General features: G+C 55.2%; 49 protein-coding genes. 22 read left to right on the top strand and 27 right to left on the bottom strand.

Going from position 1 to position 57,392, the window contains the following annotated elements; all coding sequences use genetic code 11:
* The 5 genes from NTH01S_RS12000 to NTH01S_RS05245 all read right to left on the bottom strand — a co-directional run.
* On the bottom strand, positions 1-253 hold a 253-nt coding region (locus NTH01S_RS12000), incomplete at its 3' end, for a hypothetical protein (protein ID WP_218015973.1).
* Between the two features lie 6 nt (positions 254-259).
* Positions 260-640, bottom strand: coding sequence for a copper homeostasis periplasmic binding protein CopC (gene copC, locus NTH01S_RS05260; protein ID WP_084367022.1), 381 nt, complete (start codon positions 638-640; stop codon positions 260-262).
* 95 nt (positions 641-735) lie between these two features.
* Positions 736-1,509, bottom strand: coding sequence for a ribonuclease T2 family protein (locus NTH01S_RS05255; protein WP_068170534.1), 774 nt, complete (start codon positions 1,507-1,509; stop codon positions 736-738).
* Positions 1,506-2,363, bottom strand: coding sequence for an S-formylglutathione hydrolase (fghA, locus tag NTH01S_RS05250; RefSeq protein ID WP_068170558.1), 858 nt, complete (start codon positions 2,361-2,363; stop codon positions 1,506-1,508). Before fghA ends, NTH01S_RS05255 begins: the two co-directional genes overlap by 4 nt.
* Positions 2,364-2,378: 15 nt before the next feature.
* Positions 2,379-3,494 carry an S-(hydroxymethyl)glutathione dehydrogenase/class III alcohol dehydrogenase gene (locus tag NTH01S_RS05245; RefSeq protein ID WP_068170531.1) on the bottom strand — a complete coding sequence of 372 codons (1,116 nt, stop codon included), beginning with the start codon at positions 3,492-3,494 and terminating at the stop codon, positions 2,379-2,381.
* A gap of 106 nt (positions 3,495-3,600) precedes the next feature.
* Here NTH01S_RS05245 and NTH01S_RS05240 point away from each other — a divergent pair, with 106 nt between their 5' ends.
* The 6 genes from NTH01S_RS05240 to NTH01S_RS05215 all read left to right on the top strand — a co-directional run bounded on the left by NTH01S_RS05240 (position 3,601) and on the right by NTH01S_RS05215 (position 9,120).
* Positions 3,601-4,476: a bestrophin family protein gene (locus tag NTH01S_RS05240; RefSeq protein WP_068170528.1), complete on the top strand. Its 876-nt coding sequence runs from the start codon at positions 3,601-3,603 to the stop codon at positions 4,474-4,476.
* A 54-nt stretch (positions 4,477-4,530) separates the two neighbouring features.
* On the top strand, positions 4,531-5,118 hold the full coding sequence (locus NTH01S_RS05235; RefSeq protein WP_068170518.1) for a CarD family transcriptional regulator: 588 nt from the start codon (positions 4,531-4,533) through the stop codon (positions 5,116-5,118).
* A 164-nt stretch (positions 5,119-5,282) separates the two neighbouring features.
* Positions 5,283-6,083: an SDR family NAD(P)-dependent oxidoreductase gene (locus NTH01S_RS05230; protein WP_068170517.1), complete on the top strand. Its 801-nt coding sequence runs from the start codon at positions 5,283-5,285 to the stop codon at positions 6,081-6,083.
* Between the two features lie 4 nt (positions 6,084-6,087).
* Complete coding sequence (locus NTH01S_RS05225) at positions 6,088-6,453, top strand: response regulator (protein WP_068170516.1); 366 nt, start codon at positions 6,088-6,090, stop codon at positions 6,451-6,453.
* An 11-nt stretch (positions 6,454-6,464) separates the two neighbouring features.
* Positions 6,465-8,078, top strand: a complete 1,614-nt coding sequence (locus NTH01S_RS05220; protein WP_068170515.1) for a tetratricopeptide repeat protein — start codon at positions 6,465-6,467, stop codon at positions 8,076-8,078.
* A 46-nt stretch (positions 8,079-8,124) separates the two neighbouring features.
* Complete coding sequence (locus NTH01S_RS05215) at positions 8,125-9,120, top strand: DUF6624 domain-containing protein (RefSeq protein WP_068170514.1); 996 nt, start codon at positions 8,125-8,127, stop codon at positions 9,118-9,120.
* 57 nt (positions 9,121-9,177) lie between these two features.
* On the opposite strand, the gene NTH01S_RS05210 is transcribed toward NTH01S_RS05215, so the two are convergent.
* The 4 genes from NTH01S_RS05210 to NTH01S_RS05195 all read right to left on the bottom strand — a co-directional run bounded on the left by NTH01S_RS05210 (position 9,178) and on the right by NTH01S_RS05195 (position 17,542).
* The gene (locus tag NTH01S_RS05210; RefSeq protein WP_084367020.1) at positions 9,178-10,539 is read right to left on the bottom strand and encodes a right-handed parallel beta-helix repeat-containing protein; all 1,362 of its coding nucleotides are present in this window, start codon (positions 10,537-10,539) and stop codon (positions 9,178-9,180) included.
* Between the two features lie 43 nt (positions 10,540-10,582).
* Positions 10,583-11,062: a YaiI/YqxD family protein gene (locus tag NTH01S_RS05205; protein ID WP_068170554.1), complete on the bottom strand. Its 480-nt coding sequence runs from the start codon at positions 11,060-11,062 to the stop codon at positions 10,583-10,585.
* Between the two features lie 277 nt (positions 11,063-11,339).
* A complete protein-coding gene (locus tag NTH01S_RS05200; RefSeq protein WP_245642196.1) occupies positions 11,340-15,581 on the bottom strand; it encodes a translocation/assembly module TamB domain-containing protein in 4,242 nt (1,413 codons plus the stop codon).
* Complete coding sequence (locus NTH01S_RS05195) at positions 15,545-17,542, bottom strand: autotransporter assembly complex protein TamA (protein ID WP_084367028.1); 1,998 nt, start codon at positions 17,540-17,542, stop codon at positions 15,545-15,547. The genes NTH01S_RS05200 and NTH01S_RS05195 overlap by 37 nt, the downstream gene beginning before the upstream one ends.
* Before the next feature lie 385 nt (positions 17,543-17,927).
* Between NTH01S_RS05195 and NTH01S_RS05190 the strand changes: the two genes are divergently transcribed.
* The 12 genes from NTH01S_RS05190 to NTH01S_RS05135 all read left to right on the top strand — a co-directional run bounded on the left by NTH01S_RS05190 (position 17,928) and on the right by NTH01S_RS05135 (position 32,462).
* Entirely contained in the window at positions 17,928-18,914 is a 987-nt protein-coding gene (locus tag NTH01S_RS05190) for a lysophospholipid acyltransferase family protein (RefSeq protein WP_068170512.1), read from the top strand.
* Positions 18,915-19,245: 331 nt separating this feature from the next.
* On the top strand, positions 19,246-20,649 hold the full coding sequence (gene miaB / locus NTH01S_RS05185) for a tRNA (N6-isopentenyl adenosine(37)-C2)-methylthiotransferase MiaB (RefSeq protein ID WP_245642194.1): 1,404 nt from the start codon (positions 19,246-19,248) through the stop codon (positions 20,647-20,649).
* On the top strand, positions 20,643-21,881 hold the full coding sequence (locus NTH01S_RS05180; RefSeq protein ID WP_370664300.1) for a PhoH family protein: 1,239 nt from the start codon (positions 20,643-20,645) through the stop codon (positions 21,879-21,881). Before miaB ends, NTH01S_RS05180 begins: the two co-directional genes overlap by 7 nt.
* Positions 21,850-22,338: an rRNA maturation RNase YbeY gene (gene ybeY / locus NTH01S_RS05175; protein ID WP_068170510.1), complete on the top strand. Its 489-nt coding sequence runs from the start codon at positions 21,850-21,852 to the stop codon at positions 22,336-22,338. The genes NTH01S_RS05180 and ybeY overlap by 32 nt, the downstream gene beginning before the upstream one ends.
* Positions 22,335-23,282 (top strand): hemolysin family protein, encoded by a 948-nt coding sequence (locus tag NTH01S_RS05170; protein ID WP_068170503.1) that lies wholly within the window; start codon positions 22,335-22,337, stop codon positions 23,280-23,282. Before ybeY ends, NTH01S_RS05170 begins: the two co-directional genes overlap by 4 nt.
* A 169-nt stretch (positions 23,283-23,451) precedes the next feature.
* The gene (locus tag NTH01S_RS05165; RefSeq protein WP_068170544.1) at positions 23,452-24,087 is read left to right on the top strand and encodes a thioredoxin domain-containing protein; all 636 of its coding nucleotides are present in this window, start codon (positions 23,452-23,454) and stop codon (positions 24,085-24,087) included.
* Between the two features lies 1 nt (position 24,088).
* Entirely contained in the window at positions 24,089-24,727 is a 639-nt protein-coding gene (locus tag NTH01S_RS05160) for a thioredoxin domain-containing protein (protein ID WP_068170499.1), read from the top strand.
* 27 nt (positions 24,728-24,754) lie between these two features.
* On the top strand, positions 24,755-29,308 hold the full coding sequence (locus tag NTH01S_RS05155; protein ID WP_068170497.1) for an AAA family ATPase: 4,554 nt from the start codon (positions 24,755-24,757) through the stop codon (positions 29,306-29,308).
* Between the two features lie 75 nt (positions 29,309-29,383).
* Positions 29,384-30,118 carry a metallophosphoesterase gene (locus tag NTH01S_RS05150; RefSeq protein ID WP_068170494.1) on the top strand — a complete coding sequence of 245 codons (735 nt, stop codon included), beginning with the start codon at positions 29,384-29,386 and terminating at the stop codon, positions 30,116-30,118.
* A 22-nt stretch (positions 30,119-30,140) separates the two neighbouring features.
* On the top strand, positions 30,141-30,467 hold the full coding sequence (locus NTH01S_RS05145) for a chorismate mutase (protein ID WP_068170491.1): 327 nt from the start codon (positions 30,141-30,143) through the stop codon (positions 30,465-30,467).
* Entirely contained in the window at positions 30,464-31,000 is a 537-nt protein-coding gene (locus tag NTH01S_RS05140; RefSeq protein ID WP_068170489.1) for a SixA phosphatase family protein, read from the top strand. Before NTH01S_RS05145 ends, NTH01S_RS05140 begins: the two co-directional genes overlap by 4 nt.
* Before the next feature lie 166 nt (positions 31,001-31,166).
* On the top strand, positions 31,167-32,462 hold the full coding sequence (locus NTH01S_RS05135) for a citrate synthase (protein ID WP_068170485.1): 1,296 nt from the start codon (positions 31,167-31,169) through the stop codon (positions 32,460-32,462).
* Positions 32,463-32,836: 374 nt separating this feature from the next.
* On the opposite strand, the gene NTH01S_RS05130 is transcribed toward NTH01S_RS05135, so the two are convergent.
* Both NTH01S_RS05130 and fliI read right to left on the bottom strand, forming a co-directional pair.
* Positions 32,837-33,265, bottom strand: coding sequence for a flagellar export protein FliJ (locus NTH01S_RS05130; RefSeq protein ID WP_157070871.1), 429 nt, complete (start codon positions 33,263-33,265; stop codon positions 32,837-32,839).
* Between the two features lies 1 nt (position 33,266).
* Positions 33,267-34,619: a flagellar protein export ATPase FliI gene (gene fliI, locus NTH01S_RS05125; RefSeq protein ID WP_068170481.1), complete on the bottom strand. Its 1,353-nt coding sequence runs from the start codon at positions 34,617-34,619 to the stop codon at positions 33,267-33,269.
* Positions 34,620-34,800: 181 nt separating this feature from the next.
* Here fliI and NTH01S_RS05120 point away from each other — a divergent pair, with 181 nt between their 5' ends.
* A complete protein-coding gene (locus tag NTH01S_RS05120) occupies positions 34,801-35,538 on the top strand; it encodes a response regulator transcription factor (RefSeq protein WP_068170479.1) in 738 nt (245 codons plus the stop codon).
* On the opposite strand, the gene thiD is transcribed toward NTH01S_RS05120, so the two are convergent.
* The 16 genes from thiD to secA all read right to left on the bottom strand — a co-directional run bounded on the left by thiD (position 35,533) and on the right by secA (position 53,429).
* Positions 35,533-36,369 (bottom strand): bifunctional hydroxymethylpyrimidine kinase/phosphomethylpyrimidine kinase, encoded by an 837-nt coding sequence (gene thiD, locus NTH01S_RS05115; protein WP_068170477.1) that lies wholly within the window; start codon positions 36,367-36,369, stop codon positions 35,533-35,535. The two genes, NTH01S_RS05120 and thiD, sit on opposite strands and share 6 nt — an antisense overlap.
* Positions 36,370-36,374: 5 nt before the next feature.
* Positions 36,375-37,733 carry a phosphoglucosamine mutase gene (glmM, locus tag NTH01S_RS05110; protein WP_068170475.1) on the bottom strand — a complete coding sequence of 453 codons (1,359 nt, stop codon included), beginning with the start codon at positions 37,731-37,733 and terminating at the stop codon, positions 36,375-36,377.
* Positions 37,734-38,164: 431 nt separating this feature from the next.
* Positions 38,165-40,069 carry an ATP-dependent zinc metalloprotease FtsH gene (gene ftsH, locus NTH01S_RS05105; RefSeq protein WP_068170473.1) on the bottom strand — a complete coding sequence of 635 codons (1,905 nt, stop codon included), beginning with the start codon at positions 40,067-40,069 and terminating at the stop codon, positions 38,165-38,167.
* 150 nt (positions 40,070-40,219) lie between these two features.
* Positions 40,220-41,488: a tRNA lysidine(34) synthetase TilS gene (gene tilS / locus NTH01S_RS05100; protein ID WP_245642191.1), complete on the bottom strand. Its 1,269-nt coding sequence runs from the start codon at positions 41,486-41,488 to the stop codon at positions 40,220-40,222.
* Positions 41,466-42,311, bottom strand: coding sequence for a tetratricopeptide repeat protein (locus tag NTH01S_RS05095; RefSeq protein WP_068170540.1), 846 nt, complete (start codon positions 42,309-42,311; stop codon positions 41,466-41,468). The genes tilS and NTH01S_RS05095 overlap by 23 nt, the downstream gene beginning before the upstream one ends.
* A 211-nt stretch (positions 42,312-42,522) precedes the next feature.
* Positions 42,523-43,008 carry a peptidoglycan-associated lipoprotein Pal gene (gene pal / locus NTH01S_RS05090; protein WP_068170470.1) on the bottom strand — a complete coding sequence of 162 codons (486 nt, stop codon included), beginning with the start codon at positions 43,006-43,008 and terminating at the stop codon, positions 42,523-42,525.
* Between the two features lie 407 nt (positions 43,009-43,415).
* Positions 43,416-44,768: a Tol-Pal system beta propeller repeat protein TolB gene (gene tolB, locus NTH01S_RS05085; RefSeq protein WP_068170466.1), complete on the bottom strand. Its 1,353-nt coding sequence runs from the start codon at positions 44,766-44,768 to the stop codon at positions 43,416-43,418.
* Between the two features lie 19 nt (positions 44,769-44,787).
* Positions 44,788-45,783 carry an energy transducer TonB gene (locus NTH01S_RS05080; protein WP_068170463.1) on the bottom strand — a complete coding sequence of 332 codons (996 nt, stop codon included), beginning with the start codon at positions 45,781-45,783 and terminating at the stop codon, positions 44,788-44,790.
* Between the two features lie 14 nt (positions 45,784-45,797).
* Complete coding sequence (gene tolR / locus NTH01S_RS05075; RefSeq protein ID WP_068170460.1) at positions 45,798-46,238, bottom strand: protein TolR; 441 nt, start codon at positions 46,236-46,238, stop codon at positions 45,798-45,800.
* Positions 46,239-46,241: 3 nt separating this feature from the next.
* On the bottom strand, positions 46,242-46,973 hold the full coding sequence (gene tolQ / locus NTH01S_RS05070) for a protein TolQ (RefSeq protein WP_068170537.1): 732 nt from the start codon (positions 46,971-46,973) through the stop codon (positions 46,242-46,244).
* 81 nt (positions 46,974-47,054) lie between these two features.
* Positions 47,055-47,480 carry a tol-pal system-associated acyl-CoA thioesterase gene (gene ybgC, locus NTH01S_RS05065; protein ID WP_068170458.1) on the bottom strand — a complete coding sequence of 142 codons (426 nt, stop codon included), beginning with the start codon at positions 47,478-47,480 and terminating at the stop codon, positions 47,055-47,057.
* Positions 47,481-47,678: 198 nt separating this feature from the next.
* On the bottom strand, positions 47,679-48,740 hold the full coding sequence (ruvB, locus tag NTH01S_RS05060) for a Holliday junction branch migration DNA helicase RuvB (RefSeq protein WP_068170457.1): 1,062 nt from the start codon (positions 48,738-48,740) through the stop codon (positions 47,679-47,681).
* Positions 48,737-49,351, bottom strand: a complete 615-nt coding sequence (gene ruvA / locus NTH01S_RS05055) for a Holliday junction branch migration protein RuvA (RefSeq protein ID WP_068170454.1) — start codon at positions 49,349-49,351, stop codon at positions 48,737-48,739. Before ruvA ends, ruvB begins: the two co-directional genes overlap by 4 nt.
* Positions 49,348-49,854: a crossover junction endodeoxyribonuclease RuvC gene (gene ruvC / locus NTH01S_RS05050; protein ID WP_068170451.1), complete on the bottom strand. Its 507-nt coding sequence runs from the start codon at positions 49,852-49,854 to the stop codon at positions 49,348-49,350. Before ruvC ends, ruvA begins: the two co-directional genes overlap by 4 nt.
* Entirely contained in the window at positions 49,851-50,600 is a 750-nt protein-coding gene (locus tag NTH01S_RS05045) for a YebC/PmpR family DNA-binding transcriptional regulator (RefSeq protein WP_068170448.1), read from the bottom strand. The genes ruvC and NTH01S_RS05045 overlap by 4 nt, the downstream gene beginning before the upstream one ends.
* A 180-nt stretch (positions 50,601-50,780) precedes the next feature.
* Entirely contained in the window at positions 50,781-53,429 is a 2,649-nt protein-coding gene (gene secA / locus NTH01S_RS05040; RefSeq protein ID WP_068170446.1) for a preprotein translocase subunit SecA, read from the bottom strand.
* Between the two features lie 315 nt (positions 53,430-53,744).
* Here secA and NTH01S_RS05035 point away from each other — a divergent pair, with 315 nt between their 5' ends.
* The 3 genes from NTH01S_RS05035 (at position 53,745) to NTH01S_RS05025 (ending at position 57,292) form a co-directional block, all read left to right on the top strand.
* Complete coding sequence (locus NTH01S_RS05035) at positions 53,745-54,662, top strand: peptidylprolyl isomerase (protein ID WP_068170430.1); 918 nt, start codon at positions 53,745-53,747, stop codon at positions 54,660-54,662.
* 24 nt (positions 54,663-54,686) lie between these two features.
* Complete coding sequence (gene argJ, locus NTH01S_RS05030) at positions 54,687-55,922, top strand: bifunctional glutamate N-acetyltransferase/amino-acid acetyltransferase ArgJ (protein ID WP_068170427.1); 1,236 nt, start codon at positions 54,687-54,689, stop codon at positions 55,920-55,922.
* 140 nt (positions 55,923-56,062) lie between these two features.
* A complete protein-coding gene (locus tag NTH01S_RS05025; protein WP_068170424.1) occupies positions 56,063-57,292 on the top strand; it encodes an NAD(P)/FAD-dependent oxidoreductase in 1,230 nt (409 codons plus the stop codon).
* Positions 57,293-57,392 lie beyond the last annotated feature (100 nt).

Here is a 57,392-nt window from a genome sequence, read left to right as displayed (position 1 = left end):
GGAAGAGTATTCCTTTCAGCGATACCTCAGATAAAGAAACGTCTTCCATCGCTTCTGTTAAAAACACGATCTGCAGCGCTGAAAAAATAAATGCTAATACACAAAAAAATGGAAAAATCTTTTTAATCGAAAGGCCGTATTGACTGCCTTTAATCTCCTCAAAGTAGGTGGATAGAAAAAATGAGCCCCCAAAACACATCGTCAGCGCCGTATAGAGCCCAAAGCGTATAAAATATTCCATCCACCCACTCATGTCAGATCACTGAACTGTAAACAGATAATCACCTTTAACGCGGTGCGTATCTGCCGAAACGGCACGATATTCTACAACATACTTGCCCGCGCTCAATGCCTCCGCCGGGACCGCCACCAAAGATTTACCATCGGCAGAAACACTGCTCTTCACCGGCACGTCTTGCGGCGTCGGCATATCCATACCCGGCATGGACACCATTTTCAGCGTCACACGTGAAAAGGCAGGAGCCAATTTTTCAGAAAAATTGAGCGTAATGTTCACGGGCGCGGCTCCACTGGCATTCATCGCCGGCGTTTCCGAAAGAAGTTTTGCATGAGCTTGCACAGCAGGTGCTATCGCCAATGTCAAAACCGTGGCCCCGATTAAAGCAATTTTTTTCAACATCGTTTTCTACTCTTTCCAACAACAACTTCCCCTCTACACAAAGGGAATAGGTCAAAATTGTACCAACTAAAGTCGAATGTGTTTTTTAATTTTCGTTAACGCACAGCCTCTGGCACCATAGACCAACTCGGCACGATAAAACTGGCAGGACACGAATTCTGGTCAAAAGGTGATGACATAAAAGACCCCGACTGCGGAAAAGCATCCAGCTTCTGCGGGTTCAACGTCATCCATATCTGGCTCAATACGGCTGTACCATCCGCCCGCTTGCTGCACTGAAACTGCAAACCGCGCTCGGCCGTCACGCCCGAGAGACGCTGAATTTGCGCCAGAACATCATCTCTCTGCACTTTTGAGCCCGCCAAAGACGTCACATAACGCCCAACGGCAGACGCCTCAAAACGCGTACGTAGCGACATCGCCGTCACAAAAAAATCATCCGCAGGATAACCAAAACACTGCACATGCTTCGTATATTCATGCACGACTAACGGGTGCTCAAAATGCGGCATAACAGCCGCCAAATCGGCTGCCGTTTCAGGACGAAGCGTCAACGCACCATCGGCCTCACCCAGTAATCCACAGCCCTGCATCCACCATTTCTGAACAGGAATACCCTGCGCCTCTAAAGAGGACGGCTCAGACGCCCACAAACCATGCAGACCAATCAACGGCGTACGCGGTTGATCCGCAAGGCAATTATGCCCCGGCTTGTCTGGCAAGCAAAAACCCGGCTGCCATGTCAGCGCTAAAGTATCATGCCGAAAATCACCATGTTCATGGGGTGTCAAAGATGCCTCTTTCGGCACTGTATTTTGCCCAACACACCCCGCCAGAAACAGCAGAGCTGCATAAACGAACCATTTCATCCTAAAAGCCCCCGCGCATGATGTACCATATGGTCTTCAATCATGCTTTGTATGAACCAATAGGAATGGTCATACGCATCATGCCTCCGAAGCACTAGGCTCTGACCCGCGCGCTTTGCAGCTTGCTCCAAAGCATCGGGCTTTAAAATGTCCAAGAACTCATCTTGCAAACCCTGATCCACCAAAACCGTACCCGGGTGGCACTGCCCTGCATCAAGCAAAGCGCATGGATCATAAGCGCGCCATTGTGCACGATCTTCACCCAAATACGCCGTAAAAGCCTGCTCGCCCCACGGTATCACGCTCGGCTGCGCAATCGGTGCAAAAGCAGAAACCGTTTTCCAACGCTCAGGGAATGTTAGCGCCTGAACCAGCGCGCCCATCCCCCCCATAGAATGCCCCACAATCCCACGGCGCTCACCATCAAAGTGAAAAAGTGCCTCCGTCACAGCAGGAAGCTCTTCCCCCACATAAGCCGCCATCTGGTAGTGTCGCCGCCACGGTTCCTGCGTAGCATTCAGATAAAAGCCAGCCCCTGTCCCCAGATCATAGCGCTCATCCTCTCCCGGCACATTCGCACCACGCGGTGACGTGTCTGGCGCAACCAGAGCAAAGCCATGCTGCGCGGCAAAACGCACAGCATTCGCTTTGATCAAAAATGTCTCATGATTACAGGTCAAACCTGCCAATACATGCACCACAGGCACATGCTGTCCTTCCAGCGCTTCCTTCGGCAAAAACACCGCAAACTGCGCCGGCACCCCCAGCGCAGAAGACGCATGGCGTAAAAGCCGAACGGACCCACCACAACAGCTCTGCTGCTTTAATGTCTCAACCGTTGAGATCGCGGTCATGACAGCCTCCGCCAATCAGAATTCAACAACGGTACGAATACTCTCACCACGTGCCATCATATCAAAGCCTTCATTAATCCGCTCGATCGGCAGCTTATGAGTGATCAGACTATCGATATTAATGCGGCCATCCATGTACCAATCCACAATCTTCGGCACATCCGTACGCCCACGCGCGCCACCAAAAGCTGAACCAATCCAACGCCGCCCCGTCACCAACTGGAAAGGACGCGTACTAATCTCTTGGCCTGCCCCAGCCACACCAATGACACAAGATACACCCCAGCCACGATGCGCGCATTCCAGTGCCTGGCGCATCAGGGTCACATTCCCCACGCACTCAAAGGTGTAATCTGCGCCACCACCAGTCAGTTCAATAATATGCCCAACAAGATCACCATTTGGCCCAAGGTCTTTCGGGTTCACAAAATCCGTCATGCCGAACTGACGAGCAATCGCCGCACGCTCTGGGTTCAAATCGACCCCGATGATCCGGCCTGCACCAACCATCTTGGCACCTTGAATGACATTCAGCCCAATACCACCCAAGCCAAACACAACCACCGTCGCGCCCGCTTCAACCTGCGCCGTAAACAAAACAGCGCCGATACCCGTGGTAACACCGCACCCAATATAGCAAACCTTATCAAACGGTGCGTCGGGACGAATCTTCGCCAAAGCGATTTCCGGCAGAACGGTATAATTCGCGAAGGTAGAGCACCCCATGTAATGCAGTACGGGCTGACCGCGGTAAGAAAAACGTGATGTCCCGTCCGGCATCAGCCCCTTACCCTGCGTCGCCCGGATAGAGGTGCAAAGATTAGTCTTCTGTGACAGGCAGGACTTACACTCACGGCATTCTGGCGTGTAAAGCGGGATCACATGATCACCGGGCTTGAGGTGCTTCACGCCGGCCCCAACCTCACGCACAATTCCCGCACCTTCATGGCCTAAAATGGCAGGAAACAGCCCTTCTGGGTCCTGACCAGAAAGCGTATACTTATCCGTATGGCATAGTCCCGTCGCTTTAATTTCAACGAGGACTTCCCCTTCACGTGGGCCTTCCAGTTGTACGGTATCAACCTCAAGCGGTTGCCCAGCTTTCAGAGCGATTGCTGCCGTTACGTCCATAATCCTGTCACCCTTTTATACAGCTCAGCAAAACTTTGCTGTTAGCCAAACATTCCGTTCTTCCGATAACATACACACCATAATACCACCCTTGAGGAGGGGTCTTATGATTGTTCAGCGTCGCTACGGCTTGATCCAACTTTTCAAAGAAACACTACCACCCCTTATCATCCTCGCATTATGGGACTTAGTGGTCGTTATCCTGTTCCAAGTGTACCATCAGGACTGGATGGAACAGCCCACCCTTCCCATTTCCCTCATGGGCTCAGCCCTCGCAATTTTTCTCGGCATTCGTAATAACGCCGCGTATGCGCGTTGGTGGGAAGGGCGAACTCTCTGGGGCGCTATCACCAATAACTGCCGCTCCTTCGGGCGTGAAACAGCCTCTCTCCTCGGCGGCCGCCCTGACCTCGCCCGCGCTATGGCTGCTTATCCCCATGTACTCCGTGCCGCTCTCAGAGGGGAGCCAACGGGTGAAGATGTGGCCCGCCTAATGCCTGAGCACATGAAAGCTCCGGTCTTATCCTGCACCAATGCTCCCAATGCCCTCTTATATTACATTGGCCTTGGCGTACGCGATGAAGTCCTTAAACAAGACATCGATGGCGCTGTTCACGGTACCATTGACCGTATCTTGTCTGACATCGCAAACGCACAAGGCGGACTAGAGCGTATCCGCAATACCCCCTTACCCGTACAGTATTCTCTTCTGCCCGAAATCGCGACACATCTCTTTTGCATTGTCCTACCACTCTCCGCCGTCCAAACCCTCGGCTGGATCACGCCATTAGGCTCCAGCATTATCGGCGTTCTCTTCCAAATGCTCGACCGAAGCGGCCGCGATTTACAAGAACCGTTCGATACATCAGTCCACGCTCTCCCCATGGCCACCATGGCGCGCACCATTGAACGGGACCTCCTACAGCCCATTGGAGAACAACCCGCCCCCCCCTTCACCATACATCATGGGGTTCAACCCTGACCCCTCACCGAAAAACCGCGACAAAAGAGGGTTTTTCTGCTATAGGCTTGCCTTATGAATACGTTCAAGACCCCCCAAAAGGGCGGCATGACCGACGAAATGGCACGTGCCGCTGCCGAGAACACCGCTCGCCAGTCCGACCCGGAACAGGTTTCTGACCCGTTTCAGGAAGGTGACTCTATCGTTTACGCTGCTCACGGCGTAGGACGTGTCGATAAGATCGGCACGGTCGAAGTTGCGGATACCGCAATTGAGATGATTCAGATCTCCTTCCCCGGCAACCAGATGACGCTGCGCATCCCGCTTGCAAAAGCCCGCAAAGCAGGCCTGCGCAAAATCGTCACGCGGGACATTGTTGAAAAAGCCATGACGGTCATCAAGGGTAAGCCGCATGTCAGCAAAGGCATGTGGGCCCGCCGCGCCGTTGCTTACCAAGAGAAGATCAACTCCGGTGATCTCATCCAGATCGCTGAAGTGCTGCGTGACCTGCGCCGCAATGTTGATAGCCTTGACGGCAGCTTCTCCGAGCGCAAATTGTTTGAGGCCGCTCAAGAGCGCTTCGTCGCAGAAGTCGCGGTTCTTGAGAACAAAGACCCCGCCTCCGTGCTCGATGAGCTGAATAAAACCATGAAGGCAGCCTGATTTCTTTCCCCCCTCAGGCGTAAAAATGACCTAAGCCGGTTGAAATTCACGGGAAGTACGGTTTTCATAGCATCCTGTTCGCAGATGTTGCGTTGACCGTACATGCCGTCACGGTTTCGCTCCGTTTTGGACATCAACCACGCTGAAGGAGAGGTGAGTAGATCATGCCCGCCCCTTACAAAGATCGTTTCGCCGGCAAGAAAGTCCTTGTCACAGGTGCATCTCAGGGTATCGGTGAAGCAACCGCCCGACGCTTTGCTGAAGAAGGCGCACAAGTCGCCCTGAACGGCCGCAAAGAAGACAAGCTCATTGCTGTCCGTGATAAACTGCCGAAAGCAGCCGTCGGCGACCATGCCATCGCCACAGGCGATATCTCCAAGGAAGCAGACGTTAAACGCCTGATGCAAGAAAGCATCGAAACCATGGGCGGCCTTGACGTTTTGGTCTGTAACGCAGGTTACCAGATCGCGTCTCCCTCAGAAGACATCAAACTGGAAGACTTTGAAGGCGTCATGGCCGTCAACGTCACTGGTGTGATGCTGCCATGCCGTGAAGCCATTAAGTACTGGCTCGAGAACGGCATCAATGGCGTGATCATCGTGAACTCTTCCGTTCACCAAATCATTCCAAAACCACATTATCTCGGCTACTCTGCATCCAAGGGCGCAGTGGACAACATCGTCCGCACGCTGGCGCTCGAATATGCAAGCCGCGGTATCCGCGTAAACGCCGTTGCTCCTGGCGCGATCGTCACCCCAATCAACATGTCTTGGATCAACGACCCAGAGCAGTACAAGAACGTTTCATCACATATCCCGATGAAGCGCCCCGGTGAAAGCCGCGAAATCGCAGACGCAATCACCTTCTTGGCAGCCGAAGACAGCACCTACATCACAGGCCAAACACTCTTCGTTGATGGTGGCCTGACATTGTTCGGTGACTTCGAAAAGAACTGGTCTTCGTAAGGTCATGACCGCTTCTCGCACGGCACTCGTCGTCGAGGACGACTTTATTATACGACTCTGCCTAACAGAGTACCTGCAAGGTGAAGACTTCATTACGCATGAAGCCTCTAGCCTTGCAGACGTGGAGGCCATCTTAAAAGATGGCCCCACGTTCGATGTTCTGATTACCGACTATTATCTCGCAGGAAGCAACGGACTAGACGTTGTAAAAGCCGCACATAAGAAACAGCCACGCCTTCCCGTTGTGTATATAAGCGGCAAGAAGAACCTACCACATACTTCTTCAACACTTGCACAACACATTACCAAACCTTACGCTTTAGAGGATGTGCTCAACGCGATAAACGCGCTAACAGCCCCTTCCTCCTAAGCGGTACCTGCATGATAGATCCCCATTCATCTACGACTACTACCCCGCAAAATGATGATACCGCCACGCTCATCACCCAATGTCATGCCGCCCTCTCAGCCCGCAACCCGAGCCAAGCGCGCGCACTCCTTCAAACCCTACCCCATACAACCGAAACCCATACTCTAAACGGCCACGCCCTCTTCCTCATGGGCCAATACGCCCCCGCAGCACAGGCCTTCATACGCGCAGCTCCAACCGTTGGGCCTCACCCCATTGCACAATTCCTGCCACAAGCCATAAGCCAGCGCCTTCGCCCGGAATTACTCCTCCTTATTGATGCCGCAATAGAGCAAACCCCTGAAGACATCCGGCTCCTAGAGGCGAAAGCAACAGTTCTCACAGAACTCAACCGCCTCACCGAAGCCGAACACCTTTTAAAAGAAAGTTTAAGACGCCGTCCCAATAACGATAATACCCTCAATACTTTAGCTATGGTGTATTCTGAAGCAGGACGATTTGATGAATCCTTAGCCATTCTTCAAACATTACATGAACGCGCGCCCGACCAATGGACCCCACTCTGTAACCTCGCCTGTACTTTGACCAATATCGGCCAATTAGACGAAGCTGCTAATGTTTATCGCCGTGCTATCACCCTCGCCCCCCATGAACCCGCCCTACGCCTCAACCACTCAATTACCATGCTCAAAGCGGGGCGTATGGCCCAAGGCTGGGCAGAGCATGAATGGCGCTTTGGCCTTCCCGGTCACACCAGCCTCCCCCGCAGCCGCCTCCTCCCCAGCATCACCCCCAACCTAGACCTACGGGGCAAGCGCATTCTCATCACACAGGAAGAGGGATTAGGCGATACACTCATGTATTTACGCTATATCCCTCCGCTTATCCGCACAGGTGCGCGCGTCCATATCTGGGGGCCACACACACTCGCCTCCTTGTGCAACCGCATTGATGGCATAGACACGGTGCAAGTCGGTGGTGACACCCCGGATTACGACTATCACTGTCCTTTTATCAGCTTACCGCGCGCCTTTTCAGCCACCCCAGACGCTATGGGAGCACCTGTTCCGTACCTCACCACACACTCCCATAAAGCCGCCCAATGGCAAAAAATTCTACAACACGATACCAAACTCAAAGTTGGCCTCGTCTGGGGCGGCGGCGTACGCAGTGAAAATTCCATCGCTTACATGCTGGACCGCAAGCGCTCCATGCCCCTCAAGGCACTCAACCCCCTTGCTGCTTTAGACGGAATGTCCTTCTACTCCCTCCAAAAAGATGAACCGGCCCACCAACTCCCTGACTTTCCCGGACACATTACCAATTACATGCCTCAATGCTTTGACATGGATGACACGGCAGCCCTCATCTCTGCCTTAGATATTGTGGTATCGGTCGATACATCCATGGTGCATCTGGCAGGCGCCATAGGCAAACCCGTCATTATGATGGACCGCACCACAAATTGCTGGCGCTGGCTGCAAAACCGTGAAGACAGCCCGTGGTACCCCAATATGCGCATTGTCCGGCAAACCACATTTCAAGAATGGGGGGATGTTGTAGAGCGTGTCGCTCAATTACTAACCCGTGCTGTTCATGAAGGCGTTGCCAGCATCATAGTATAATGCACTTATAGTTTCATAAATAAAACATATCGAAAGAGATTCGATAATGCCAAAATATAAAGCACTTCTTTTATCCTCTCTCACCATTTTCCTCTGCGCCGCCGCCCCACCACCACCAAGCATTGCGCCCTTCATTAAAAATGGCACATTAGATACGGGCGATTACAGCTTCGCCCGCGGCGCTTTCCCCGGCGCCACGCCTGAACAAATAAAAAATTGGAGCAGCATCACAAACTACCTCAAACAATGCTCACAAGACGCAACAAGCGCTGAAGAATCCGCCCTTAAAAAGATCGGTGTTTCCACCCACCTCGAAAAAGAAGCCTACCAAGACCATATTTGCGGCCAACTGGACACTGTACAATATAATATCAAAAATTTTAAAACATGGGAGCAGTTTCAAACAGCCTATCAGCACAGCCTCCCTTATTTCCAAGCCTATAAAATGGCCATAGATGCATCCGTTAACGCCACCAATATTCTCCACCCATCTGACGATATCATCGACCAAACCGCCCGCCGCGTTATCCCAGATCAAGCGTGGCGCGCCCCAACGCTTAACAATTTTCAAGAACTCTCTGGCGTCGACCCTGACAGCAGAAAAGCCCTCATGGGTAGACTCTCTCTAACACTCCGCATTATTGACCGGGACAATACACTCTGGGCACGACACGTTCTCGAAACAAAAGGCTGGAGCGGTATTCTCAAAGAAGGCCCGCATACCGCTAAGGCATTGTGGTTATTTATCCAACACGCCGATGATGACCCCGCCCTTCAAGTCATGGCATTGCGGCAAATCGAACCCTTAGCCAAAGCCGGAAAATCATCCAAACCCGACTACGCTCTGATGTATGACCGCGTCATGCTCGCCATCACGGGAAAGCAGCATTACGGCTCTCAACTCTCCTGCCAAAATCACCATTACGCCCCTTATTCACTCGATGCCGGCGCCCAAAACCCAAAAACACTCGACGCACGCCGCGCCGAAATGGACCTCCCATCCGAGGCCCAGTATCTCACCTACCTACCGCCACATTGCTAATAAATCAGCGAGTATGTCACCCGCCCGCCCCTTCATGGGGCGGGCGGCTTTCACTCCTCACGGCCAATGGCTCTCAAACGCTCCAAGATCAGGCGCTTTACCGTGAAATGCCTCGCCAACATCACGGCCCGCATCAATGGCCTCACTCCCACGCGCCAGATGCGCAAAACGAATATCCGGCAGATCCCCATCACGCTGACGCGGTGCCATGAGTTCACGCGGGTCTAAACTAACAAAATCCGCCCGTTCAATCGTCATCGGCAGCGTGAAATAATTAAACGATACATCATTCTCTTCAGCACTCCCTAAGGAAGAGACTTCCACTCGCCCCGCATACCCCACATTATTCTTCATAATATGCCCATAACCGGGAACATTCGTGCGGTTATCATCCAAAACAGAGAGCATATTGAAATTAGCGCCCCGATTACCAATCGCCGTATTATTGATCCATGTCTGACCACCAACATGATGATTGGCATAAAACCCATTCACGCGGTTCCCCACGGCCAAAGAAAACATGACCACATGCCTCGGAACAGGATGCGGATAAGGCCCACCATTCGCCCCATAACCACCCGCCTTAAAGCCGTTTCCATCCCCTAAAGGGGTAAAATCTGAATCGTAACCATTATAAAATGCCCAACAATGCGTAATAGTCACCGAAGCCTGTGCATTAATCAGGTCAAACCCGTCATCAGTATTAAACCACGCACGGGACCCTTCAATACTATTCCCTTGATCTAAAGCCGAGCGAGGGTGCGCGCCAAATCCATCTATATTACCGTTTGACTCTTCATCCAGCCCATAATTATGATAAGCATCAACATTTCGCACCGTATTATGACCGCCCGAAACAAGATACCAGCCAATCCCCATCCCATCATGAATAGAGAGACGTTCAAACAGATTACCGGACCCACCCTGAACCCGAAATGCCTCTGACTGCGTGTGTCGATGCGCAATCGTAATCTGCACATGCACAACCTGAAAGCCTCTAAAGATGCAGCCCTTACACCGAACCTGAAACGCCGTGACACGCCTTTGAAATGGTCGCACTGCAGAAAAATCAAAAACCGGTACTTCCTCACCATAGGCAACGTAAGAAATACGATCTTTCACAATATCATTCACAACAGTATAAATACCGTCAGACGTCGCAATATCCGTCGCACTAAGATGATAAACACCCCCTCGTATATAGACCGTATCACCAGAAGACGCCTTATCTTGCGCCTTCATTAACGTCGCGAGTGGCGCATCCAACGTTCCCTCAGCATGATCAGAACCATCCGGCGCGACAAACCAGTCATGCGCGATAACCCGGGCATGGGCACTAAGCGCCAACAGCAACACGCTGAAGCACAGCATTATGCGCCTATACGCCATCACCACACGTCGCGCTTGAAGCCTGGCCATCTACCACCCCACGACTTTGATCAAGGCTTTTGAAGCACCACGTTCACTCAAAAGAGGGCATAACAGGCATAATTTTAGGCTTACGCGCCTTCACCACAAGCGTATCAAGCGCTGAAAGAAAGCGTGAACGATCAGCCTTACCAAAGCTACTCGCTCCCGGCGTTATCATTCCGGCAGACCGCAAATCCGTCATCAAATTACGCATTGCTAGCGCCATACCAATCGCATCGGTGTCCAAGAGCCGCCCCTTGGGTTCAAGCACATAAGCCCCCTTCTCAACGCAGCGTGCCGCGAGTGGAATATCGGCCGTAATCACAATATCCCGGCTCTGCGTGCGTTCCGCAATCCAGTCATCCGCCACATCAGGCCCAGCCTCCACCACCACACGTTCAATCAACGGCGAAGGCGGCAAAGCGATCATCCTGTTAGCCACGACAAAAACATGAACATTATAGCGCCCTGCCACACGGTAGACCTCGTCTTTGACAGGGCAAGCATCGGAATCAATAAAAATACGAGTCATGCGCTCAAAGTGACGCACTCACGCCCGAAGCGCAAACCGAATACACCCCGCCGAATGGGACAGCTCCAGCAAAACTCCAGAAAGCACAAACACACCCCTGAACGCCAAGGCGATGATTATGATAAGCCGCCATCATAAAGACACCACCCGAAGAGCAAGCCCGAGCCACAACGCCCGAACGACAGCGCCCGACCAGTGGCAGCACACAAGCGCCACCGCCAATAGATCACCACGTACTCAACGGCGCATCGGGCCACTCATCACCGAACGCAGGCCCTCAATAATCATACCCATAAGACAGACCCACGCTGGACCCGGGGTCATTCTCCGGCGTCGTAAAGCCTGTTACCTGCCCACCGGTACCAACCGTCGTGTTCAGCTTCAAGCGCTTCGTCAAATCCACCTGAACCTGCGCCTGCGTCCCCGTGCCGGACATGGCCTGCTTGGCGCCGACATACACGCCCTTCATCACATATTTTCCGGCCTCAACACTTGTGCCACCATTATTCACACCACCACCGCCACCAATCGCCAAACGGTCTAAGCCCAGAGCATTGCGGACCTTTGCCATGGGGTCGAAAGAGGACCCACCAGCAAGCTGCGCCACCGCAGCACCAAGCTCCGCCAGTTGCATTGTGGACAGTGAATGTGAATCCGTACCGAACAGCAAAATGGCCAAAACTTCATCGCGTGGCTGATGCGGTACGGACGTAAAGTCCAACTTCGGTGCGCTCGCATATCCACTCACCAACAATGACGCGAGCGTACCCTTCGCGTTGCGGTCCGCACGAAAATCCAAGGTCGGGTCCAAACGATGATTAACGCCCGCGCCGTTAAAGCCAACACGTCCATGCGTAAAGGTCAGATTGATCCCGGCAAGGTTGAAGTTACCCCGCCGCAAGTCAAACCCACCCGTTACAACAGGCGCCGTGCTCACACCGCCCACATGCAAATTACCGGCCATCTCCGCATCAAGCCCATGCCCACGTACCAAGAACTGCCCCGGTGAGTTCACATCAATACCCAGCCCAATCACCAGCGCACTCGTTGATTGCGTGACTTTTTGGCCCGGACGAATGACATCAAGCTGCGGCACAGAGGCTGGCAAGGAATCAGGGATATTCACCGTCACAGCCGGTAAACCAATATGCCCATCCACATCCAAACGCGTCTTCGCCTGCCCATGAATGCGCAAATTAGTATTAATCGTTGCTGTAATCAGATCACTCGCAATCGGCGTCGCATTTTGGGACACAATCGCCAATTCAACCGGCAAACCCGGCCGGAACACGCCCACGGATCCATCCACCGCGATCGTTCCCTGCCCAGCATGCGCGAGAATATGCTGGATATTCAACGTATCACCCGCAGCCACAACCGTGCCGTTAATCCCGGTCAAAGACACGCCCTGCGCATAGCTATTAAAGCTCACATTTTGAACATGCACAGTGCCGCTAGCGCGCGGTTGCTGGGCTGTTCCTGCAATATGCATATCCAGCCCCACTTGCCCGTGGGTCTCCATGCCTTGCGCCCCCAATACGGCATTCGCAATATCAAGATCCACATGCCCCTTTGTAGCCAGAGCGAGCGCACCCGTTGGAGAAAGCGGCACCGTACCATTCGCTGTCAGCCCAATGCGTGACCCCGCATCAAACCGCGTATCGATCCGCGCTGTTTTTCCTGCCAAAACAGCATTCGCTTGTACATTCGCCGCAGGCAAAGACGCTGCTGGTCCCGTTGCCATGTGCAGCCCCTGCGCCATCACCGCCACTGTTCCGCTTGGCTCTGCCAGCGTCCCTGTCACATGCGCTTTAGCCGAAATCACACCACGCGCATTCAAATCCGGCGCAAACGGCTTAGCCAGTGCTGGCGTCAGATGATCTAACGTCGCGTCCAAAGCCAGACGCGGCTTGATCTCACCACGCACATCCAAAACCGCAGGAGCCACACCAGCCGGTGCAACCGTCATGTGCAAATGATCAACACCCATACGCTCACCAAAGCGGATCAGCGATGTCCCCGAAACCGCAAGACGCTCTCCCTTGGCCAAAGCCTCAAGACGCATCAACTGCACACTCTTATCCGGCACATTCAGCCGTGCAACCGTGTTCAAAGATGCAGGCGCACCCATGACGTTTTGGAAGGCACCTAAGGCTTTAATATCCAGCGCCGTTTGCGGCCCCTGAACCGTTGCCTTCAAGCCACCCGTCATATCGCCAGAAGCCTGATGCACACGCAAACCGACCAAGTTTAACGCCAAATTCGGGATCGGCGTCCCCGTCGGGTCATCCACAAAGCCGTTTAACGTCAGCGTCCGTACCGTCGCCTGCGGTGCAGAGAGTGCGCCATCCAAACCGAGCGTAACGCGGGCAGGCGCATTGGCAGCTTCCGTCGTATGCAGTGCTAACACCACATGCCCGCCTATATTCTGCCCTGTAATACGCCGGAAATCCGCAAGATTCCGCACCGCAAGATCCAGATCCCCCAACGGCACTTTCGCACCAGACGGCAAACGCAACGCCCCCTTCCCGCTCACACTATTCCAACCCAAACGATCAAGCGTAACGAAGAACGTCCCCGCATCATCACGCCGCACCTGCGTATCCAGCACAAACGGCGCACGATCCAACGTCCCATGACCGACAATATGCGCTTGTGGATGCGCCGGAAGATGCTGCGCTTCCACATCCAAAGCCACCGGCCCTACGGGCACATCATTCGCACCAATATCGCCTGCCAACCCCGCCTTAACGGCAAAATCAGCCAACGGACCGTTCACATCGGCCTTTACATCCGTATGCCCATGCAACGCCGGGGCCGCCTGCCCCAAATCTGACAAACCTAACGCCAAATGCGCGTTCAGCGTCTTGGCTGCATCAGCCCCTAACGCACCATCCAGCAAGACATGCAGCGCACGTCCATCAAGGCCGACATGCTTCAGCGTAACACCACGCGCTGTTGATTGGCTCACATCAAAGGCAAACCGCCCATCATGCCCAATCAGGTGCAACGCTTGCGGTTGTCCCCCGGCAATATCAAGCGTGCCTTGCCCTTGAACATGCACATCATCTTGCGCCGTTTTGGGCAAAGCAAGATCAGCTTCAAGCCCTGCTTTCCCAGCCAAATCCACATGGCCAAGTCGAGCCAAAGGTGCCAAATCCGGCAAAGATGCCACAATATGCGCCTGCACCGCCGGGTCCAGTGCGGCCTGCACACCCACCGTAAATAACGGATGCGTCACATGCACATCCACCGGGCGGCCCTGTGCGAAAGGATGCGCCATCACATCTGCATCTAACGGCGCACCCGCCAGCAGCGTTGGGTCCGCTCCCGGTATCCGTAAACCCAAAATATGCGCGGTTAAATGCGCAAAGCTCTGCGCCTGATCAGCATTTTCCTGCCCATCAAAATGCATGGAGAGATGATCCACACCCGCTCCTGCCGCAGAAAGCGCATCAACCTCCAAAACACCTTGCCCAGAAGGCCCCTTAAACGGCCCATGCAACACAGTATCCAGCGCAATACTATTCCACCCTATACCGGGACGTAATGTCATGGCCGGCGCATTGCCCTTCACATGAAGGTTCAGCCGGTTCGCCAGTAAATCGAGCGTTCCCGTCGCATCCAACTGCGCAGGCCCTGCCGCCGCATGTGTTTCCAACACGGCCGCATCACGCGGACCATCCAGCCCGACCGATACCGTCAATGGCTCTAAAACCGACAGCCCAGCGATGGTCTGAAGCGCACCGCCCACCTCTTCATGCGCGTTCACATGCAGCTTAATCTGCCGCGCAGGCGTTCCCAGCGTCAGCTCAACCTGACCCGGCGCATCCAAGCGCGTGACCTTCAAACCCGCATCCACATCTGGCAGGTTCTGCACACTTAACCCGGCACCCACAGGGGCTAACGTGTCCACCCGCATATGGCCGTGCACATCAAAAGCCATCTCATGCCCGGTAAAGGCCGCACCCAGCACAATCCGATCAACCGCAAGCTGGTCCAGCTGCACACCCCAATTCGGCAGCCCACCGGAGGAAGACGCCGATTGCTCCGCTTGCACTTTTGTCGTGTCGGATACGGGCGCGCGCCGTACCTGAATCTGCCCAATCCGCACCGCATCCACATGAAGCGTCTTATGCAGCAAACTCAGCGGAGACCAATGGACATCAAAATGGTCCAGCGCGAGCCAAACCCCTTGCGTATCCCGCACATCCAGATGGTCAAACGCCACGCTTAACGGCAACGTCCCGGACAACCCCGACAACGTCACCATCCCACCCGATAATGGCGTAATCTTACGTTCTAAAAGCCTCTTTCCAGCACCTGTATTAATGCCCACCAGCACAATAACCAGCGCCAAAACCACAACGCCCAGCGTGCCGCCAAACAACCACGCACACAGCTTGGCCACACGCCGCAAAATTGAGCGTTTCACCGTTTTCTTCCCTTGGGCAACATTCTGCTGTTCATGATACTGCGCCATCAGAATGTCTCCCCAAGACCAAGATACAACTCCCATTTATCCCCTTGCGCAGGCCGGTTCATCGGCAGCGCAACATCCACACGCACCGGGCCAATGGGTGTGAAATACCGCAACCCAGCACCATACCCCACGCGTAACGTTCCTTGCCCCGGCCGTGAGCCCGTCCCCACCTGCCCTGCATCCATAAAGGCCGCAAAGCCTAAATTTTTTGGCAAACGCTGACGGAACTCCACCGTCCCCGCATCCATCGAGGTGCCACCAATCGCGTATTTCGTGTTGCCATATTGCGGCCCCACACCTTGATAACGAAAACCACGGATCGTCGCCGGACCACCCGCATAAAGCCGTTGATCTGGCGGTATCTGATAAGTTGATGCCCCCTGAACGGACCCCACAATCCCGCGCACGGCCAGCACGGAGTTCCCCGACTTGGTCAGACCCAAGCGCGCAAAGTCAAAATACGTCGAAGCCTGCGCCGTCAAAATCGTGAAGAACGACGTATTGCTTTCTAACGATACCGATGGCGTCGCCGTCAAAGACGCCCGAATACCATGTGTGGCCGGGTCAATCGGGTTCACCAGCTCAGTGCTATCATACGTTGCGGCAAGCGGAGCCGAGACAATGAAATAATGCCGCGTATCGCCAAATTGCTGGATCTGCTCCTGCATCCCCATCACCCCAGCCGATACAAACCAGTATTTCCCCAAATGCCGCCCCAAACCAGCACGCGCCAAAAACGCCGTTTGCCGATACGAGTATAAAAGCTGGCGGATTGCCTCAACCCGCAGGCTCAACGTCTGATCACGCCGCAAAAAATCGGGCTTGTTGAAATCCGCATACACATCATAGCCAAGCCCCTGCTGAGCGGACCCACCCAGCCCCGTCACGAGCGCGGTCAACTTCAACTGCTCCGCTGCACCTAACAGATTATGATGCGTCCAACTGACACCAGCCCGCCCACCAAGATCGGTCGAATAACCCGCTTGTGCGGACAACGTGCGCCGCTTGCCTTCCGTAAAATCAAAATCAATCGGCATTGCCTGCGTTACACCCGGCACCCGGCTCACAGTATTACCCAAAGTCACAATCGGTGGCGCGTCATGCACCTGCACCGTTGAGAAAACACCCGTACTCGCCAGATCTTGACGCGCCGCTTCAATGGTGGACGGGCGATACAAATCACCTTCATGCAACGTCAAACGCCGACGCAAAAATGAATCCCGCACATGCGTCAAACCATCAAACCCAATCGGCCCAATCACCACTTTGGGGCCACGCTCTACATGGAACACAATATCCAGCGTTTGACTCTGCGGCCTCAAATACGCCAACGGCGTTGAAACAGATGCCGTCGCATAACCTTCTTCTTGCAAGAACGTCAGCAAATTACCTTGTGCGGCGAGAACGGGTGCAGCTTGTGCGAGCTGCCCACTTGCCAGACCAAATGCCTTTTGCTCACCATCCGTCAGTGCCACAACAGCACTCGGCTTCTGCGCTTGCACCAATGGCGTTTTTAAGGATGTCACCTGCTGCACAGCATTGACCGCCGTCTGCCCTGCAACAACCGATACAGGCGCCACAACCGACACTTGGCCTAGACGAAACTGCACACCCAAAACCGGAGCAATCGTCACTTTGACATTGCCCTTGGCACCGGCCGCTTTCAGCACGTCAGGCAATTGCGGGTTCTGGCCGTCCAGTGCTTGCCCCGCGACATTCACCGTAATCGTCACACGGCCCGCGTAAAACCCTTGAGACTCCAACGCGGTATTTACCCGGTCATAATCCGCCCGAATACGCCCAGACAGCGCATACGGCCCCACCGCCTGCGTCGTTTGCAATGTCTTAAGTTGAGAGGATGCCGCAACCGCACTATCCACCGCAGCATTACCCGTTGAGGTCAAAGAGACTTTATACGGCACCGCCACACCACCCTGCACAGCAGGCGTGGAAGAAAGTGGCTGCACAGTCGTCGCTTTTGATGCCTCCGCTGCCATAAGCTGTATGGGTGCAATACCAACACCACACGCCAAAGCCGAGCTCAGAGCACAACGTATAAAACCAACATGAAAGATACGACCTGACGTCACCGATTAGCCCTGCTCTCACTTAAAAGACAAACACACAGCCCGCAGCCAGAATGACCACGGCCACGACAACGACAACCACCCCCAACACAGCATCATACCCCTCACATGGTACAAGACAGTTTGGCACATTCGTTCATGAACTTACGACAAAGCTCAGTGTCAAGAGCGCAAGAAGCCGCACTTCGTTTTCTGCTCCTTCATAAAAATGCAAAAAGAATCCTCGAAAAAAGCCCCCCAAATCGCTTGCGAATGGATTGTATGTTCGGCTTGAAGACCTTATCAATCAAAAGCGATGGCTTACCGTAACGCAGGGCAACACACCCGCCGCCGCTCCAACTCACGCCCAATCTTGAGCGAGGAAGAACTCCACGCTGCGCACGGCGTGACAACGCGCACATCACGTGTCAGCCGTAGTTGCTGCGCGGCGCGTCTTGTTTTTATTCTGATATTCACATTCTGGATGGGATGCATTCAATCCCTCCTCATCCGTCTGCCCGGCAGCGCTAAAATACACTTAGCGCGCCGCTACTGGGCCGGTGTCTCGCGTATTCTTGGGCTTCATGTCCGTGTTGTAGGCCAACCTGCAGGCGGCATCCGTACGGCCAAAGACGTCAAAAACGGCCAACGCCCCGTCGTGTACGTTGCCAACCATACATCATGGCTGGATATCGCCACGATGGGCGGCGTCATTCCCACCGTGTTCGTCGCAAAGGGAGAAGTGAGCGGCTGGCCCCTCATCGGCACGGTCTCTCGCCTTGGGCGCAGCATCTTCGTCAGTCGCAACCGCCAAAATACAGGCCGTGAACTCGAAGATATGTCTCAACGCCTGTGGCATGGGGATGACATCATGCTCTTCCCAGAAGGCACCTCCACAGACGGTACACGTGTTCTCCCTTTCCTCTCATCCTTCTTTGCCATCGCAAAGCCGGGACGACTGGAACAAGCAGGCATGGCAACACCTCCGCCCGTCCTCATCCAGCCCGTCTCCTTAGTATATGACCGCCTCGAGGGCTTGCCCGTCGGCCTTATGCGCCGCAAAGTCTTCTCATGGTTTGGGGATATGGACCTCGCCCCTCATGTATGGGCCTTTGGACAATGGCGCACAATGCGCGCCACGGTTCTCTTCCATCCCCCCCTAGACCCTGAACAATTTCGCTCCCGCAAAGTCCTCGCACGTGAGGCCTATAATATCGTCGAAAACGGTGCGACGGAAATTCGCCGTGGCCGTGTAGGCCGCGCACCAGGCGGAGAAGCGGTCATCGGCGAGAATCGTCCGTGACGCGCAGAAGCACGTTACGAACACACTCCCGCAACGTTTTTACAAAACGGGTGAAGTTTGCCTTGACTCATCCCCCCTCCTCCCGTCAGTCTCATGCTTGAAAACGGCGCAATACTGCGGCCCTTGAGGCAAAGGTGACCCCGATTCAGGCCTGTACATCACCCCCTTATTCCACGCGCAAGAAGCGCTATGGACAGGATGAAGCCTTGATCGAAAGCGCTTCGCCCACCATAACGCCGCAGACTTGCATGTTCCACGTGCCACGCCCTCACAGCGCCGCTTGGACATTCAGCACACACAAGCCTGTTTTCACCTTTTCTGGACCACGATCTTGAGCGCCGAGCTGACCACCACTCCTTCTGCCACCCGCCCCCGTCAGGGCCTGCACGTCATTACGTGGGGCTGCCAGATGAATGTCTATGACAGCGCCCGCATGTCTGACGTTCTACGTCCCTTGGGCTATGCACCGGTGGAAACCGCAGAAGATGCCGATATGGTCATCCTCAACACGTGCCATATCCGTGAACGCGCAACAGAAAAGGTCTTCTCAGAACTCGGCCGTCTGCGCAAAATCCGTGACGAACGGATGCAGGAAGGCAAAAGCCGCACAGTCATCGCAGTAGCAGGCTGCGTGGCTCAAGCCGCAGGGGAAGAAATCCTCTCCCGCGCACCTTATGTCGATCTGGTGCTTGGCCCACAAACCTATCACCGCTTGCCGGAAATGGTCGCCCGCGCATCCCGCGCTGGCGGCGCTGTCATTGATACAGACTTCCCAACAGAACAGAAGTTTGACTTCCTGCCAGAGCAAGCCGCACCACAAAGCACCGGCAACCTTACCGCCTTCCTGACCATCCAAGAAGGCTGCGATAAATTCTGCTCTTTCTGCGTTGTGCCTTATACGCGCGGCGCTGAAAGCAGCCGTCCAGTTTCTTCAGTCGTGGCGGAAGCACGCCGCATGGTCGCCTCGGGCGTCCGTGAAATCACCCTACTGGGCCAGAACGTCAACGCCTATCACGGCCTAGACGACCAAGGCCGCAGCACCACATTGGCGGAACTCGCAGCCCTGCTGGCGGATATTCCCGGCCTAGCGCGCATCCGGTACAGCACCTCCCACCCGCGCGATGTCGAACAAACCTTGATCGACGCACACCGAGACATCCCAGCCCTCATGCCATTCCTGCACCTCCCGGTACAGAGTGGCTCCGACCGCGTGCTAAAGGCCATGAATCGTGGCCATACCGCCGATGAATACAGAGAGAGCATCCGCCTCCTCCGTAAGGCACGCCCAGACCTTGCCCTATCCTCCGACTTTATCGTCGGCCATCCCGGCGAAACGGAGCAAGATTTCCAAGACACGATGCAGTTGATCCGCGATATCGGCTTCGCAAGTGCCTATAGCTTCAAATACTCCCCACGCCCCGGCACCCCTGCCGCAGGCCAACCCCTGCAAGTGGCAGAAGACATCAAAGACCGGCGCTTGGCGGAGCTTCAGGCCCTGCTGCGTGAACAGCAGGATGCCTTCAATGAATCGCTGGTCGGCACGGTTCAGGATGTGCTGATCACCGGGCTTGGCCGCAAGCCGGGCCAACTCGCAGGACGTTCCCCGTACCTGCAACCCATCCATTTTGACGGACCGGCTGAATTGATCGGCCAGATCGTGAAAGTGTCCATCACCATCCGCCGCACGAACTCGCTCGGTGGCGTCCTGACCCGGGAGACAGCCCTCGCTTGCTGAATACCTCACCGTCCCGCTCCGCCGCCCCCATGTCTGAGCCACAGGCAAACCCTGCTGGCCATGGGGGAAATACCCGCACCATAGCCCTTCGCTTTAATGACAACATCCTGCTGCAACGCCTGTTAGGTGACCATGACCGTCACCTCGTGCGCCTTGAAGCGGGTTTTGATGTCCGCCTGTCCTGCCGTGGCAATAAAATTGCCATCACAGGAGAGGACGGCGCCGTCAGCAGGACCCAAGCGGCCATCATCGCCCTCTATAATCACCTTGAGAGCGGCGCACAGATTGATGGTGCCCAGATTGACGGAATCATCCGCCTGACCGCACTCCCCAGCCGTCAGGACAAGCCGCGCACCAATTATGGCGAGGCACCTGCTCCCACAGCAGAGCATAAACAGCACGAACGCCCACGCCACCAGCGCAACCACCCGCAGCAGCGCCAAAACGGGCCATCACGCCAGAATAACGCGTCCCCACAAGCGGCGAATGCACCCTTTGGTGACCTGCCCGCCATCCGCACAAAGCGCGGCGTCATTGCCCCGCGCTCACACGGACAGGCCGCTTATATGGAGATGCTCGGGCGTACCGATCTTGTCTTCGGCATTGGCCCTGCGGGTACGGGTAAAACCTATCTTGCCGTAGCCCAAGGCGTGAGCATGCTACTAGCCGGACAGGTTGACCGTATCATTCTCTCACGCCCCGCCGTTGAAGCCGGTGAAAAACTCGGCTTCCTACCGGGTGACATGCGTGAGAAGATCGACCCCTATCTTCGCCCGCTTTATGATGCATTGCATGATATGATGCCGGGTGACCAAGTCGTGCGCCGCATGGGCACGGGCGAAATTGAAGTCGCCCCCCTCGCCTTCATGCGTGGCCGTACACTGGCACACTCATACGTCATTTTGGATGAAGCCCAGAACACGACGCCAGCACAAATGAAGATGTTCCTTACCCGCATGGGTGAAGGCACACGCATGGCCGTGACGGGTGACCTCAGCCAGATCGACCTTCCGGGCGGTGTATCCTCCGGATTACGAGAAGCCGTCGAAACCCTTGATGGTCTCAAGGGAATTGGCGTAACTCATTTCTCCTCACAAGACGTTGTGCGTCACCCCTTGGTGGCGCGCATCGTTGATGCCTATGAACAGAAAGCGCCAGCCACCCGTGACAATGTCCGGGACCGACTGCGCCGGGAAAGCAATGGAACCTCCAAGTCCCCACGCCGCTACTGATATTATCATCGAAGACGCCCGATGGCGGGCGGCAGTACGCAATGCAGAACGCACCATTTGGCGCGCGCTCGCGGCTGTCGCCCGGCAGGGTGGACCCGACTTCAGCAGCGGCCCCGCTCCTTCTATCCTCCTTTCAAGCGATCGTGTGGTCAAACGGCTCAATGCGCGTTTCCGTAACCGCAATAAGCCAACCAATGTCCTGACCTTCACGGCTGTGGCCCCGGGCCATGGCGGTGATATCATTCTGGGCTTTGAAACCGTCGCACGAGAGGCACATGCCGCAGGGCGCTCCATGCGTGCGCATCTGTCACATTTGGTGATGCACGGCGCCCTCCACCTTGATGGCCATGACCACCACCACCCCGGCGAAGCACGGGCGATGGAGAGCCTTGAAAGCAAAGCACTACGCTCTCTTGGCTTCGGTGACCCATGGAAGAACGGAGGAGCACGCCAATGACGGATGATCAAACCGAGCGCTCTTCGGATGACAGCAAACGCAACGGCCAAAGAAGCGGACTGTTCAACATCTTCAGCCGCCGTGGACGTGAACAAGGACTGCGTGACTCTATCGCCACCCTCGTTCATGAAGCGGCACAACCCGCAGATGATTCAGACATAGAGCCCGAGCTTGATCGCCAAGAGCGGTCATTGATCCTCAATGTGCTACGCCTGCGTGATATTACGGCGGATGACGTCATGATCCCGCGCGCGGATATCATTGCCATGGCTGAGCATATCTCGCTGGAAGATGCCCTTGCTCTCATGCGGCAAGAAAACCATTCCCGCATGCCCGTTTATCGCGGGCAGTTGGATGATATTGCCGGCATGATCCATGTAAAAGACTTGGTCGCTTACGTGGATGACCCCGCAGCGTTCGACATTCGTCCTCTGCTACGTCAGCCCTTAATGATCGCGCCGACCATCCCCGTGCTTGATCTCTTGCTGCAAATGCGTCAACGCCGCGTTCATATGGCGCTCGTGATTGACGAATATGGCAGTATTGATGGCCTTGTCACGATTGAAGACCTGATCGAGACCATCGTTGGTGACATCGCTGACGAGCATGATGACCCCGTCACAGCGCTCTGGACCGAACGCCCTGATGGATCCGTTGACCTCGATGCCCGCCTCCCTGTCGAGCAGTTAGAGGTGCGTTTAGGTGCCGTCTTGACGGATGCTGAACGTGAAGCTGAAATTGAAACCGTTGGTGGACTCGTTTTTCGCTTAGCCGAGCACGTCCCGGCGCGTGATGAAATTTTAACCCATGAAAGCGGGCTAGAATTTCGTGTGCTTGATGCTGATGCACGCCACATCCGCTCGTTACGTATGCGCGTTCCAGAAAGCTGGGAGCACCGCCCCATGCCAGAACGCCACCCAACAGAGGATGACCGTAGCGCATAAAACAACCATCCCCCCAACGCCAGAGACGGCGCAGGGGGATATTCAGCCCATGCTCTGATCAGCTAAGGGCTTGACGCGCAGGGGACTGCGTGTGTCATTGAAACTCTCTAAGTTGCTTATGACCCCTCCTCACCCTGCGGGTCTTTTTCGGCAAGGGAACTACCGCCTTATGTCCTTCGGTCGCCGTGCGTTTTTATCCACTCTTCCGGCCAGTGCTGTCGCGCTCGGGTTCGGTGCTAATATCGCTCAAGCTGATACAACCCTGCCAGCGAATGACCCGCGCCTTGCGCCACGCTTTCTGGGCCACCCCGATGCCCCCATCCATGTCGATGAATGGTTTTCATTGACCTGCACCCATTGCGGCCATTTCGCAGAGACCGTCTTTCCAGAAGTCAAAGCCAAACTGATCGACACGGGCAAAATTTGCTACCGCTTTCATGATTTCCCCTTGGACCAACTCGCCCTCCTTGGGGCCATGGTCGCCCGTTCCCTCCCCGCAGACCGCTATTTCCCGTTCACGGATGATCTGCTCCGCACCCAAATGCAATGGGCCTTTGCGCGCGATGTTGACCCTGTTGCTGAGCTCAAAAAACATGCCGCTCTCGCTGGCCTCTCCGGCCCTGAGGTTGATGCAATCAACGCAGACGAAGCACTCCGTCAGGCGATTGTAGCACGCCAAGATAAAGACCAATCTTTCTTAGGCATTTCCGGCACACCTTATTTCCGCATCAATAACACCCCGGCGGACAGCACAATCGGCTTAAGCTATGATGCCTTCACAACTGCTCTCGCAAAGGCGCATTGATATGACCCATTCTCCTGCCCTGACCCGCCGCTTCCTCCTCGGCGCAGCGCCTGCCGCCACCCTCTTGGGTACCACCGCACGCGCACAAAGCACCACCGCGCCAAATGTGCTGGCACAGCGCATGAGCCCACGGATTATTGGCAACCCGAATGCCAAAATCCTCGTGCAAGAATGGTTCTCGTTCACCTGCACCCATTGCGCCCATTTCGCAACGGAAGAGTTTCCCGAAATCAAAGCCAAGCTGATCGATACCGGTAAAATCCGCTATCAGTTCCATGATTTCACCGGGGACCAAGTGGGCCTCACAGCCGCCATGATCGCCCGCGCCCTGCCTGAAGAACGCTATGTTCCTTTCTTGGAAGCGCTGTTCTCTAGCCAAATGCAATGGGCCTTTAGCCGCGATGGTGACCCCATTGACCGCCTGAAGCAAATCTCTGCTCTCGCCGGTATTTCCTCCAGCGAATTTGACGCGATCCATAACGACATGGGCTACATGCAAGCCGTGTTCGAACAAGTCAAAAAAGACGCAGACACCTATAATATTTCTGGCACACCCTATTTCCGCTTTAACAACACAGCGTATAGTCAAGATCCAGAAACCTACGACAAATTTGCCGACCTCGTCGCCAAAGCGTCCTAACTGATTTGAAAATCCACCCCACACCGCATGGCTTCATCTGACACGACGATTAGCCGCCTCACCATCAGCGGCTTCAAAAGCTTTGCGGATGAAGTGCGGGTTGACATCCTCCCGGGGCTGACCGGCATTGTCGGCCCTAATGGCTGCGGAAAATCCAACGTCGTCGAAGCCCTGCGTTGGGCAATGGGTGAAGCATCTGCTCGCGCCCTACGAGGAGGCGAGTTAGATGACCTTATCTTCGCGGGCACCAACGCCCGCGCTGCACGCAACCTCGCGCAAGTTACCCTCCATATCGCCAACGCACGCGGCCTTGCCCCCGCTCCATTCCATGAGGCTGATGAGCTTGAAGTCACGCGTAAGGCCGAGCGCGGGTCTGGCAGCGAATACCGCATCAATGGGCGCGTTACCCGCGCGCGTGATGTACAAACCCTTTTCGCGGACCTTGCTTCTGGCGCGCGTAGCTCCGCTATTGTCAGTCAAAACCGCGTCGGGTTGCTCATTGCTGCCAAACCCGAAGAACGACGCCTCCTCTTAGAAGAAGCCGCTGGCATCACCGGCCTCCACGCCCGCCGCCATGATGCTGAACTGAAACTCCGCCAAACCGAAGCCAACCTCGCCCGCGCAGAGGATTTGCGCCTCCAGCTTGAAGAGCGGCTGGAGCAACTGTCTGAGCAATCCGGCCAAGCCAAAATTTATCGTGAACTCTCAGAGCAAATCCGCACACTCGAAGACCAGTTGCATTGTTTGCTCCATGCCCGCGCCAATCGTGCCGTGCAACGCAGCCGCGATGACCTTGCCCGCGCCAAAGAAACCTTAAAACAAGCCGAACAAGAACTCGAAAAAGCGCAGATTGCGGAATTTCAAACTAGAGCCGCTTTGCCCGCAGCCCGTAAAGCCTGCGAAGATGCGCGCTCCACCGTTGAAAACCTCCGCCTTGAAGCCGAGACAGCACGTCACGACCTCAACCGTGCACGTGAGACCGCAGCCAGCGCGACTGAACGTTTACAAACAACCGAAGCAGACCTCACCGCTCTCACCACCCGCCTTCAAGACAGCCAAAACACCGAGCACGAAACCCGCGAAGCCCTCGCCGCCTACGAAAACGAACGCCAAAAAGCACCAACGGAACATGCTGCTTTATCTGCGGACGTCACCCGCCTCATGGCAGAAGAAAACGCTCAACAACGCGCTTACGATACCGCCCAGCGGCATTATGACCTTGAAAGCGTACAACAAGACGCTGCACGCACTGCACTCTCAGCCCTGACGACACAATTAGAGCAAGAACGCCACACGCTAAACAACGCTGAACAAGAACGCGCAGAGTTGCAGAAACAATGCGAGAATGGCCCTCCGCTCGAAACCTTACAACACCGCGTAAATGAAGCCGTCGCCGCTGCAGAGACCGCTCGTCACGCAGAACACACGACCCGCCAAGCCGCACAAGACGCACGCCTGACCCGCGAACAAGCGTCCCGCGCGGTCCAAGATGCACGCCAACAAGAAAGCACGTTCCAAAAGACCTTACACGACCTTCAACAACGCCACGTCACCACTCAACAACGTTTGACCCAAGACCAAGCCGCCCACCATGACGCCGTTTCTGCACAACTCACCCCCGAACAAAAAGCGCAATTAGCAACCACGCTCGAACAGGCAAAAGCGGCCCTTTCAACACACCAAGCCGCCGAAAATAGCGCCAATATGGCTCTCGACACACTTAATGCCCGTTGGGTCCAAGCCTGCGCAGCATCCGAGGCCGGATCACAACGCTATACAGCCCTCAGGCGTGCTCTTGATGACGCACAAACACACTATGAACACAGCCAAAAACGCCACGCCGAAGCAGAACAACACGTTGCCCACTGCCGCACGGAGCAGCCTGACCCTACGCTGCTTGAGCAAGCCACGCACGCCGTTCACACTTACGAGCAAACCCTCACATCACTGGAAGAGCGCCTTTCTCACGCTGAAACCGCCCTTACAACCGCTCACAAAACGACTGAAGATGCCCAAACAACCGAGCGTATGGCCGAGGCCTCTTTACTTAAGAAACGAAGCCAAGCCGAAGGCCTCGCTCAAAGCCTCAAAGACACAGCCCAAGAGCCTCATCCTCTTATTGATGCACTATCCGTCCCCAGCCACCTCACTCATGCCGTTGCAGCGGCCCTAGCAGATGGGATCGACGCATCCCTCGCCCCGGACGATATTCCCGCCACACGCCGCTGGCGCTGCCTACCACAAGCCTCTTTTGATACACCCGACACAACGCCACTCCACACAGCACTCGCCAGCCTCACCCCACTCAGCGCACTGCTCACCTGCCCCGACGCTACGCGCCGCTGCTTTGACCATATCCTTCTCCTGCCAAATGACGCAGACGGCCCTAGCCTCCAAACACACCTCCACCCCGGGCACTCTCTCGTCACCACAAAAGGTGCATTATGGCGCTGGGACGGATATCATCGTGCGGCCTCAACACAAGACCAAAGCGCCGTCTTGCTCGAACGTCGCCGCAACCTCACCGCCCTAAAAAAAGAGATAACGGCAGAGGAAGCGTGCCTTCCTGCGCTGCAAGCACAAACCCATACAGCACAAACAGAACTTAAAACTGCGTCAGACACTCTCACAGCCCTACGCGGCCAACGCAGCATAGAAGAACATGCCCTTAGCCAAGCCAGAACAACTGTAGCCCAACACACCCAACTCAGTACCCGCGCTGCGGATCGCTTAGAAGCCGCCGTACAAAAGGCCGAAGATACCGCACGCACCCTACAAGAAGCACATTCACGCCTAAACGCCGCGCAAACCGCCTATCAGAACCAAAAACCACCAGAACACCTCAAAGCCGCAGCCGATGCGCTCGCACAGGACGTTCAAACCGCTCAAGCCACACTCAACACATGCCGCCAAAACCGCCAAAACGCCCAGACCGCACTCGAACATGCACAGCATACGCATGACCAAGCCTTCCTGCGCCACCGTGCTGCCGAAGACCACATGCAGCGCCTCACAGACAGCATCACCCGTACTCAAAACGACCTGACGGCTCTGACAAAAGCGCTGGACCTCCATCAGGCAACACCACGTCCAGATATTACGGCTCTAGAACACGCTGCTATACACGCCGAAGCACACCAAAAAAACGCGCAAAAAACGGCACAAAACGCGGCTCTGCACGCATCCTCATCACACACTATTGCCCAAACCATCCGTGCAGAATTCAGCAAGCGGGAACATATCATCACCACCGCTTCAGCCCGCCTCGCGGTCTTAACGCCCCATGCCATGCAACTCCGCAGCACATACACACGCTTACGAAGCGAACACGCCGCCCAAAGCACAGCCTTAACGCAACGACCAGACCTTGCTGCACTCGCCAACGCACAAGACACAGCCCTCGTCGCACTCACCGCCGCCAAAGACGCACATCATCAAGCGCGAGAAGCCCTCACGGCACACACACATGACGCCGTGCGCCGGGAAAGCGCCATCACCGCCCTACAGACCCGCCTAAACGACATCACACACCAAATCCAAACCACCGCAGAACAACACACCACCCTCACTGAACGCGTCACCGCACTCCGCGCGGAACACACCAGCGCCCGTGAAGAACCAAACATCATCGCCCACAGCTTAAAAAAACGCGAAGAAGCCCTGCACCACGCAGAAACACTCTTAGAAGCCGCTCGCCTGCATGAAACTGCCGCTGAAGAAAAAGCCCGTACATCCCAAGACCGGCTTCGCCTGCTTGAACACACACTCTCTGAAGGCCGCGCAACACTTGCGCGCTTGAGCGAACGTGCCGAACAAGCTGCCGCAGCGCACGCAAAACTCCATGCTGAGAGCGAAGCCCCAGACCCACGTACACCCTACCCACAAGACCTGTCCGAAAACGCCGAAACAACAACCCGCCGCCGCCTCACCCGCCTAACGCGTGAACGTGAAGCCCTCGGCCCGGTCAACTTACGTGCCGATTTAGAGTATGAAGAAGCCCGCACCACAGCAGAAACCATCGCCCGTGAACACGCCGAGCTCACACACGCCATTGCTCGCCTGCGCGGTGCCATCGGCAGTATCAATAAAGAGGGGCGTGAGCGCCTCACCGCCGTTTTCGCCATGGTGGACCAACATTTTCAGTCACTCTTTGCCCGCATGTTCGGCGGTGGACGTGCCCATCTTGGTCTCGTCGGCAGCGATGACCCCCTTGAAGCAGGCCTCGAAATCTTCGCGCAACCACCGGGAAAAAAACTCTCAACCTTGTCGCTGCTCTCCGGCGGTGAACAAGCGCTCACGGCCCTCTCACTGATCTTCGCAACATTTCGCTGCAACCCTGCCCCTATTTGCGTCCTCGACGAGGTCGATGCCCCATTGGATGACGCCAATGTCGAACGCTTCTGCACGCTACTCACAGATATGACGAAAGAAGCCGGCACGCGCTTCCTCGTCGTCACACATCATCAACTCACGATGGCCTATATGGACCGCCTCTACGGCGTCACCATGCAAGAACGAGGTGTAAGCCGTGTACTCTCCGTTGACCTTAAACGAGCCTCCGCCATGATTGACGGAGCATAATCTTCTGCCACAACGTCATTTTCCGCATCGAAATTTGACGCTGCTGCGTTTAAGTCCTTTGATACTCACTTAACCATGAAAGAGCCCATCATTTTCGACACCCTGCCCTTCACCCCCGAAGCTCTCGCTCGAATCCAAGATCATGGGATTCGCGTGGTGGGAGACGTGCATGGTGATCTCAACGCTTTTCAACACGCCGCGCGTACAGATCGGTTTGTTCTGCAATTAGGGGACCTCGTTGATCACGGCCCCGATAGTGTCGGCGTCATGGAACTGATGCTGGATTTATTGGAACAACAGCGCGGCCTCTTTATCCTCGGCAATCATGACCGAAAACTGGGCCGCGCCTTAGAAGGGCGCCGCCTCCGCCGTGATCCACCGCTGGAAGATACCCTCCAAGCCTTCAGCCGCCCCGAAAACGCGACGTTGCGTGAACAGACCTACAACGCCATTGCTGCCGCCCCGGCATGGGTACGCTTTGGCCGTTCACTCTTCGTCCATGGGGGCTTTCATACCGCCATGCTCATGGAACCCCCACCACCGGGATTGGGCGATATGTCCGCCCCACTCTCCCGTGCCCTTTTTGGTGAAACCACAGGCCGCCTTCAGCCTGATGGCTACCCAGAACGCCGCCTGACATGGATTAACCGTATTCCCGCAGGCATGACTGTTTATGTCGGGCATGACCGCCGCTCCACCGATGGCCGCCCATGGCACCGCACCGGACGCCTTGGCGGCACGGCCATCTTCACAGATCTTGGTGCCGGAAAAGGCGGACACCTCGCTTGGATTGACCTCAACTCACCCTAATTTTTGCCGGAGGCCCCACTTCATGACCACAGACCGCAACCCAGCCTTGGCCGAACTCGAAACCCTACGCGCCAGCATTGATAATATCGACGCCGCTCTCATCCACATGCTGGCCGAACGCTTCCGCTGCACTCAGGCCGTCGGTGAGCTCAAAGCCCGCGCGTCATTCCCTGCTGCTGATCCTGCCCGTGAAGCCCGCCAAATTACGCGCCTACGTGAACTCGCGCATAACGCGCATCTTGATCCCAATTTTGCTGAAAAATTTCTCGCCTTTGTCGTCAAAGAAGTCATCCGCCATCACGAAGCCATTGCGGCCCAAAGCAACACGCCAGCAAAGCCCAACACATGATCCGGCATCTCCTTCTTCTCCGCCACGCTGAAGCAGGCCCTTACGCCCAAACAGAAGAAGGAGACCGTGCCCGTGCACTCACCGCACGCGGAATCCAACAGGCAACCCAAACGGGCGCAACACTCAACGCGCTATCCTCACACCACGCGCTCAACTGGTCCGACCATCGTGCGCGCATCATATGCAGCCCCTCCACCCGTACACGACAAACTGCCGAAATTGCACTTCAGCATAGCGCCATACACCACCCTCCCATCGCCTTTGCAGACAGCCTCTACAGCGCAACAGATCAGCATTTACTCGATACGATCCAAACGGTTGAGGAACCCATCTCAACCCTCATGCTCATCGGGCACAACCCGGCCATCAGTTCACTCGTACACACACTCTGCGGCGCAACCCTCCCGGACAGCGCCAGCGAAATCCTCATGGCAGGGTATCCCCCGTCCAGCCTGTCACTCTTTTCCACACAAGAAACATGGTACGCTCTGCGCCCCTCTCTTATGTCTTTTCTGAGCGCCCATAGCGCATAACACCATAGACATGTCACACAAGGGCTCTGGCCTTTCCACCCTTCTTCACGGTATGAAGACAGTAACTCGTTTCACCCGGTGAATATTTTCTTTTCGAGACAGCCCCGCGCATTACGAAGAAACATTCCCCCGGGTCTTTCTGTGTTTATGTCTGCTCGGTGGTGCCATGCCTAAAACTTCATCCGCTTCCCTCAGCGCCCATAACAAGACGCGGGACCTCCCCGTCCTAAGCGGCACCGTCGGCCCGGACGTGGTCGATACACGCAGCGTCCCCCGTGAGTTTGGCGTTTTCGCATTCGACCCCGGCCTCATCGCTACAGCCACCTGCACCAGTTCCATCACCTATATTGACGGCGATAAAGGGACCTTGCTGCATCGCGGCTACGCCATCGAAGACCTCGCTGAACACTCCACCTATATGGAAACAGCGTTTCTTCTGATCTATGGTCACCTGCCAACACAAGCAGAGTCCGATGCCTTTTTAAAAGACATGGCGAAGCACCGTTACTTAAACGAACAGGTCCGTAACTTCTTCAACGGCTTCCGCCGTGATGCTCACCCTATGGCCATTTTATGCGGCACGGTCGCGGCACTCTCCGCGTTCCATCATGACGGCCTCGATATTGCAAACCCACAAGACCGTGACCTCTCAACCCGCCGCCTCATTGCAAAAGTCCCTACCATTGCGGCATGGGCATACAAATACTCCATCGGTGAACCTTTCGTCTATCCGGACGAAAAACTCTCCTTTTCTGCCAACTTCCTCAACATGCTGTTCGCGCGTCCCGGCAATCATTACAAAGTAAACCCTGTCCTAGCCCGTGCTATGGACCGTATTTTCTTGCTCCATGCTGACCATGAGCAAAACGCATCCACCACCACCGTCCGTATTGTTGGATCAACCGGCTCCAACCCTTATGCCTGCATCTCCGCCGGAATTGCCGCTCTGTGGGGACCCGCACATGGCGGAGCCAATGAAGCCGTGCTCGCCATGCTCGAAAGCATCGGTACGCGTGAAGACATTCCCGCCTTCCTTGAAAAAGTCAAAAGCCGTGAAAGCGGCGTACGCCTCATGGGCTTCGGGCACCGGGTTTACCGCAATTTTGATCCCCGCGCGAAAATCATGCAGGAAACCTGCCATGAAGTCATCGCGGAACTCGGCCTAGAGCGTGACCCTCTGCTCGACCTCGCCATGGAGCTTGAGCATATTGCACTGTCAGATGACTATTTCATCCAACGTCGCCTCTACCCAAATGTGGACTTCTACTCCGGACTGATTTTAAAGGCGCTCGGCATCCCCACTAATATGTTCACCGTTCTCTTTGCTGTCGCACGTACAGCAGGCTGGGTCAGCCAATGGAACGAAATGCTCAATGACCCCGCCGCCCGTATCTTCCGCCCACGCCAACTCTATACCGGATCAGAACAACGCAACTTCACCCCAATAGAAGAACGAGGTTAACTCCCCGTTCAGGACGTGTCTCTACGACTGCACTATAGAAACTCTTTTCTTTATACGTTATAATGTAGCAGGTGGCGTGCTGTGACACGGTGTAATTCTCACAGCCGTAACACCCCTCGGTTTCGAAGGGGAGTGCCATGCCGGGTTACTGTGAGGCCCGGCCAGTACGCCATCACCACTCTCTCAATTTTTATAATAGAAACCCCTTTTAAAATACCGTAAGAATCCTCTCCGTGCGCTGTGACACGGTGATAATCTGCCTGCCGTAGGACCGACTCTTCGGAGCCGGGATCGCTATGAGGGGTTCCCGGCAGGCCCCTCCAGCGCATCATTATCTGGCACAATCCCCCTCACACTATTCCTAGGGGGCTTCCTCACAAAAGCCCATCAGGCCGCATGGCGCATTCATCCAGCAATAATTGCTCTGCACGCTGCTCCTTGCGCTTTTGCTCGTCCTTTATACTTTCCTGCATATGCTCCACAACATGCAGCGCCGCGCGCGCCTCAAGCAAAGCCGCCCGCACACAATCACGATCAACTGCCACCTTCTGACGATATGCATCCGCATCTTGCACGGCTTTTTGTCCCAAAGGCAGCCATGCCCCAAACGCCTCAACAGCACGGTCATCTGACTGAGCATTCAGCGCAACGCTACGCTCCGTCACAATTCTTTGCTGCGCACTGACTAAAGCACTCTCAGCCTCTTGCTCATGCTGAATCACCTGCTGAAATGCTTGCTCCACCATGGCTAATTCATGTTTGCGCAAGCCATACAGCGCATTAAGGCTCGCCTGTTCCATCACTTCACTCGCTCACATCACCTAAAATCATTGCCAAACGCGTAAAAACATCATGCCCACCCTCATCTACAGGCTCCTGTTTTCCTTGCGTCAAAAATGCTGTCAAAGCAGGCATTAAGCGGATCGCCTCATCCGTTTCAGGCTCAGATCCCGCCTTATAAGCCCCCAGCCGAATCATATCAGCCATCCGTTCATAGCGCGCCATAATAGAACGTGCTTTTTTCACAAGCCCAGCATCCCGAGCCGATAAACAGCCCGAAGCCGCTCTCGACAACGATTTCGAAACATCAATCGCCGGGTACCGCCCCTGCTCACCAATCCGCCGATCTAACATCACATGACCATCCAAAATACCACGCACCGCATCAGCAACCGGCTCGTTATGATCATCACCCTCCACCAAAACAGTAAATAAAGCGGTAATCATGCCCTGCCCCGCATAACCCGGCCCTGCCCGCTCCAAAAGTTTTGGCAATTCTGCAAACACAGAGGGCGGATACCCCCGCGTGGCAGGCGGCTCCCCTGCGGATAAACCAATCTCGCGCAACGCCATGCAATAGCGCGTCACACTATCCATCAGCAGCAAAACAGACCGCCCTTGGTCACGAAAGTATTCGGCAATTGCCATGGCGGAGGTCGCCGCGTCACGCCGCATCAATGGCGGCATATCGGATGTAGCCACCACCACAACACTCCGCGCCAACCCTTCTGGCCCAAGGTCATCCTCAATAAATTCACGGACCTCACGCCCGCGCTCCCCCACCAAAGCAATCACGGCAACATCACAGGCCGTGCCACGCACCAACATCGACAGCAAAGAAGACTTCCCTACCCCCGAACCCGCAAAAAGCCCTAAGCGCTGCCCCTTCCGAGCCGTCACAAAAGCATCAAGCGCCCGCACCCCCAACGTCAGCCGCTCCCCTAAGCGCGCACGCTCAGCCGCATTCGGAGGCGCAGCCTTAATGTCTTGTCGCTTCCCCCCGGCAGGTAATGCCCCTTTCCCATCCATAGGCACACCCAAAGGGTTCACAACACGACCCAGCCAACCTGCATTCACTGATAATGCCGCCCCCGGCATACCCGATAACGGTAAGGAGGCCTCACACCCCGGGCCAATCCCATCTAACGCGCCAAAAGCCATCGTTCTGACATGCCCCTCCCAAAACCCAACAACTTCAGATTGTATTTTTTCGCCAGAGCGCGCCTCAACCGATAAACGGTCACCGATAGATAAAAGTGATTCGACCCCTTGAATACTCATACACAACCCAGAGATGTTTTTTACACGCCCCGCAGCTCGATCTGGATGACATATAGAAACTCTCTCGCGAATTTCCTGAAAAATACTATTTTTCATTATAAATCATGCTTTTAAATGGTTTTCTTGGCAAAATCTTCAGTCCAAAACACCTAACAAAAGGTGAACAAATACAAAAATAACGCTGAATTATGAAAAATTTGCGTCTTTCAGGTTTATTTTATCGACAAATACAACCTTAGGTAGTAAACAACTCCTTACCAAAGCAGGAGCTGACGAAATGCGTATCCTTCTTGTTGAGAGTAACCTGAACAGCGCAACACATCTTACGCACGCGCTACGGGCCACGTCCTATACCGTGGACCACACCATGCTCGGTGAAGAAGCCATTGAGATGTTGCGCCACTATGACTACGACGTCGTCGTGCTCGAACTCATGCTGCACGATATTGAAGGATATGACGTCATTCGCCGCATACGCGCAGCACGGATCAGCACCCCAATCCTGGTGCTTTCAACGCTGGTTCGCCCTCAAGCCAAAATCCGCGCTTTCTCTATGGGAGCGGATGATTACCTGACCAAACCACATGACGCTGGTGAATTAATCGCCCGCTTACAAGCCATTACCCGCCGTTCACGCGGCTTTGCAGAACCCCGCTTACGCATTGCCAATATCGAACTTGATCTCAACAGCAAAAGCGTCACCGTTAACGGAAATATGGTTCCTTTAACGGCAAAAGAATACGCTATTCTTGAACTACTCATTATCCGTAAGAATTCTGTTCTTACAAAAGATGCCTTCCTAAACCACCTCTATGGCGGCATTGATGAACCCGAAATGAAAATCATTGATGTCTTTATCTGTAAATTACGCCGTAAACTTCAAGCTGCCCATGCCGCCAACGTCATTTCTACAGTCTGGGGCCGTGGTTACATCCTTCGTGATGAGCCCAGCACACCCACCGCACTCCCCACATCTGTTGAGCACTCTCCCACCGCGCCTGCCCCAATACTATAAATCCGATAATGTTGCCCAAGCAGGCGCAATACTCACACCATGATTGACCGGCCCATTCCCTCGCCCCAATCCCGGCGCGGTGAGCAATGCCTCTTGCAGGTAACGAATTGCCCGCCGCACCGCAGCCTCTAACCCAGCACCTTGCGCCACACCAGTGGCAACAGCACTGGCCAAAGTACACCCCGTACCATGCGTATGACGCGTTTGCAGGCGCGGATGCCGGAAGATATGCTCCGTACCATCCGCCAAAACCAGCACATCCAGCAGTTCATCCGAGGCCACGCCAGCACTGACAGGCAAATGCCCTCCCTTTAACAAAACAGCCCCAGCGCCATCCGCCAAAAGAACATGGGCCGCCCGGCGCATCGTCTCCAAACCCGTGATCGTTACAGAGGTCAAGACTTCTGCTTCCGGGATATTCGGCGTGACCAACTGACAGCGCGGCAACAGCCGCTCCTTCACAGCCAATACCCCCTCCGATGTCATAAGAGACGCGCCACTCGTCGCAATCATCACAGGGTCAAGAACCAACGGTAAAGCCGGATAAGCCACCAACGTATCCGCAACAGCATGCACTGTAGCCGCCTGCCCCAGCATCCCAATTTTACAGCAATCCGCCCCAATATCCTGCAAAACAACGGAGATTTGCTGCCGCACAAACTCTACTGGCACAGCATGCACCCCATACACGCCACACGTATTTTGAGCGGTCAATGCGGTCACGGCACTCATGCCAAAACCACCCAACGCCGTAATAGCCTTCAGGTCAGCCTGTATCCCTGCACCACCACCGGAATCACTGCCCGCAATGCTCAAAACACGCCCCAACATACACACTACCCCGCCGTGAGATGCCGAATAGCCGCACAAGTATCATTTACCACCGCATCCACCAGAGCCTGATCTTCTGCCTCAACCATCACACGAATAAGAGGCTCCGTCCCACTGGCCCGCAGCACCAAACGACCGCGCCCCGCCAAACAAGAATCCGCCTGCGCCCGAAGTGTCTCCACTTCCGGACGATGAAGCGGATTGTCTCCCGTATAACGCACATTCTCTAAACGCTGTGGATAAGGCTTGAACACACGGCACACCTCACTCGCAGGCTTCTTCTGCTCAACACACACCGCCAGAACTTGCAGCGCAGCAATCAAACCATCACCCGTCGTGGCATAATCAGACAGCACCATATGGCCCGATTGTTCACCGCCCAGATTCGCGCCAATCTCACGCATACGCTCCACAACGTACCGGTCCCCAACCGCCGTACGCTGCAAGGTCAATCCGTTTGCTTCTAAGGCTTTTTCTAAGCCCAGATTAGACATAACCGTCGCCACAACGGATGTCCCCGCCAAGCGCCCCGTCTCTTTCCAAGACAACGCCATGAGACCCAAAATCTGGTCCCCATCAACCACGGCGCCCGTCTCATCCACAATCAGCAAACGGTCCGCATCACCATCCAGCGCAATACCTACATCCGCGTCATGCTCGCGCACAGCTTCAGACAAAGTTTCAGGATGCGTTGAGCCAACACCATTATTGATGTTTACACCATCTGGGTCACAGCCAATGCGTACAATCTCAGCGCCCAACTCCCACAGAGCCTTCGGCGCCACGCGGTAAGCAGAGCCATGCGCACAATCAACCACGATTTTCAGACCATCCAGACGCAGCCCACGCGGGAAAGAGGCCTTCGCATTTTCAATGTAACGTCCCGCCGCATCGTTCAAACGCGATGCACGGCCAACATCTTCCGGCGCAGCCAAGCGATCCGTCAGATCCTGCCCCATCATGGTTTCAATTTCGATTTCAGCTTCGTCCGACAGTTTAAAACCATCTGGCCCGAACAGCTTAATGCCGTTATCCGTAAACGGATTATGTGAGGCCGAAATCATCACCCCCACATCCGCCCGCAACGAACGCGTCAGCATCGCAATCGCAGGCGTTGGCAATGGCCCAACAAGCGTTACGTCCATGCCCGCAGATAAGAAACCCGCCACCAACGCACATTCAATCATATAGCCCGATAAGCGCGTATCTTTCCCTAAGACAACATTATGACGACGCTGGCTATTGCTCCGGAAATACAAACCAGCTGCCTGCCCCAGTTTCTGAGCAATTTCTACCGTCATCGGAGCGGTATTCGCCTTACCCCGAATACCATCTGTCCCAAAGAATTTGCGCTTACTGGCCATGTCTTTTGTCTTTCTGCGTCATACACCCGTTCTCAGGGCTCTTAGAGCGGTTTGCGGTCCATTAAAAGTAGCACACAGGCTAATCTTTCACTGAAGATGCGCGCTAAAGCGGTCTCTCTCGTCTTTTAAACATGTTCTGCACACTCCCGCTTAAAGAACTCCCATTTTTTCTGAAGAAAAGAAGCAGAAGCCTTTTAAAAATATACAAGCCTATCTGCCGGGACATTCCCCTTGTGCTGCAAACTTCAACGCAACTGATGTTTTTTCGTTCACGCGAGCACCTATCGCGCCATACCTGATAGCCCCGATCGTAACGCCCGCTCCAACTCCCTTCTTAAAAAATCAGGTTTTTGCTTCTTTTTCGAACACAAAAAAGCCCCGCCGGCACAGGCCAACGGGGCTTTCCTTATCTCAGCACAAGCAAAGGCCGCTTATCCAGCTTGTGCAGCCGGATCAAACGCCCCCGGACGTGCCGTTGGCACAGATGCACGGCGGTTATTCGGCAATTGATCCGCATCTTCCACGCGTTCAATCGCCTCACCACGCACAACCTTGCCCACTTCATCACCATTGAGCGTTTCATATTCCAGCATTGCGGCCGTCAAACGGTGCAACTCTTCAATATGAGACAACAGCAAATGCTTGGCCTGCGCATAAGCCGTATCAATCAGCGCCTTGATTTCCGTATCAATATCACGCGCCGTTTGCTCAGACACATTCTTGTTCTGCGCGACCGAATGCCCAAGGAACACTTCCTGACCATTATCACCATAAGCAATCATGCCCAAACGATCACTCATGCCCCACTCAGTCACCATACGGCGCGCCAGATCCGTCGCACTCTTAATGTCACCAGATGCACCAGCACTGACATCTTCCGGGCCAAAGATAATTTCTTCCGCAACACGGCCCCCCATAGCGATGACCAGTCGGGCCAAGCACCACTTGCGGCTGTAAGAGATGTTATCCTTTTCCGGTAGCGTCATGACCAAGCCCAAAGCCCGACCACGCGGCACAATCGTTGCCTTGTGGATAGGGTCGGAACCCGGCGTGTACAGCGCACAAATCGCATGCCCTGCTTCATGATATGCTGTGGAACGCTTTTCATCTTCCGTCAAAATCATGGAGCGGCGTTCTGCCCCCATCATGACCTTGTCTTTCGCTTCCTCAAACTGGGCCATACCTACTGTACGACGGCCCTGACGTGCGGCCATCAAAGCCGCTTCGTTCACGAGGTTCGACAAATCAGCACCAGAGAAACCGGGCGTACCACGTGCCAGCGTTTTCGGGTCCACGTCTGAAGACAATGGAACCTTCTTCATATGCACCTGAAGAATCTTCTCACGCCCACCAACATCAGGGTTCGGCACTACCACCTGACGGTCAAAACGACCGGGGCGCAGCAATGCCGGGTCAAGAACATCCGGGCGGTTCGTCGCAGCAATCAGGATCACCCCTTCATTGCTTTCAAAACCATCCATCTCAACCAGCATCTGATTCAGCGTCTGCTCACGTTCGTCATTACCACCGCCGAGGCCCGCACCACGATGACGGCCTACCGCGTCAATCTCATCGATGAAGATAATGCACGGCGCAGCTTTTTTGCCTTGCTCGAACATGTCACGCACACGCGACGCACCAACACCCACGAACATTTCTACGAAGTCAGAGCCTGAAATCGTAAAGAATGGAACATTTGCTTCACCCGCGATCGAACGCGCCAGCAACGTCTTACCCGTACCCGGAGGGCCGACCAAAAGTGCGCCCTTCGGAATTTTACCGCCCAAACGGGTAAATTTCTGTGGGTCTTTCAGAAATTCAACAATTTCTTCCAGTTCGCTCTTGGCTTCATCAATCCCGGCAACATCCGCAAAAGTCACACGGCCGGTCTTTTCCGTCAGCATCTTCGCGCGGGACTTACCAAAGCCCATAGCGCGGCCGCCACCAGCCTGCATCTGGCGGAACATGAGCACGCTAAAGCCTAGGATCAGCAGGATCGGACCATAAGACAGCAGATAATGAAGGATCGGGTTTTCACCGCTCTCCTGAGGTTTCGCTGTGACTTCAACACCAGCATTCGTCAAACGTGAAATCATATCACGGTCAAACGGCGCGTAGGTTTCAAAAGCCGTACCATTTGTCAGCGTACCGCTAACGTTCTGCTCCTGAATCAGGACGGAGCGAACCTGGTGGCTCTCGACATCATGAATGAAGTCAGAATAAGCAATCTGTTGAGTAGCGTGCTGCCCGCCGCCTGACTGAAGAGCTGTAAGCCCCAGCATCAGGACCAAGAGGATCACGACCCAGATCGCGACGTTACGGCCTAGATTATTCATGTCGTTCTCTGTCATCTTCGGGAACCATCATCACGCTAGAACCCCAGCGTGAACATTCCCCCAATGGTGTTAACATAGGCTCTTCCGCTCATGTTCCCACCCCATAAAGCACCTTAAAATAGCTTTATGGCACTTTTTTGCCGGATATTTTTATGTAATGGGGCCACCAGAAGACCAGATCAACGCCAAATCACCACCACACCACACCGGCACACGCAGCAAGCAATCCCCCCGATACAGCCCCGGCAAAACACGTAATGCTGCGGAAGGCATCCCTAAATGCCGCGCATCAAAACGCGCTGCATGATCCCCCAGCTTGGCAATATAAAGCCCTGCCACAGCGCCATCCGCCTCCTCTGGCGCACTACTCTCCGGCACAATCCACCGGCCATCCCACAATACACCAGATACAGCCGGTACAGCCCCAGCAACGGCACGCTCTTCACGGAACATAATGATCCCATCCCCAAAACGCCCAGCACGCCTCAGAACAACACCACCCAACGTCCCTTCCCCACGCGTAACAAGACGCTCCACCGCATCTCGCGCTGGCCGGTACGCTCCGCCTGCCACCATACGAATCAATTCCGCTAAAAGCTGCGCCATCAACTCCCGGCTGCCAATGCTGTCTAACAGCACATGGCACCACCCAGCCGGATGCCATACAACAGAACGCGCCATACACACCGCCAAACTCTGCGCGTACGCAACATTCACACTCTGCGACTCACGCTGAAGCATGCGCGCTTCCTCACGCATCCCACCCGTCAAATCTTGCCGCCAGCGCACGCGCTCAAAGCGCCTATTTTGATTGGAAGGGTCTTCCACCCATGGCAAAGATTCAGCCCGCAATGTCGCCCGCATACGCTCCGGCGGGAACGATAAAAGAGGCCGCAGCACGCGCACTCTACCCCGCAAAACTTCTGCCGCCATCCCTCGCAGACCAACACTAACAGGCGCCGCTCCCACACGCTCCCGACGCATCCATATCGTTTCATCTTGATCATGCTGATGATGCCCCAACACCACATCAACACAGCCCCGCTCCACACAAGCAGCCTCTAAAGCGGCAAAACGTGCCGCCCGCGCGCGCTCCTGCACACGACCTGATGGAAAAGGAGCAAGCCGCAACACCTGCGCCTCAATGCCCATCTTCCCTAATCGTTCCTCTGTCAAAGCGGCTTCCGCCGCCGCTTCAACGCGCAGTCCGTGATCCACCACAAACGCCACAACATGCCGCCGCCAGCGCCGCATCAACCACGCAAGCGCCATGGAATCCGCTCCACCAGATACGGCGACAGCCATTGGGGCTTCAGGAACATCCGGCAAAAATGGCCCCAAAGCCTCCATACACACCGCAAATTCGCGGGCAGAAATCCGGCCATCCATCACGTACTTAGTGGCAGGCAGCACGACCACGGAACGTTGCCATAGCCGCTTTCACACGCGCTTCTGGAGACGGGAATTCTGCCTTCAATTTATCCAGAGCCTGACAGGCTGAAGCTTTATCCCCCAGCGCGATTAAAGACGCTGCCACACCCAACAAAGAGTCCTGCGCTTTAGCCGATTTCGGCAACTTTCCATACGCATCGTAATACGCCACAGCCGAATCACGATATTGCTTTTGCCCCGCCAAAGACTGAGCAAGCAGGAACTGAGCATCCATGCGCCCCTGCACAGATTTTGCCGTCTTTACCGCAAATCGTGCATCGCTTTCTGCCTCGGTATAATGTCCTGCACGCAGCGCCGCATTACCGAGATGTAGTGCTTCCAAAGCCGTTTTAGGCGTAGCATCCGATGCGGGGGCAGGATCTGCTTTTGGCGTCACCACGGCAGATGAAGCCGTACTCGTTGCAGCCCCTGCAACAGCGCCACTCGCAGCGCCCGCACCATTTTGCGCGGCAAATTGCATGTCTGAAATCTGCTTCGAGAGCGTCTCTTGCGTCGTTTTCAACGTGTTGGACAACTGATCCACCTCACCACGCATCTGGCGGTTTTGCTCCTCCAAAGCAGACACACGCTGCAAAAGCTGAGCCGTCAGATCACCACTCACACCCCCCGCCGTCACACTTGGCGCAGTCCCTGACGCCGTTGGCGGAGACAAAGAGGCTGCATTCTGAACTTGCGACAATTGCTGACGTAACGCCGCAACCTGATTTTGCAGCGCAATCGCTTCACGTGAGGACATAACATCCCCTGCATCAGGCGCATCCTGCGCCGCAGCCCAAGGCGACACACACATAAGAGCACCCGCTAACAGCAGCGACCGCCACGAGAAAAACTGAACCAAGAGCCCCTCCACACCACATCGTGTTTTCGTCAAAAGATCATTACACATAAAAATACGTAAAAACTGGTCCGAAATCAGGCGCGGAGCAATGCCTTCCTGACAAAAAAGAGGCCGAGGGATCACTCCCCCGGCCTCTTTTTAACGCATAAACAGCGTAAAACGATTACTTAACAGACGTAATTGCGTTACGGTTTTGCGTCCATGATGCATCATCGTCACCATCAGCTGTTGGGCGATCCTTACCGTAAGAGATCGTGCTGATACGCGAAGCGCTCACACCCTTGGCCACCAAATAATCACGTGCGGCATTCGCACGGCGCTGGCCCAGAGCAATGTTGTATTCTTCCGTGCCACGGTCATCACAGTTACCAGCAAGCTGGATTGTGACCTGTGGGTACTTCGCCAACCAAGCCACTTGCTTGTCCAACGTTGCGCGTGCTTCATCCGTCAACTGAGAGTAATTGAGCGGGAAGAAAACGCGGTCACCCACATTTGCAACCAAGTCAGCTTCGCTGCCCGGAACTGGACCGGCTTCCGGTGCGACGGCTGCCGTTGCAGCACCTGTCGCGTTACCAGCATTGGTATTGCCATCAGAACACGCAGCGAGAACAAGCGCCAAACCCAGCGCACCAAAGACCTTGAACTTCATGTTTCTCAAATCCTGAGAGCGGCCCCAGATATGGGACCATTAAGAGCGACTAAAATCGCGGAAAGCGGGACCACGTCTCCCTTCCCTGATAACCCGACTGCAATGCCTGCCGCCGTACTATCCACTGTAAAAAACGTTGGTCACAAACGCCCATACTCATGACTCAAATCAACGGTCAAGCACTGTTATTGCGGCAAAACGATTCCCACGGCACATGCTATGCTAAACACATGACACGACGATGAAAATGTCTCTTTATTGTCACAGATCACCCCCTGAAAACTGCCGTTTTCTGAGCAATCACACAGAATATCACCCGAGTAACATGCACCCACTGCGGAGCTGCTCCGCAGTGGGTCCATAGCGGGATTTCCTAAAAGATCCCGCCCAACATCTTAAACGACTCTTTAACCATTCAACGGAGACCATGCTGGGTCAGAGGCTCCCGTGCCCGTGTGCAACAGGCGCTCATTAAACCCAGTGATATCAATCGTACCAATCCCGGAGGAGAAACCCGCACCTCCAGCCCCCGAAGCCGTCTGACGGCAGAAAGCTAAAACACGACCATTCGGGCAGAAAGTCGGCGACTCAACCGTGAAACCCTTGGTCAAAATACGCTCGCCCGTACCATCTGGATTCATCACGCCCAGAGAGAAGCCACCACCGCCAATACGCGTAAACGCGATCAAGTCACCGCGTGGTGACCATACCGGTGATCCATACTGGCCCGAACCATACGAAATACGCTGCGCCCCACCGCCAGAAGCACTCATGACGTAAAGCTGCGGGCTACCACCACGATCTGACGTAAAGACGATCTGTTTGCCATCGGGGCTAAAGCATGGGCTTGTATCAATCGCTCCGCCAGAATTGGTCAGCTGACGCTTCCCGCCAGAGGCCAAATCCACAGCATAAAGGTCTGAACCACTCCCACGCGTAGCAGAAAGCACAACCTGCTGCCCATCCGGCGCAAAACGTGGCGCAAACGAAATACCATCAAACGCACCAAGCACTTGCTGACGGCCAGAACCCAAGTCGAACAGATACACACGCGGGCGGTTATTCGCGTAAGACATAAATGCAATTTGATCACGCACCGGATTAAAGCGCGGCGTCAATGTCAGCCACTGCCCACCCGTCAGCATGCGCTGGTTGTAGCCGTCCTGATCCATCAGAGCCAAACGCGTGATCTGATGACGACGCGGCCCCGTGCGCGCAATATAAGCGATACGAGTATCAAAATACCCCTTCTCACCCAACATGCGCTCATAAATCACATCAGCAATAATGTGTGCGATGCGCCGCCAATTCAGTTGAGACGCCGTATACGCCGTGCCCTGTAATTGCTGACCAGCAACCACATCCCACAAACGCATTTCCACACGAACGCTATCACTGCCAATCGCCTGGCCCGCAACAGCAGCACGGACGCCCTGTGCCTTCAGCCCGGCAAAATCAGGCGTGGAACCCGGCGGCACACTGCCATCCATCACCTTAAACAGACCCGTGCTGCTCAAATCAGAGGCAATAACCCCCGAAATCTGCGCACCCAACCCCGCACCAAAACTCGGCACCACAATGGGGATCGGCGCTTGTCGCGCTTGATCCACCGTAATCTCAGCTTCACCCGGTGCCGCAGCACTTTGCGCGAAAGCCGCTAATGGAGAGACCATCAGCCCCCCTGCCGTTGCGGCTAAAACCTTACGGCGGGAGAAAACAGCACTCAGTGTCTCAGCGTCACGATCAGACAGGAAGGACATTCAGGTTACCCTTCAAAAATTATGGTCGGAACACAAAACGCAACTCATGCGTCTTGCCCAACAAGTTTCCAGGAATAGGAAGATGTGCACAGGTCGGGCTTAACACCGCATCCCGTGCCCGTTCAGCCAACACACGATAAGACGGATCACTCGCCGCACGCGCCGCCGTTTCTGGCGCAAAACGTGCCAAGCGCGCTTCACCCTGCGCATCAATGGTGACGATCATATGCGCCGTGAAACTGGCATAGTTCCGCGCTTCCGTATCTTCCGTATAACAACGGCGTACGGACGCACCTATGGCCTTCTGATCACCAAGGCTAAGCGCCTTCGTGATGTCACCATTCGGCACCCCACCACCATCTGGCGCTCCACCTTGCGGCGGGTTCGCCCGTGCATGCGCTGCATGTGTCTGCTTTTGATCCGCCCGGAAGCTGTCCAGCGTCGCTAAAAGCGAATGACTATCCGGCTGCGCATTCTTCGTCGGATGATCCTGCGTGATATGCGAGAATTTCGGCGTATCAGGCAGCGTATCCACCTTCTGCGTCTGCGGTGATGGCGGTGACACCATCTTCGACTCTGAGGGAGGCGATGGACGCGGCGGAGCAGCAGGCGTCGGGGATGGCTCCGGCGTCGTGACCTTTGGCGGCAGCTTCAGAGGCGGCAACGGCGTGGGCTTGCTCTCCGGCGGGGGGGGCACAGCCTGCGGCGGCGGAGGGGGCGGCGGTGGCTCCTCCGTTGGCGCCTTTTCTGGCGGTGTCGGCGCGGGGGGCGCATCATTACGAACCGGAGCCGGCGCAGGGGCTGGCTTCGGTGCCGGATGATCCGCTTTTATAGGATGCGTCGGTGGGCCTGCCGGTTCAAACTGCATCTCAACCGCCGGTGGTTCCGGCGGCTCAGGGGGTTTGGAAAACGGGATCGTCACCAACAAATACACGATCAGAGCGCCATGCGCCCCAACCGAAGCCAGAAGCGCGCCGCGAAAACGCCGGCGATCCGAGCGGCGGGAAAAAGCCACCGGGTAGGCTCCTTTTAAGGACCGCTCTGCGGCTGCTGAGCCAACAACGCCACATGCGTAAACCCGCCAGACGTAATTTGCCCCATGACCTGCATGACACGGCCATAATCAATGTGCGCATCACCGCGCACAAAAATACGGTGATTCGGGTCATCCTGCGCCAGTACTTTCAACTGCGCCACAAGCTGATCCCCCGATACAGCATCATCACCCAAATAAATGGAGCCATCCCCACGGAGAGAAACCGTAATCGGTTTCGTATCCGCATTCACAGGGCTGGCATCCGTCTTGGGCAAATCAACATTCACACCACTGGTCATCATCGGCGCCGTCACCATAAAGATGATGAGCAACACCAGCATGACATCCACCAAAGGTGTGACGTTAATTTCAGATGACGCGCGATTCCGCCTCCGGCCTCCTCTGCGCGCACCTCCTCCTGCGGACATGCCCATGGTTCAGCTCTTCCCTTCTGAACGCTCTTCAGACTGGCGGGACAGAATGGCCGCGAACTCTGTGCCAAACGCATCCATACGGTCAGAAAAACGATCCAATGCCGCGCCCGTCACGTTATACGCTACATAAGCGGGAATAGCCGTTACGAGACCAATAGCCGTTGCAAAAAGCGCCTCGGAAATACCGGGTGCCACAACGGAAAGATTCGTATTGTGCATCGCGGCAATGGACCCAAAGGCATGCATAATGCCCCATACCGTCCCGAACAGCCCGACAAACGGTGCAACGGGGCCAATCGTTGCCAAGAACACCAAGCGCGCACCCAATCGGTCATTCTCACGGCCAACCGTAATGCTAATCGCACGGTCCACACGGTCCTTCACGCCACCATGCACCAAATCAATGCCGGTAATACGCGCAGAACGGCGCCACTCACCCATCGCTGCACCGAAAACAGCCGCTAAAGGATGTGTCGGACGCGCACCATCAGATTCGTACAGTTCGTCTAAAGAACCACCGGACCAAAAGCGGTCTTCAAAGGCCGTAGCCTCACGGTTCACACGGCGCAGCAAGAAAAACTTCTCCGCAATAATCGCCCAGACACCGGCGCTGCACAGGATCAGCCCGATCATCACCAATTTGACGACGATGGAAGCGTGCAGAAACAAGTCTAACGGCGATAGTCCAGCCGCACCGACCGCTCCTAGCGCGCTCGAAGTCACGTCATGATCCACAATATTCTCCTGTCCTGATCCGGCATTGTTTTTACGGGTCAGAACCTTCCATGACACTTAAGGCGGAAACAGAAAAGTGGGTCAGTGCTCTCCCGCTTCCAATTTTCGTATAGCGTCACACCAATGTGGCGGAATTCGAGCAGGTTTAAGCGTATCCATTTCAATACACGCTAATTCTACGTCCAAAATAACGGCTTGCTCTTCCAAGCGTTCCGCATTGCGGATTGTTTGCTGCAACTTCAAGCGCGCGGGCGTTAACGCGACCAAAGCCGTTTCCACTTCCATCACATCTTCTAGGCGCAAAGGCGTACGGTAACGCACCCCAACCTGCCGCACGACGAATCCAATCCCATCCGATTTGAGCAAATCCGTCACCGCCGCGTTGGCCGAGCGCATGGCTTCACTCCGGGCGCGTTCCGCAAAAGCTAGATAACGGGCGTGATAAACAATCCCCCCAGCATCCGTATCTTCATAATACACGCGAAACTGTATTTTATGCGTCGCCATCGGATTACTCCGTCACAGATTAAATAATGATCGTTTTCTGGATTTACTACGTGAGAGGTTTGACTGTTCCTTTTTGCAAAAAAGAACCAAAAAACTCTTATCCATTAGGGGACGAAGCCTTGTAACCAACACCGCACCCCAACCTGCAAAAGTCTTTTTGCTTCTTTTTCTTCAGAAGAAGAACACTCCCTCACCCGATCAAGGGTCGGAAGAAGTGTGGTCCAAAGGCGATAACAGATCAACCGCATCTGACGGCGCATGCCCTTCCGGCGGTGTCAGCCCCAAATGCTTCCAACCGGGCGCACCCAACATACGGCCACGCGCTGTCCGCAGCACCATGCCTTCCTGAATCAAATACGGCTCGATCACATCTTCCAGCGTGTCCCGTGCTTCAGCCAACCCTGCGGCGACGGTTTCCACACCGACTGGACCACCTCGATGATGCTCAGCGATTCGCATCAAATACCGTCGATCCATCGCGTCCAAACCGCGTGCATCCACTTCCAAACGAGACAAAGCCGCATCCGCCAACGCACGATCAATCACCGGCTTACCCGCAACAAGCGCAAAGTCACGCACACGCCGCAGCAAACGCCCCGCAATACGCGGTGTCCCACGAGAGCGTAGAGCAATTTCTTCCGCCGCCTCATGCTGAAGCTGCATACCCAGCTTTAAAGCACCACGAGAGACAATCGCCCGCAATTCATCAGGTGTATAAAAAACCAAGCGCAACGGAATACCAAAGCGGTCACGCAATGGCGTTGCCAGAAGCCCCGCCCTCGTCGTCGCGGCCACAAGCGTAAAGGGCGCCAGATCAATACGAACCGACCGCGCCGCCGGACCATCCCCAATGATGAGATCCAACTGGAAATCTTCCATCGCAGGATAAAGGATTTCTTCAATCGCGGGCTGAAGGCGATGGATTTCATCAATGAACAACACATCACGCGGCTGCAAATTGGTGAGAATCGCCGCTAGATCCCCCGCGCGCTGAATGACCGGACCAGAGGTTGCACGGAACCCCACACCCAACTCACGCGACACAATCTGCGCCAAGGTCGTTTTGCCAAGGCCCGGAGGGCCATGCAGCAGCACATGATCCAGCGCCTCACTGCGCGCCCGTGCGGCTTCTATGAAGACAGAAAGATTTTCACGGCTCGCCTTCTGCCCGGTAAAATCCGCAAGGCTTTCAGGCCGAATACCACCCTCATTGAGATCATCCGGCTGCTTAGCCGCATCGGTCGGGCGCATATCGCTCATCGTGCCAAATCCTTAAGGCTCAACCGAATCACAAGATCCAAACTCGCCCCGTCATGCTCCGCCAGAACTTTCTTCACCACGGGCCATGCCTCTGCACGGCGGAAACCAAGTCCCGCTAACGCCAAAAGCGCATCACCCTCCAGCCCCGTTTCCGCAGCAGAAGTCACAACACCGCCAGAGGCCGCAATCGTAGCGGCTCCGACCGGCATTTTAGCAATTTTGTTTTTAAGCTCGCTCAAAATACGGTCCGCCAAGCGCGGCCCGACACCCGCCGCACGGGTTAAAGATCCACGGTCCCCGGCATTAATCGCCAAGAACACATCCCCCGGCGCGTTCGAAGACAGAATGGCCAAAGCAACCTTGGCGCCGACGCCCTGCACCGTGGTCAACAAGCGGAACCACTCTTGCTCCTCAGCAGTCGCAAAACCATAGAGCAAAATGGCGTCTTCACGCACCACCGTCTCAATCAGAAACCGCGCCACTGAAGGCGGCATCGGCACCGAAGCCAGCGTCCGCGTTGAGGCCGAAACCACATACCCCACACCGTTCACATCCACGATGCAGCGTTCACCCTCAATCTGGCCAACAAGCCCGGTTAACTGACCGATCACGCCATGCGCCTCCCTTGCGCCACTTGCAATGCACTGGCCCGATGATGCGCATGGCAAATCGCCACGGCCAACGCGTCCGAAGCATCGGCTTTATAAATTTCTGCACCGGGCAAAAGACGCTTAATCATCATCGTGACCTGCTCTTTACTCGCAGACCCCGTGCCCACCACAGATTTTTTAACCTTCATGGCCCCATATTCCGCTACAGGCAGCCCTTCATAGGCCGGGGTTAACAGCGCAACGCCACGCGCATAACCCAGCTTCAATGTGGAGGCCCCATTGCGGTTTACATAGGTTTCTTCTACCGCAGCTTCCGCCGGGGCATATTCACGGATCAAGGCCTGCAAACGCCCATGCAGTTCACACAAACGCAGCGGCACCGATTCCGCGCCATCCGTACCAATCACCCCGGACGCCACATGACGCAGACGGTTCCCGTCCACATCAATAATACCCCAGCCCATAAAGCGTAGGCCGGGGTCGATCCCCATAATGCGGATCAAGCGGAGAGCGCCTCTGCGACATCATCTGGCAGGTCAAAATTCGCGTACACCGCCTGAACGTCATCATTATCGTCCAGCACGTCGATAAGCTTCAGAACACTGCGTGCCTTTTCCTCATCCAAAGAAATCGTATTCTCAGGACGCCAATCCAGCTTAGCTGATTTCGGCTCACCGAAACGCGCTTCCAACGCATCACGGACCGCAAACAAATCTTCCATGGCACAGGTCACTTCATGACCTTCATCCGTCGTCACAGCATTATCTGCACCGGCCTCAATCGCAGCTTCCAGCATATCATCTTCAGACGCCACATCCTTGGCATAGGATACAACACCCAAACGCTGGAACATGAAGGATACCGAGTTAGATTCCCCCATAGACCCGCCATGCTTTGAGAACGCAGCGCGCACTTCACCAGCCGTACGGTTGCGATTATCCGTCAAACCTTCAACGATGATCGCCACACCAGCCGGGCCATAGCCCTCATAGCGAACTTCTACGTAATCCTCACCACCCGCTGCACCAGATGCCTTCTTGATCGCGCGTTCAACGTTATCTTTCGGCATATTGACTTCACGTGCGGCAGAAAGAGCCGCACGCAAACGCGGGTTGGACGATGGGTCAGGCAGGCCCGAACGCACAGCAACTGTAATTTCACGCAGAACCTTAGCAAATTGCTTTGCACGTTTTGCGTCCTGCGCACCCTTACGGTGCATAATGTTCTTAAATTGTGAATGACCAGCCATGCCTGCCTGTTCCCTCTCATGCGGAGGTGAGACCGGGGCTAACCCTTCAGAGCCTTACCCTGAACCCCGGCAGGAACTTAACGTTCCTGCACCTCCCCTTCGGTTTATCAACAACACAGGAGGCATCACGCCTCCTGCAATAACGGAGCAATGCCCCGCACAATTAGTCCCTAGTATCGCTTAGGCCAGCTTGCCGTGGCAATGCTTGAACTTCACACCAGACCCACACGGACAATTTGCATTCCGCGCCACCGTCTCACGCCACATACGCAGCGTCTGTTCATCCGGCTCACCAGCCTCTGCCTGTGGAGCAGACATTTCTGGTACTGTCGGATAAGCAGGCGGTTCAGCAACGGTCTGAATCCGTGACATCGTCTGCGTTACACGGATACGCATATCATCCAGCATATGCGTAAACATCTGGAAGGCTTCTTGCTTGTACTCATTCAGCGGATCACGCTGACCATACGCACGCAAGCCAATGCCTTGGCGCAACTGGTCCAGACCATGCAAATGCTCTTTCCACACGGCATCGAATGTTGTGAGCACAACCTGCTTTTCGACCAGACGCATGAGGTCAGGCCCCATATTTGCAGCACGTGCAGCCTGCGCCTTCTCCGTTTCTGCTTCAATGCGCTCAATGACGACGTCAACATCAACGCCGTCTTCTTTTGCCCAATCAAGCAGCGGCAATTCAAGGTTCAGAACGCGAATAACCTCTTTAGACAACCCCTCCATATCCCACGCTTCAGGGAAGGATTTTTCAGGGATATGCGCGTGTACCAGTTCCACTACTGTCTCGTTACGGAACTCGGTTACAACCGTAGAAAGGTCATCCTGCGCCATATATTCACGGCGCTGCGCGTACACTTCTTTACGCTGATCGTTCATCACGTCATCGTATTTCAGTGTGTTTTTACGCATATCAAAGTTACGCGCTTCAACGCGCTTCTGCGCCGTTTCAATGCCCTTATTCATCCACGGATGAACAATGGCCTCGCCTTCCTTCAGACCCATTTTCTGCATCAGGCCACCCATACGGTCGCCTGAGAAAATACGGATCAGATCATCTTCCAAAGATAGGAAGAAGCGTGAATTACCCGGATCACCCTGACGGCCCGCACGACCACGCAACTGATTATCCACACGGCGGCTTTCATGGCGCTCCGTACCGATAACGTACAAACCACCAGACGACATCACCGCTTCATGGCCCTTGGCCACTTCTTGCTGAATACGCTCAGCAATCTGGTTCAGCTCAGCCTCATCCTCTACACCCACACCGGCAGCATGGATCATCATATCCGTATTGCCGCCCAGCTTAATATCCGTCCCACGGCCCGCCATGTTTGTCGCGATCGTAATCGCACCCGGCGCACCTGCCTGCGCCACAATGCTGGCTTCTTTTTCGTGGTGACGTGCATTGAGCACGCTATGCTTGATCTTACGCTTGTTCAGCAGCTCTGACAGGTACTCGCTCTTCTCAATAGAGGTCGTCCCCACCAAGATCGGCTGCCCCTTTGCGTGAACTTCTTCAATCAAGTTCGCAACAGCATCGTATTTTTCAACGGCAGTCAGATACACTTCATCATCAGTATCTTGACGGCGGATCGCACGGTTCGTCGGGATTTCTACAACCGTTAGATTATAAATTTCCGCAAACTCATCCGCTTCCGTCATGGCCGTACCGGTCATGCCAGACAGCTTCGGGTAAAGACGGAAATAGTTCTGGAAGGTAATAGAAGCCAGCGTCTGGTTTTCTTGCTGGATTTCCACCCCTTCTTTTGCTTCCAGCGCCTGATGCAAACCGTCTGAATAACGACGGCCATCCATCATACGACCGGTAAACTCATCAATGATGACCACCTTACCGTCGCGAACAATGTAATCCACATCCCGCGTAAACAAGGTATGCGCACGCAAAGACTGCTGAACGTGATGCACCACTGCGACGTTATGAATGTCGTACAGGCCTCCTTCCGGCATCACCCCAGAATCACGCAACAACGTTTCAACTGAGTCTGACCCCGTTTCGGTCAGCGTAACATTCTTCTGCTTTTCGTCTTTATCAAACGCATCCGGCACCTGCACCAAACGCGCCACAACGGCATCCACTGAACGATACAGATCGGAGCTATCTTCCGCCGGACCAGAAATGATCAACGGCGTGCGCGCTTCATCGATCAAAATGCTGTCCACCTCATCCACAATCGCGTGGTTGAACGGACGCTGCACCATATCGTTGAGGGAATACTTCATATTATCGCGCAGATAATCGAAGCCGAATTCGTTATTCGTCCCGTAAGTGATATCACACGCATAAGCCGCGCGGCGCTCATCATCCGACAAATTGGGAATAATAACGCCCGTCGTCAGCCCCAAGAAGCTGTACAGAACGGACATTTCTTCCGCATCACGGCTAGCCAGATAGTCGTTCACCGTCACAACGTGAACGCCCTTACCTGTCAGCGCGTTGAGATAAACCGCCAGTGTTCCCACCAACGTCTTACCTTCACCCGTACGCATTTCAGCAATACGGCCATCATTAAGAACCATGCCGCCAATCAGCTGCACGTCAAAATGGCGCTTGCCTAAAACACGGCGTGACGCTTCACGGCAAACGGCAAAAGCTTCTGGCAGGAGCGCATCAAGCGTTTCCCCCTTAGCAATCCGCTCACGGAACACAGTCGTGCGCTGACGCAACTCGTCATCAGAGAGGGGCTGAACCGATGCTTCAAGCGCGTTAATTTCAGGCACACGGCGCTGATACGCCTTGAGCATACGATCATTAGCGGAGCCGAAGACGGCGCGGGCGAGGCGTGCGAACATGCTGAACCTTGAATGCCGGGGCCTGAATCACTCCTCCATTTCCGACCGAAACGAAGGCACAACCCAAGCTAAATCTGTTTTCACGTCGTGTCGGAAATAGGACCCGGACCGCCTCTGGTCAATGCAGAGCAGCCCAAAACCCACCGGAAACACACTTATTGTTCCATTCAACACGACAAAAAACGTCACCGATAGCCCCTTTTCTCTTCCATGTGACCAAATAGTAACAGATGACACCCTTGCGAGGACGCGCGGGCTTTGTCATGGTGCTGCCCTGTTATTCATCCTCACTTCATATTGGTTCGAGGTATTTTCATGCGGCTTAACCGCTCTCTTCTCGCCGGTGCAACGCTCCTCACGGCTGCGTCGTTCGCTTTTTCCCCTGCACATGCTGCTCCAGCAGCTGCACCTGCTCCGGCCGCTGCGCCAGCAACACCGCCGAGCCCAACCATGGTCATCGCTACGGTTAACGGCCAGAAAATTACACTTGGTGATGTTCAACACGCCGCATCCAGCCTGCCACCACAAGCACGCCAGCTTCAGCCTTCCGTGCTGATTCCTCTGCTAGTGAACCAACTGGTCGACCAAAAAGCGATCCAAATCGCGGCTGACAAAGAAGGCCTGCAAAACAAGCCAGACGTGAAGGCATCCATGGACGCCGCAGCAAATGGCGCCCTGCAAAATGCGTATCTGGAAGAAAAAGTCGCTCCGCAGGTTTCTGAAGCCTCGCTGCACGACTACTACCAAACGCATTACGCAAACCAAAAGCCTGAGCAAGAAGTCCATGCTCGCCACATCCTCGTGGAAACCGAGGCACAGGCGAAGGACATCATCAAGCAACTCAACCACGGCGCTGACTTCGGTAAGCTGGCCGCTCAACTCTCCAAGGACAAGGGCTCAGCAGGCGCAAATGGTGGTGACCTGGGTTGGTTCAAGAAAGGTGACATGCTGCCAGCATTCGCTGACGCTGCATTCTCCATGAAGGCTAACACCATTTCCCAAACGCCAGTGCACACACAGTACGGCTACCACGTCATTCAGGTTCTAGGCTCACGCACAGCACCTGTCCCAACATTTGAGCAACTTCATGACCAAATCCGTCAAGAAGTGATCCGCGCGAAGGTGCGTGATGTTGTGCAGCAAGCTGAATCTCAAGTAAAAGTGGTCCACTTTGATGCGCAGGGCAAGCCCATCACGGCAGCGCCTGCTCCGGCTGCTCCTGCTCAAAAGTAATCACCACTCGACTTAAGGTACATCATGGCCACGCCGATCACCGTCTCCCCGCTCGCCCGTCCCCTTCCGGACCTTGCAACGGTGCCCGGTGTGCGCCTCTCAGCTATTGCGGCTGGCATTCGTTATGCTGGCCGTACAGATCTGATGCTGGCAGAATTTGTTCCCGGAACAATCGCTGCCGGCGTGTACACAAAAAATCAGTGCCCCGGCGCACCGATCGAATGGTGCCGTGAAGCTCTCAAAACCCCGACAGCACGCGCCCTGCTCGTTAATGCTGGGAATGCAAATGTCTTCACCGGCCGCGCTGGCCGCCAAACAGTCGAAGACTGCGCAACCGCACTCGCAGCACAACTTTCCTGCCCAAAAGATGAGATTTTCTTGGCGTCCACCGGCGTCATTGGGGAAGTCCTGCCGCCAGAGCGCATTATAAACGCCCTGCCCGCAGCACAAGCTGGCCTGTCCGATGCGCATTGGGCCCAAGCCGCCCGCGCCATCATGACGACGGACACCTTCCCTAAAGCCGCCCGCCGCGATATCACGATTAGCGGCACCCCCGTCCGCATTCAGGGCATTGCCAAGGGCTCCGGCATGATCGCACCAGACATGGCCACCATGCTGGCCTATGTCGTCACGGATGCAAGTCTGCCGCAAGACGTTCTGCAAACATTACTCACCCGCTTTTGCCAAAAAAGCTTCAACGCGATTACTGTCGATTCGGATACGTCAACATCCGACATGCTGATGGCTTTCGCTACGCAACAGGCACCTCACGCGGCGATCACAGATGCCGATGCTCCAGCGCTCGAGAGCTTCCGCACCGCTTTGCAAGAGATTCTTCAAGAACTCGCACTGCTCGTCGTGCGTGATGGCGAGGGCGCGACAAAACAAATTCGCATCGATGTCACCAGCGCTGTGTCTGACATATCTGCCCACAAAATTGCGCTCAGCGTTGCAAACTCTCCCTTGGTAAAAACCGCCATTGCTGGGGAAGATGCCAATTGGGGGCGCGTTGTCATGGCCGTCGGCAAAAGCGGAGAACCCGCAGACCGTGACCTACTCGCGATAGCCATGGGTGGCGTCTGGATTGCGAAGGAAGGCAGTGTCGTCACCGATTATGACGAAACACCCGTCGTCGCACATATGAAGGGGCAGGACATCGACATCACCGTTGATCTCGGCCTCGGCACAGGAACAGCCACCGTCTGGACGTGTGACCTAACTCATGGCTACATCGACATTAACGGCTCATATCGCAGCTAAAACACACCGCACTGAACCACAGTTTTTTCAGTGCGTTTGTACACAAGAACGGGAGCGGGGGTTGCTTCGCTCCTCATCTGATTCTAGCACAAACCGTGTTCCAGCATCGTGGAACGGACGGGTATAGAGGAAAACGAATCATGGCTTCTCAAACGCATGTCGTTGTTCTCGGGGGCGGCGTCGCAGGCCTTGAGGCGGCATCTTCACTCAGCAAGCAAAACGGCCTTGCTGTCACATTAGTAGACCGTAGCCCGGTTCATTATTGGAAACCCGCCCTCCACGAATTTGCGGCTGGCACCATGCGCCATGACGGGAACTGCGTTCCCTTCGCTGAAACAGCAGCAAAAAACGGTTTCTCCTTCGTGCAGAGCACACCAAGCGCCGTTGACCGTGATGCTCACACCGTCACCCTCGAAAATGGTACTACCTTGCCTTACAGCAAGCTTGTCGTTGCCCTTGGCTCCAGTGCCAATGATTTTGGCATTCCCGGCATCGTAGACCACTGCCGCTTCCTAGACAGCCTCGACGATGCTGACGCACTCTACGCAGCCTTCCGCGAAGCCGCTCAAACCGCCCGCGCAAATGGTAAGAAGCTGACCCTCGGCATCGTTGGCGGCGGCGCAACCGGCGTGCAACTTGCCGCAGAACTCTGCAAATCCCTGGATAAAGCCCCAGGTTTCGGCCCCGATGCACGACGTAACCTGCTGGATGCTGTCCTGATTGAAACAGGCCCACGCATTCTTCCGGCTTTCCCTGAAAATGTTTCCGCTGAATCCGCTCGTGAGCTTGAGAAAATTGGCTTCTCAGTTCGCACTGGCGCAATGGTCGTTAGCGCTGATGAAACGGGCTTTGCTCTCAAATCTGGCGAACACATCCCTTGTGACCTGCGCGTCTGGGCTGCCGGCGTACGCGCTTCCGCAGCGACGGCTCTTTTAGAAGGTCTCGAACGTGGCCGCTCCGGCCAACTCAGCGTCACCCCGACGCTGCAAACCACACAAGACCCAGACATCTTTGCCGTTGGCGATTGCTCACGCATTGATTCAGCACCCTTAGCGCCAACCGCACAAGTTGCACGCCAGCAAGGTGAATACCTCGCCCGTGCCGTGCCACAGATCATTGCTGGTGGCACACCACAACCCTTCGCCTATCATGATCGCGGTGCCGTTGTTGCACTGGGCGATTATAACGGCTGGGGCATGTTTGACCCACAACGCGGCTTTGGCGGCGGTATTCTGAGTGGTCGTTTCGCACGCTTCATCCATGAAGGCCTCTACCGCCAGCACCAAGCAGGCGTTACAGGCATCGGCAAAGCGATTAGTGAAACACTGCGTGAACGCTTCTCACCGGCCCGCCCTGATCTCGGCGGCTAATAGAGCCCTTCGGTAAGGTGGACATTCTTCACAGAAGGGCTCACCTTACCGTTACTATGAAGACTCGTAACACGCCCCCCTCAGATGCCTCCCCATTCCT

It is taken from the genome of Neokomagataea thailandica NBRC 106555 (assembly GCF_001598495.1).
Lineage (GTDB): Bacteria > Pseudomonadota > Alphaproteobacteria > Acetobacterales > Acetobacteraceae > Gluconobacter > Gluconobacter thailandicus_A.
The sequence above is the reverse complement of the archived record's forward strand: the minus strand, read 5'-3'. Positions and strand labels throughout refer to the sequence as shown.

Bases quoted from the DNA above. Each gene is read 5' to 3' on its own strand.
- copC (WP_084367022.1), bottom strand. From the start codon at position 640: ATGTTGAAAAAAATTGCTTTAATCGGGGCCACGGTTTTGACATTGGCG.
- NTH01S_RS05255 (WP_068170534.1), bottom strand. From the start codon at position 1,509: ATGAAATGGTTCGTTTATGCAGCTCTGCTGTTTCTGGCGGGGTGTGTT.
- fghA (WP_068170558.1), bottom strand. From the start codon at position 2,363: ATGACCGCGATCTCAACGGTTGAGACATTAAAGCAGCAGAGCTGTTGT.
- NTH01S_RS05245 (WP_068170531.1), bottom strand. From the start codon at position 3,494: ATGGACGTAACGGCAGCAATCGCTCTGAAAGCTGGGCAACCGCTTGAG.
- NTH01S_RS05240 (WP_068170528.1), top strand. From the start codon at position 3,601: ATGATTGTTCAGCGTCGCTACGGCTTGATCCAACTTTTCAAAGAAACA.
- NTH01S_RS05235 (WP_068170518.1), top strand. From the start codon at position 4,531: ATGAATACGTTCAAGACCCCCCAAAAGGGCGGCATGACCGACGAAATG.
- NTH01S_RS05230 (WP_068170517.1), top strand. From the start codon at position 5,283: ATGCCCGCCCCTTACAAAGATCGTTTCGCCGGCAAGAAAGTCCTTGTC.
- NTH01S_RS05225 (WP_068170516.1), top strand. From the start codon at position 6,088: ATGACCGCTTCTCGCACGGCACTCGTCGTCGAGGACGACTTTATTATA.
- NTH01S_RS05220 (WP_068170515.1), top strand. From the start codon at position 6,465: ATGATAGATCCCCATTCATCTACGACTACTACCCCGCAAAATGATGAT.
- NTH01S_RS05215 (WP_068170514.1), top strand. From the start codon at position 8,125: ATGCCAAAATATAAAGCACTTCTTTTATCCTCTCTCACCATTTTCCTC.
- NTH01S_RS05210 (WP_084367020.1), bottom strand. From the start codon at position 10,539: ATGGCCAGGCTTCAAGCGCGACGTGTGGTGATGGCGTATAGGCGCATA.
- NTH01S_RS05205 (WP_068170554.1), bottom strand. From the start codon at position 11,062: ATGACTCGTATTTTTATTGATTCCGATGCTTGCCCTGTCAAAGACGAG.
- NTH01S_RS05200 (WP_245642196.1), bottom strand. From the start codon at position 15,581: ATGGGAGTTGTATCTTGGTCTTGGGGAGACATTCTGATGGCGCAGTAT.
- NTH01S_RS05195 (WP_084367028.1), bottom strand. From the start codon at position 17,542: ATGGCAGCGGAGGCATCAAAAGCGACGACTGTGCAGCCACTTTCTTCC.
- NTH01S_RS05190 (WP_068170512.1), top strand. From the start codon at position 17,928: ATGGCTTACCGTAACGCAGGGCAACACACCCGCCGCCGCTCCAACTCA.
- ybeY (WP_068170510.1), top strand. From the start codon at position 21,850: ATGGAACCTCCAAGTCCCCACGCCGCTACTGATATTATCATCGAAGAC.
- NTH01S_RS05170 (WP_068170503.1), top strand. From the start codon at position 22,335: ATGACGGATGATCAAACCGAGCGCTCTTCGGATGACAGCAAACGCAAC.
- NTH01S_RS05165 (WP_068170544.1), top strand. From the start codon at position 23,452: ATGTCCTTCGGTCGCCGTGCGTTTTTATCCACTCTTCCGGCCAGTGCT.
- NTH01S_RS05160 (WP_068170499.1), top strand. From the start codon at position 24,089: ATGACCCATTCTCCTGCCCTGACCCGCCGCTTCCTCCTCGGCGCAGCG.
- NTH01S_RS05155 (WP_068170497.1), top strand. From the start codon at position 24,755: ATGGCTTCATCTGACACGACGATTAGCCGCCTCACCATCAGCGGCTTC.
- NTH01S_RS05150 (WP_068170494.1), top strand. From the start codon at position 29,384: ATGAAAGAGCCCATCATTTTCGACACCCTGCCCTTCACCCCCGAAGCT.
- NTH01S_RS05145 (WP_068170491.1), top strand. From the start codon at position 30,141: ATGACCACAGACCGCAACCCAGCCTTGGCCGAACTCGAAACCCTACGC.
- NTH01S_RS05140 (WP_068170489.1), top strand. From the start codon at position 30,464: ATGATCCGGCATCTCCTTCTTCTCCGCCACGCTGAAGCAGGCCCTTAC.
- NTH01S_RS05135 (WP_068170485.1), top strand. From the start codon at position 31,167: ATGCCTAAAACTTCATCCGCTTCCCTCAGCGCCCATAACAAGACGCGG.
- fliI (WP_068170481.1), bottom strand. From the start codon at position 34,619: ATGAAAAATAGTATTTTTCAGGAAATTCGCGAGAGAGTTTCTATATGT.
- NTH01S_RS05120 (WP_068170479.1), top strand. From the start codon at position 34,801: ATGCGTATCCTTCTTGTTGAGAGTAACCTGAACAGCGCAACACATCTT.
- thiD (WP_068170477.1), bottom strand. From the start codon at position 36,369: ATGTTGGGGCGTGTTTTGAGCATTGCGGGCAGTGATTCCGGTGGTGGT.
- glmM (WP_068170475.1), bottom strand. From the start codon at position 37,733: ATGGCCAGTAAGCGCAAATTCTTTGGGACAGATGGTATTCGGGGTAAG.
- ftsH (WP_068170473.1), bottom strand. From the start codon at position 40,069: ATGAATAATCTAGGCCGTAACGTCGCGATCTGGGTCGTGATCCTCTTG.
- NTH01S_RS05095 (WP_068170540.1), bottom strand. From the start codon at position 42,311: ATGTGTGTGTCGCCTTGGGCTGCGGCGCAGGATGCGCCTGATGCAGGG.
- pal (WP_068170470.1), bottom strand. From the start codon at position 43,008: ATGAAGTTCAAGGTCTTTGGTGCGCTGGGTTTGGCGCTTGTTCTCGCT.
- tolB (WP_068170466.1), bottom strand. From the start codon at position 44,768: ATGTCCTTCCTGTCTGATCGTGACGCTGAGACACTGAGTGCTGTTTTC.
- tolR (WP_068170460.1), bottom strand. From the start codon at position 46,238: ATGGGCATGTCCGCAGGAGGAGGTGCGCGCAGAGGAGGCCGGAGGCGG.
- ybgC (WP_068170458.1), bottom strand. From the start codon at position 47,480: ATGGCGACGCATAAAATACAGTTTCGCGTGTATTATGAAGATACGGAT.
- ruvB (WP_068170457.1), bottom strand. From the start codon at position 48,740: ATGAGCGATATGCGCCCGACCGATGCGGCTAAGCAGCCGGATGATCTC.
- NTH01S_RS05045 (WP_068170448.1), bottom strand. From the start codon at position 50,600: ATGGCTGGTCATTCACAATTTAAGAACATTATGCACCGTAAGGGTGCG.
- secA (WP_068170446.1), bottom strand. From the start codon at position 53,429: ATGTTCGCACGCCTCGCCCGCGCCGTCTTCGGCTCCGCTAATGATCGT.
- NTH01S_RS05035 (WP_068170430.1), top strand. From the start codon at position 53,745: ATGCGGCTTAACCGCTCTCTTCTCGCCGGTGCAACGCTCCTCACGGCT.
- argJ (WP_068170427.1), top strand. From the start codon at position 54,687: ATGGCCACGCCGATCACCGTCTCCCCGCTCGCCCGTCCCCTTCCGGAC.
- NTH01S_RS05025 (WP_068170424.1), top strand. From the start codon at position 56,063: ATGGCTTCTCAAACGCATGTCGTTGTTCTCGGGGGCGGCGTCGCAGGC.